Origin of the sequence: Paractinoplanes polyasparticus (assembly GCF_019710575.1) — a bacterium.
In the GTDB taxonomy this organism is placed as follows: Bacteria; Actinomycetota; Actinomycetes; order Mycobacteriales; family Micromonosporaceae; genus Actinoplanes; species Actinoplanes polyasparticus.
This window is the reverse complement of record NZ_JAHWFK010000001.1, coordinates 720,993-769,238: the sequence shown is the minus strand read 5'-3', so window position 1 is coordinate 769,238 and position 48,246 is coordinate 720,993. Positions and strand designations below refer to the sequence as shown.

The 48,246-nt window shown below is 66.6% G+C and carries 81 protein-coding genes (2 of these 81 running past the window's edge); 15 read left to right on the top strand and 66 right to left on the bottom strand.

Annotated elements, in window-relative coordinates; all coding sequences use genetic code 11:
* The 30 genes from KXC43_RS03955 to KXC43_RS03815 form a co-directional block, all read right to left on the bottom strand.
* A protein-coding gene (locus KXC43_RS03955; RefSeq protein ID WP_221374473.1) for a hypothetical protein crosses the window boundary here: on the bottom strand, positions 1-186 show its 5' portion. 42 nt of this gene lie to the left of the window's left edge; only the first 186 of its 228 coding nucleotides appear in the window; the start codon lies at positions 184-186; its stop codon lies off the left edge, out of view.
* Positions 183-374, bottom strand: a complete 192-nt coding sequence (locus KXC43_RS03950) for a hypothetical protein (RefSeq protein WP_221374472.1) — start codon at positions 372-374, stop codon at positions 183-185. Before KXC43_RS03950 ends, KXC43_RS03955 begins: the two co-directional genes overlap by 4 nt.
* Positions 371-679: a hypothetical protein gene (locus tag KXC43_RS03945; protein WP_221374471.1), complete on the bottom strand. Its 309-nt coding sequence runs from the start codon at positions 677-679 to the stop codon at positions 371-373. The genes KXC43_RS03950 and KXC43_RS03945 overlap by 4 nt, the downstream gene beginning before the upstream one ends.
* Entirely contained in the window at positions 676-1,071 is a 396-nt protein-coding gene (locus KXC43_RS03940) for a hypothetical protein (protein ID WP_221374470.1), read from the bottom strand. Before KXC43_RS03940 ends, KXC43_RS03945 begins: the two co-directional genes overlap by 4 nt.
* Before the next feature lie 313 nt (positions 1,072-1,384).
* Positions 1,385-1,567, bottom strand: coding sequence for a hypothetical protein (locus tag KXC43_RS03935; protein ID WP_221374469.1), 183 nt, complete (start codon positions 1,565-1,567; stop codon positions 1,385-1,387).
* Positions 1,567-1,812, bottom strand: coding sequence for a hypothetical protein (locus tag KXC43_RS03930; protein WP_221374468.1), 246 nt, complete (start codon positions 1,810-1,812; stop codon positions 1,567-1,569). The genes KXC43_RS03935 and KXC43_RS03930 overlap by 1 nt, the downstream gene beginning before the upstream one ends.
* Positions 1,813-2,205: 393 nt before the next feature.
* On the bottom strand, positions 2,206-2,376 hold the full coding sequence (locus KXC43_RS03925; RefSeq protein WP_221374467.1) for a hypothetical protein: 171 nt from the start codon (positions 2,374-2,376) through the stop codon (positions 2,206-2,208).
* Positions 2,376-2,546, bottom strand: coding sequence for a hypothetical protein (locus KXC43_RS03920; RefSeq protein ID WP_221374466.1), 171 nt, complete (start codon positions 2,544-2,546; stop codon positions 2,376-2,378). The genes KXC43_RS03925 and KXC43_RS03920 overlap by 1 nt, the downstream gene beginning before the upstream one ends.
* Positions 2,547-2,557: 11 nt before the next feature.
* Positions 2,558-2,689 carry a hypothetical protein gene (locus tag KXC43_RS50505; protein ID WP_255643343.1) on the bottom strand — a complete coding sequence of 44 codons (132 nt, stop codon included), beginning with the start codon at positions 2,687-2,689 and terminating at the stop codon, positions 2,558-2,560.
* Between the two features lie 72 nt (positions 2,690-2,761).
* Positions 2,762-3,034, bottom strand: a complete 273-nt coding sequence (locus tag KXC43_RS03915; RefSeq protein ID WP_221374465.1) for a hypothetical protein — start codon at positions 3,032-3,034, stop codon at positions 2,762-2,764.
* Entirely contained in the window at positions 3,031-3,255 is a 225-nt protein-coding gene (locus KXC43_RS03910; RefSeq protein ID WP_221374464.1) for a hypothetical protein, read from the bottom strand. The genes KXC43_RS03915 and KXC43_RS03910 overlap by 4 nt, the downstream gene beginning before the upstream one ends.
* Positions 3,252-3,467: a hypothetical protein gene (locus KXC43_RS03905; RefSeq protein WP_221374463.1), complete on the bottom strand. Its 216-nt coding sequence runs from the start codon at positions 3,465-3,467 to the stop codon at positions 3,252-3,254. Before KXC43_RS03905 ends, KXC43_RS03910 begins: the two co-directional genes overlap by 4 nt.
* Positions 3,464-3,658 (bottom strand): hypothetical protein, encoded by a 195-nt coding sequence (locus KXC43_RS03900; RefSeq protein ID WP_221374462.1) that lies wholly within the window; start codon positions 3,656-3,658, stop codon positions 3,464-3,466. Before KXC43_RS03900 ends, KXC43_RS03905 begins: the two co-directional genes overlap by 4 nt.
* Positions 3,655-3,915 (bottom strand): hypothetical protein, encoded by a 261-nt coding sequence (locus KXC43_RS03895; protein WP_221374461.1) that lies wholly within the window; start codon positions 3,913-3,915, stop codon positions 3,655-3,657. Before KXC43_RS03895 ends, KXC43_RS03900 begins: the two co-directional genes overlap by 4 nt.
* The gene (locus KXC43_RS03890; protein ID WP_221374460.1) at positions 3,912-4,121 is read right to left on the bottom strand and encodes a hypothetical protein; all 210 of its coding nucleotides are present in this window, start codon (positions 4,119-4,121) and stop codon (positions 3,912-3,914) included. The genes KXC43_RS03895 and KXC43_RS03890 overlap by 4 nt, the downstream gene beginning before the upstream one ends.
* Before the next feature lie 77 nt (positions 4,122-4,198).
* Positions 4,199-4,348: a hypothetical protein gene (locus KXC43_RS03885; RefSeq protein ID WP_221374459.1), complete on the bottom strand. Its 150-nt coding sequence runs from the start codon at positions 4,346-4,348 to the stop codon at positions 4,199-4,201.
* 75 nt (positions 4,349-4,423) lie between these two features.
* A complete protein-coding gene (locus KXC43_RS03880) occupies positions 4,424-4,681 on the bottom strand; it encodes a hypothetical protein (RefSeq protein ID WP_221374458.1) in 258 nt (85 codons plus the stop codon).
* Between the two features lie 108 nt (positions 4,682-4,789).
* Positions 4,790-5,029: a hypothetical protein gene (locus KXC43_RS03875; protein ID WP_221374457.1), complete on the bottom strand. Its 240-nt coding sequence runs from the start codon at positions 5,027-5,029 to the stop codon at positions 4,790-4,792.
* Positions 5,026-5,208 (bottom strand): hypothetical protein, encoded by a 183-nt coding sequence (locus tag KXC43_RS03870; RefSeq protein WP_221374456.1) that lies wholly within the window; start codon positions 5,206-5,208, stop codon positions 5,026-5,028. The genes KXC43_RS03875 and KXC43_RS03870 overlap by 4 nt, the downstream gene beginning before the upstream one ends.
* The gene (locus KXC43_RS03865; RefSeq protein ID WP_221374455.1) at positions 5,205-5,417 is read right to left on the bottom strand and encodes a hypothetical protein; all 213 of its coding nucleotides are present in this window, start codon (positions 5,415-5,417) and stop codon (positions 5,205-5,207) included. The genes KXC43_RS03870 and KXC43_RS03865 overlap by 4 nt, the downstream gene beginning before the upstream one ends.
* The gene (locus KXC43_RS03860; RefSeq protein WP_221374454.1) at positions 5,414-5,593 is read right to left on the bottom strand and encodes a hypothetical protein; all 180 of its coding nucleotides are present in this window, start codon (positions 5,591-5,593) and stop codon (positions 5,414-5,416) included. The genes KXC43_RS03865 and KXC43_RS03860 overlap by 4 nt, the downstream gene beginning before the upstream one ends.
* Positions 5,590-5,835 (bottom strand): hypothetical protein, encoded by a 246-nt coding sequence (locus KXC43_RS03855; RefSeq protein WP_221374453.1) that lies wholly within the window; start codon positions 5,833-5,835, stop codon positions 5,590-5,592. Before KXC43_RS03855 ends, KXC43_RS03860 begins: the two co-directional genes overlap by 4 nt.
* Positions 5,835-6,038 (bottom strand): hypothetical protein, encoded by a 204-nt coding sequence (locus KXC43_RS03850; protein ID WP_221374452.1) that lies wholly within the window; start codon positions 6,036-6,038, stop codon positions 5,835-5,837. The genes KXC43_RS03855 and KXC43_RS03850 overlap by 1 nt, the downstream gene beginning before the upstream one ends.
* Before the next feature lie 3 nt (positions 6,039-6,041).
* The gene (locus KXC43_RS03845) at positions 6,042-6,227 is read right to left on the bottom strand and encodes a hypothetical protein (protein ID WP_221374451.1); all 186 of its coding nucleotides are present in this window, start codon (positions 6,225-6,227) and stop codon (positions 6,042-6,044) included.
* Positions 6,224-6,499 (bottom strand): hypothetical protein, encoded by a 276-nt coding sequence (locus KXC43_RS03840; protein WP_221374450.1) that lies wholly within the window; start codon positions 6,497-6,499, stop codon positions 6,224-6,226. The genes KXC43_RS03845 and KXC43_RS03840 overlap by 4 nt, the downstream gene beginning before the upstream one ends.
* Complete coding sequence (locus KXC43_RS03835) at positions 6,496-6,885, bottom strand: hypothetical protein (RefSeq protein ID WP_221374449.1); 390 nt, start codon at positions 6,883-6,885, stop codon at positions 6,496-6,498. The genes KXC43_RS03840 and KXC43_RS03835 overlap by 4 nt, the downstream gene beginning before the upstream one ends.
* The gene (locus KXC43_RS03830) at positions 6,882-7,073 is read right to left on the bottom strand and encodes a hypothetical protein (protein WP_221374448.1); all 192 of its coding nucleotides are present in this window, start codon (positions 7,071-7,073) and stop codon (positions 6,882-6,884) included. The genes KXC43_RS03835 and KXC43_RS03830 overlap by 4 nt, the downstream gene beginning before the upstream one ends.
* Entirely contained in the window at positions 7,073-7,276 is a 204-nt protein-coding gene (locus KXC43_RS03825; protein WP_221374447.1) for a hypothetical protein, read from the bottom strand. Before KXC43_RS03825 ends, KXC43_RS03830 begins: the two co-directional genes overlap by 1 nt.
* 3 nt (positions 7,277-7,279) lie before the next feature.
* The gene (locus tag KXC43_RS03820) at positions 7,280-7,600 is read right to left on the bottom strand and encodes a hypothetical protein (RefSeq protein WP_221374446.1); all 321 of its coding nucleotides are present in this window, start codon (positions 7,598-7,600) and stop codon (positions 7,280-7,282) included.
* Positions 7,597-7,872 carry a hypothetical protein gene (locus KXC43_RS03815; RefSeq protein WP_221374445.1) on the bottom strand — a complete coding sequence of 92 codons (276 nt, stop codon included), beginning with the start codon at positions 7,870-7,872 and terminating at the stop codon, positions 7,597-7,599. Before KXC43_RS03815 ends, KXC43_RS03820 begins: the two co-directional genes overlap by 4 nt.
* A 319-nt stretch (positions 7,873-8,191) precedes the next feature.
* Here KXC43_RS03815 and KXC43_RS03810 point away from each other — a divergent pair, with 319 nt between their 5' ends.
* From KXC43_RS03810 to KXC43_RS03800, 3 genes are read left to right on the top strand one after another with little or no spacing between them, the layout of a single operon-like run.
* Positions 8,192-8,416: a hypothetical protein gene (locus KXC43_RS03810; protein ID WP_221374444.1), complete on the top strand. Its 225-nt coding sequence runs from the start codon at positions 8,192-8,194 to the stop codon at positions 8,414-8,416.
* A 2-nt stretch (positions 8,417-8,418) separates the two neighbouring features.
* Complete coding sequence (locus KXC43_RS03805) at positions 8,419-8,949, top strand: DUF6879 family protein (RefSeq protein ID WP_221374443.1); 531 nt, start codon at positions 8,419-8,421, stop codon at positions 8,947-8,949.
* A complete protein-coding gene (locus KXC43_RS03800; protein ID WP_221374442.1) occupies positions 8,946-9,800 on the top strand; it encodes a helix-turn-helix domain-containing protein in 855 nt (284 codons plus the stop codon). Before KXC43_RS03805 ends, KXC43_RS03800 begins: the two co-directional genes overlap by 4 nt.
* 54 nt (positions 9,801-9,854) lie before the next feature.
* Here the strand turns inward: KXC43_RS03800 and KXC43_RS03795 are convergent, their stop codons facing one another.
* From KXC43_RS03795 to KXC43_RS03770, 6 genes are all read right to left on the bottom strand, one after another.
* Positions 9,855-10,400 carry a DUF4352 domain-containing protein gene (locus tag KXC43_RS03795; RefSeq protein ID WP_221374441.1) on the bottom strand — a complete coding sequence of 182 codons (546 nt, stop codon included), beginning with the start codon at positions 10,398-10,400 and terminating at the stop codon, positions 9,855-9,857.
* Between the two features lie 557 nt (positions 10,401-10,957).
* Complete coding sequence (locus tag KXC43_RS03790; protein WP_221374440.1) at positions 10,958-11,284, bottom strand: hypothetical protein; 327 nt, start codon at positions 11,282-11,284, stop codon at positions 10,958-10,960.
* Positions 11,256-11,822, bottom strand: coding sequence for a Panacea domain-containing protein (locus KXC43_RS03785; protein WP_221374439.1), 567 nt, complete (start codon positions 11,820-11,822; stop codon positions 11,256-11,258). The genes KXC43_RS03790 and KXC43_RS03785 overlap by 29 nt, the downstream gene beginning before the upstream one ends.
* Positions 11,823-11,868: 46 nt before the next feature.
* A complete protein-coding gene (locus KXC43_RS03780; protein WP_221374438.1) occupies positions 11,869-12,462 on the bottom strand; it encodes a hypothetical protein in 594 nt (197 codons plus the stop codon).
* A gap of 264 nt (positions 12,463-12,726) precedes the next feature.
* The gene (locus KXC43_RS03775; protein WP_221374437.1) at positions 12,727-14,313 is read right to left on the bottom strand and encodes an AAA family ATPase; all 1,587 of its coding nucleotides are present in this window, start codon (positions 14,311-14,313) and stop codon (positions 12,727-12,729) included.
* Between the two features lie 144 nt (positions 14,314-14,457).
* Complete coding sequence (locus KXC43_RS03770; RefSeq protein ID WP_221374436.1) at positions 14,458-14,742, bottom strand: helix-turn-helix domain-containing protein; 285 nt, start codon at positions 14,740-14,742, stop codon at positions 14,458-14,460.
* 174 nt (positions 14,743-14,916) lie between these two features.
* Here KXC43_RS03770 and KXC43_RS03765 point away from each other — a divergent pair, with 174 nt between their 5' ends.
* Genes KXC43_RS03765 through KXC43_RS03725 form a run of 9 tightly spaced genes read left to right on the top strand, consistent with a single transcriptional unit; the run spans position 14,917 to position 21,182 of the window.
* The gene (locus KXC43_RS03765; protein WP_221374435.1) at positions 14,917-15,972 is read left to right on the top strand and encodes a DUF2637 domain-containing protein; all 1,056 of its coding nucleotides are present in this window, start codon (positions 14,917-14,919) and stop codon (positions 15,970-15,972) included.
* Entirely contained in the window at positions 15,969-16,193 is a 225-nt protein-coding gene (locus KXC43_RS03760; protein WP_221374434.1) for a hypothetical protein, read from the top strand. Before KXC43_RS03765 ends, KXC43_RS03760 begins: the two co-directional genes overlap by 4 nt.
* Complete coding sequence (locus KXC43_RS03755; RefSeq protein WP_221374433.1) at positions 16,190-16,408, top strand: hypothetical protein; 219 nt, start codon at positions 16,190-16,192, stop codon at positions 16,406-16,408. The genes KXC43_RS03760 and KXC43_RS03755 overlap by 4 nt, the downstream gene beginning before the upstream one ends.
* Complete coding sequence (locus KXC43_RS03750) at positions 16,405-16,698, top strand: hypothetical protein (RefSeq protein ID WP_221374432.1); 294 nt, start codon at positions 16,405-16,407, stop codon at positions 16,696-16,698. Before KXC43_RS03755 ends, KXC43_RS03750 begins: the two co-directional genes overlap by 4 nt.
* Positions 16,695-16,925 carry a hypothetical protein gene (locus tag KXC43_RS03745; protein WP_221374431.1) on the top strand — a complete coding sequence of 77 codons (231 nt, stop codon included), beginning with the start codon at positions 16,695-16,697 and terminating at the stop codon, positions 16,923-16,925. The genes KXC43_RS03750 and KXC43_RS03745 overlap by 4 nt, the downstream gene beginning before the upstream one ends.
* A 13-nt stretch (positions 16,926-16,938) precedes the next feature.
* The gene (locus KXC43_RS03740) at positions 16,939-17,337 is read left to right on the top strand and encodes a hypothetical protein (protein ID WP_221374430.1); all 399 of its coding nucleotides are present in this window, start codon (positions 16,939-16,941) and stop codon (positions 17,335-17,337) included.
* Positions 17,338-17,339: 2 nt separating this feature from the next.
* Positions 17,340-17,729 (top strand): hypothetical protein, encoded by a 390-nt coding sequence (locus KXC43_RS03735; protein WP_221374429.1) that lies wholly within the window; start codon positions 17,340-17,342, stop codon positions 17,727-17,729.
* Between the two features lie 2 nt (positions 17,730-17,731).
* A complete protein-coding gene (locus KXC43_RS03730; protein ID WP_221374428.1) occupies positions 17,732-18,757 on the top strand; it encodes a hypothetical protein in 1,026 nt (341 codons plus the stop codon).
* A gap of 37 nt (positions 18,758-18,794) precedes the next feature.
* Positions 18,795-21,182, top strand: a complete 2,388-nt coding sequence (locus KXC43_RS03725; RefSeq protein WP_255643340.1) for a hypothetical protein — start codon at positions 18,795-18,797, stop codon at positions 21,180-21,182.
* 2 nt (positions 21,183-21,184) lie between these two features.
* On the opposite strand, the gene KXC43_RS03720 is transcribed toward KXC43_RS03725, so the two are convergent.
* The gene (locus tag KXC43_RS03720) at positions 21,185-21,424 is read right to left on the bottom strand and encodes a hypothetical protein (RefSeq protein WP_221374427.1); all 240 of its coding nucleotides are present in this window, start codon (positions 21,422-21,424) and stop codon (positions 21,185-21,187) included.
* A 38-nt stretch (positions 21,425-21,462) separates the two neighbouring features.
* Between KXC43_RS03720 and KXC43_RS03715 the strand changes: the two genes are divergently transcribed.
* Both KXC43_RS03715 and KXC43_RS03710 read left to right on the top strand, forming a co-directional pair.
* On the top strand, positions 21,463-22,164 hold the full coding sequence (locus KXC43_RS03715; RefSeq protein WP_221374426.1) for a hypothetical protein: 702 nt from the start codon (positions 21,463-21,465) through the stop codon (positions 22,162-22,164).
* A complete protein-coding gene (locus tag KXC43_RS03710; RefSeq protein WP_221374425.1) occupies positions 22,161-22,445 on the top strand; it encodes a hypothetical protein in 285 nt (94 codons plus the stop codon). Before KXC43_RS03715 ends, KXC43_RS03710 begins: the two co-directional genes overlap by 4 nt.
* A 145-nt stretch (positions 22,446-22,590) precedes the next feature.
* Here KXC43_RS03710 and KXC43_RS03705 read toward each other — a convergent pair whose 3' ends face one another.
* Entirely contained in the window at positions 22,591-23,475 is an 885-nt protein-coding gene (locus KXC43_RS03705) for a hypothetical protein (protein ID WP_221374424.1), read from the bottom strand.
* A 199-nt stretch (positions 23,476-23,674) separates the two neighbouring features.
* Positions 23,675-24,031: a hypothetical protein gene (locus KXC43_RS03700; protein ID WP_221374423.1), complete on the bottom strand. Its 357-nt coding sequence runs from the start codon at positions 24,029-24,031 to the stop codon at positions 23,675-23,677.
* A gap of 124 nt (positions 24,032-24,155) precedes the next feature.
* Between KXC43_RS03700 and KXC43_RS03695 the strand changes: the two genes are divergently transcribed.
* Positions 24,156-24,431, top strand: a complete 276-nt coding sequence (locus KXC43_RS03695) for a hypothetical protein (protein WP_221374422.1) — start codon at positions 24,156-24,158, stop codon at positions 24,429-24,431.
* Positions 24,432-24,482: 51 nt separating this feature from the next.
* Here the strand turns inward: KXC43_RS03695 and KXC43_RS03690 are convergent, their stop codons facing one another.
* The 27 genes from KXC43_RS03690 to KXC43_RS53525 form a co-directional block, all read right to left on the bottom strand.
* Positions 24,483-24,890: a hypothetical protein gene (locus tag KXC43_RS03690; RefSeq protein ID WP_221374421.1), complete on the bottom strand. Its 408-nt coding sequence runs from the start codon at positions 24,888-24,890 to the stop codon at positions 24,483-24,485.
* A gap of 50 nt (positions 24,891-24,940) precedes the next feature.
* Entirely contained in the window at positions 24,941-25,462 is a 522-nt protein-coding gene (locus KXC43_RS03685; RefSeq protein WP_221374420.1) for a hypothetical protein, read from the bottom strand.
* Positions 25,459-25,782: a hypothetical protein gene (locus KXC43_RS03680; protein ID WP_221374419.1), complete on the bottom strand. Its 324-nt coding sequence runs from the start codon at positions 25,780-25,782 to the stop codon at positions 25,459-25,461. The genes KXC43_RS03685 and KXC43_RS03680 overlap by 4 nt, the downstream gene beginning before the upstream one ends.
* Positions 25,783-25,851: 69 nt before the next feature.
* A complete protein-coding gene (locus tag KXC43_RS03675; RefSeq protein WP_221374418.1) occupies positions 25,852-26,562 on the bottom strand; it encodes a hypothetical protein in 711 nt (236 codons plus the stop codon).
* A gap of 296 nt (positions 26,563-26,858) precedes the next feature.
* A complete protein-coding gene (locus KXC43_RS03670; protein ID WP_221374417.1) occupies positions 26,859-27,116 on the bottom strand; it encodes a hypothetical protein in 258 nt (85 codons plus the stop codon).
* A 2-nt stretch (positions 27,117-27,118) separates the two neighbouring features.
* Positions 27,119-27,445, bottom strand: a complete 327-nt coding sequence (locus KXC43_RS03665; RefSeq protein ID WP_221374416.1) for a hypothetical protein — start codon at positions 27,443-27,445, stop codon at positions 27,119-27,121.
* Positions 27,438-27,629: a hypothetical protein gene (locus KXC43_RS03660; protein ID WP_221374415.1), complete on the bottom strand. Its 192-nt coding sequence runs from the start codon at positions 27,627-27,629 to the stop codon at positions 27,438-27,440. Before KXC43_RS03660 ends, KXC43_RS03665 begins: the two co-directional genes overlap by 8 nt.
* A gap of 106 nt (positions 27,630-27,735) precedes the next feature.
* A complete protein-coding gene (locus KXC43_RS03655) occupies positions 27,736-28,002 on the bottom strand; it encodes a hypothetical protein (protein WP_221374414.1) in 267 nt (88 codons plus the stop codon).
* A gap of 8 nt (positions 28,003-28,010) precedes the next feature.
* A complete protein-coding gene (locus tag KXC43_RS03650) occupies positions 28,011-28,526 on the bottom strand; it encodes a hypothetical protein (RefSeq protein ID WP_221374413.1) in 516 nt (171 codons plus the stop codon).
* A 32-nt stretch (positions 28,527-28,558) separates the two neighbouring features.
* Positions 28,559-31,471, bottom strand: coding sequence for a hypothetical protein (locus tag KXC43_RS03645; protein ID WP_221374412.1), 2,913 nt, complete (start codon positions 31,469-31,471; stop codon positions 28,559-28,561).
* Between the two features lie 17 nt (positions 31,472-31,488).
* A complete protein-coding gene (locus tag KXC43_RS03640; protein ID WP_221374411.1) occupies positions 31,489-33,402 on the bottom strand; it encodes a hypothetical protein in 1,914 nt (637 codons plus the stop codon).
* Between the two features lie 175 nt (positions 33,403-33,577).
* Positions 33,578-34,009, bottom strand: coding sequence for a hypothetical protein (locus tag KXC43_RS03635; protein WP_221374410.1), 432 nt, complete (start codon positions 34,007-34,009; stop codon positions 33,578-33,580).
* Positions 34,010-34,513: 504 nt separating this feature from the next.
* Positions 34,514-38,026, bottom strand: a complete 3,513-nt coding sequence (locus tag KXC43_RS03630) for a phage tail protein (protein WP_221374409.1) — start codon at positions 38,024-38,026, stop codon at positions 34,514-34,516.
* Between the two features lie 14 nt (positions 38,027-38,040).
* On the bottom strand, positions 38,041-38,265 hold the full coding sequence (locus tag KXC43_RS03625) for a hypothetical protein (protein WP_221374408.1): 225 nt from the start codon (positions 38,263-38,265) through the stop codon (positions 38,041-38,043).
* A gap of 62 nt (positions 38,266-38,327) precedes the next feature.
* A complete protein-coding gene (locus tag KXC43_RS03620) occupies positions 38,328-38,882 on the bottom strand; it encodes a hypothetical protein (protein ID WP_221374407.1) in 555 nt (184 codons plus the stop codon).
* A complete protein-coding gene (locus KXC43_RS03615; RefSeq protein ID WP_221374406.1) occupies positions 38,879-39,382 on the bottom strand; it encodes a hypothetical protein in 504 nt (167 codons plus the stop codon). The genes KXC43_RS03620 and KXC43_RS03615 overlap by 4 nt, the downstream gene beginning before the upstream one ends.
* The gene (locus tag KXC43_RS03610) at positions 39,379-39,843 is read right to left on the bottom strand and encodes a hypothetical protein (protein WP_221374405.1); all 465 of its coding nucleotides are present in this window, start codon (positions 39,841-39,843) and stop codon (positions 39,379-39,381) included. The genes KXC43_RS03615 and KXC43_RS03610 overlap by 4 nt, the downstream gene beginning before the upstream one ends.
* Before the next feature lie 85 nt (positions 39,844-39,928).
* Entirely contained in the window at positions 39,929-40,495 is a 567-nt protein-coding gene (locus KXC43_RS03605; RefSeq protein WP_221374404.1) for a phage tail tube protein, read from the bottom strand.
* Positions 40,496-40,570: 75 nt separating this feature from the next.
* Positions 40,571-40,906, bottom strand: a complete 336-nt coding sequence (locus KXC43_RS03600; protein ID WP_221374403.1) for a hypothetical protein — start codon at positions 40,904-40,906, stop codon at positions 40,571-40,573.
* Positions 40,907-41,001: 95 nt separating this feature from the next.
* Positions 41,002-41,847, bottom strand: coding sequence for an HNH endonuclease (locus tag KXC43_RS52580; RefSeq protein WP_221374402.1), 846 nt, complete (start codon positions 41,845-41,847; stop codon positions 41,002-41,004).
* 401 nt (positions 41,848-42,248) lie between these two features.
* Complete coding sequence (locus KXC43_RS03590; protein ID WP_221374401.1) at positions 42,249-42,641, bottom strand: hypothetical protein; 393 nt, start codon at positions 42,639-42,641, stop codon at positions 42,249-42,251.
* On the bottom strand, positions 42,641-43,033 hold the full coding sequence (locus tag KXC43_RS03585) for a hypothetical protein (RefSeq protein ID WP_221374400.1): 393 nt from the start codon (positions 43,031-43,033) through the stop codon (positions 42,641-42,643). Before KXC43_RS03585 ends, KXC43_RS03590 begins: the two co-directional genes overlap by 1 nt.
* Positions 43,034-43,043: 10 nt before the next feature.
* Positions 43,044-43,808, bottom strand: coding sequence for a hypothetical protein (locus KXC43_RS03580; protein WP_221374399.1), 765 nt, complete (start codon positions 43,806-43,808; stop codon positions 43,044-43,046).
* Entirely contained in the window at positions 43,808-45,958 is a 2,151-nt protein-coding gene (locus KXC43_RS03575; protein ID WP_221374398.1) for a beta strand repeat-containing protein, read from the bottom strand. Before KXC43_RS03575 ends, KXC43_RS03580 begins: the two co-directional genes overlap by 1 nt.
* 545 nt (positions 45,959-46,503) lie before the next feature.
* Positions 46,504-46,938 carry a hypothetical protein gene (locus tag KXC43_RS03570; protein ID WP_221374397.1) on the bottom strand — a complete coding sequence of 145 codons (435 nt, stop codon included), beginning with the start codon at positions 46,936-46,938 and terminating at the stop codon, positions 46,504-46,506.
* Positions 46,939-47,091: 153 nt separating this feature from the next.
* Positions 47,092-47,712: a hypothetical protein gene (locus KXC43_RS03565; RefSeq protein ID WP_221374396.1), complete on the bottom strand. Its 621-nt coding sequence runs from the start codon at positions 47,710-47,712 to the stop codon at positions 47,092-47,094.
* Between the two features lie 222 nt (positions 47,713-47,934).
* Positions 47,935-48,246, bottom strand: the 3' portion of a protein-coding gene (locus KXC43_RS53525; RefSeq protein WP_438870849.1) for a phage tail fiber protein. Its footprint extends 69 nt past the window's final position; only the last 312 of its 381 coding nucleotides appear in the window; the start codon falls outside the window, past its right edge; it ends in the stop codon at positions 47,935-47,937.

Genomic DNA, 48,246 nt, shown 5'->3' with positions numbered 1-48,246 from the left:
GCGGATCCACAGCGTGCCGTCGGGGTCTTCGTGCAGTTCGCCGTCGCCGATCAGCGTGTCGACGACGGTCTTCAACGTGTGCGAGTTCGGCAGCACACCGAAGTGGCCGGCCAGCTCGAGGCGGGTGGAGTGGCCGGCGCGGATGGCGGCCTTCACCGACTCGCGGGTGATTTGCTGGACGCTCACCGCGCCGTGACCTCACCGGTCTTGCGGTTCCAAGTGATGTGGCCGTGGTGCTCAAGGTCGTTCAAGGCGCGGCGCAGGAACTCGTTGCCGGGGTCGACTTCGAAGTAATCCTCGAGCTCGCCGCGGCTGACGTAGCCCTTCCCGATCGCGGCGAGCACGGTGACCGAATTGATGTGCGCTGCGCTCACCGCTCGGCCCGCTTCATAGCCTCGGTCACCGTGATGCCGTTGCAGGTCATTCGCGGCGCCTGCTCCTCGGCCAGTTGCAGCGCGGTCTGCTCGTCGAAGCGGTTCCTGCCCAGCCAGTCGTCGTCACGATTCGACGGGGAAGGCTCGTAGTCCCATTCCCAGCCGCCGTTCCCGTCGGTGCCGAAGCAGAACGGACCTGAGCAGACAGCCCACCGGTCTTCGCCGCGGTAGGACACGGTGATCGCGTAGTGCTGGTAGTTGATGTTCCCTTCGGGCAGGGCGCAGATCGTGTACTCGGTGATCACGCCGCCACCTCCCGCTGCTGGGCCAGCAGGACTTCCAGCTCGGCGTAAACGGTCCGGTCGGTGATCCCCGCCTCACGCAGCCGCTGCCAGATCGGGCCGGCCACCTGGTCAGCGAACGCGTCCTGGTCGCAGGCGTCGCCGTGCACCGAACACGACCAGCCGGACTGCGAGCCGTTCGGGATGTGCTCGCCGATCACGTCGAACACCCAATGCCCGCCCTCGGTCTCGAGGAGGTTCGCGGACAGGGCAGGCGACCTGCGGGCCAGGGACGTGGACCCGGCAGCGCGGGAATGCAGCAGTGACAACGACACCGAACAGTGGTCGTCGCCGACCTGCCAGAAGTGGTAGGTGCCGTTGTCGGCGGGGGAGGTGGTGTGCGAGCAGGTGGTCATCGGATTCCCCTGGCCATGCGGTCGGCAGCACTCAGCCCCGCGAAACACCTGCAGGTGGTCACGGTCAGGCTTGGGGCCCTCCCAGCGTGTTCCGCCAAGGCTTGCTCGCAGGCTCGGGAGTAGATGCTGCCGTCGCAGTAGCCGTCGTGCCCCTTGGATCCCGCCCGGCGCTCCGACTCGGCGGACAGGGCAGACAGGAAACCGAACGCGGTCGCGCCGAGCGGCGAAAGTTGAGCAGGGATCGACTCGCGGAGAGCTCTCAGAGTCTCGGCGTACAGATCGTCGTCGGACAGGGCGGTTAGGTCGGTGGGCATCAGACGAACACCTCCGTGAGCTTCTTGCGGATCTCGGCGGCGTAGTGCTCGCAGGCGCGCTGCCAGCCCACACCGATCGGGTCGCGCTCCTCACCCCCGTCGCCGGAACTGTCCTCGGCAAGCTCGTCGGCCAGATCGGTCAGGAACGTGTGCAGGGCGGCAAGCTTGGTGGCGGAATCCATCAGGACACCTTCTCCGGCATTGCCTCGCGGCCGTCGTTGTCGCGCTCCAGTTCCAGATCGCCGAGGTCCCGGCTCCACTCCTGCCCGTAGCCGGAGCAGTGGATGCAAAGGCTGCTGCTCGGCGCTTCGTCGAAGGCCTTCTCGATGGCCTGCTCGCGGGCTTCGTCCTCGGGCAGGTCGTCAGCGACTTCAACCGTCACGGCGACGCTGGCGCCGGTCTGCAGGTACACGCGGTACTTGGTCATGGCGCTCCTCAAGCGGTTGATTTTGTACCCACAGTCTACGCGTTTGTAGCCACAAAGGAATGACCCGTGCGGGTACTCATGCCGTTCGTGTAGCCACAAGCGCTAGGCTGATCACATGCCGGAACCCGACACCCACACACCCATCCAGCGACTCCGAGCACCGGCAGAGCGGTGGAAGCGCTTCGGTGAAGTCGTGGGGAATCGGGGCAGGTCGGCCGAGCTCAACGCATACATGGAAGCCCGGATCGGCGGCAGCGAACCCCAAGCCCTATTCGGTGCGCTTATGCGCTGGATCGCGGCGGACCCGGCAGCAGCGCTGTCGGCACTCGCGCCATACGTACAGAAGGAAGCCCCGCCCGCCTCCACGAAGGAGAGCTGAGCGGGGCCATCTGGTCAGTGCCGCGTGTCGACGTGGACCTCAACGGCTTGCACGGTGTCCTCGAAGTGCCCGCGGTCGCTGATCCGGTCACCGCACGGGCACACCCCGAACGCGCCAACCTCGTCGTCCTGCACGATCTCCACCACAGTTGCGCCGTCGTCCGAGGCAACCAGCACCTGGGCCATCAGCGATAGCCCTCACCCGCGCCGGCGCAGAACTCGTCCGCCACCGCTGCCAGATCCTCCGACGCACCCTCGATCAGCGGCAGCACATCGCGCACGTCCCGGCCCTCACCGATCACCTTGTCCAGCGTCTCCCGGTAGATCCGCTGCTGCGTCTCGGTCAGATGATCCAACCTTCTGCCCATCACCGTGCGCCGGGCCCGGCGGTGCGGCCCTTGTACGGGCGGTTGAGGGCGCCGGCCAGTTCGCTGACCGTGTGCGGGGTCGGCTTCCACTCGCGGCGACAGTTCAGCCAGTGCTGTTGTACGTTGCTCATGAGAGCCTCCTCGGGGGTTTACAGGGCCACGCACCGCCTCGACAGCTACCGCGCGGCCCTTCTTCATGTCGGTCATCGGTTCGGTCGCTCCAGCCGGATTCTCCAACTGCCCGTCGAGGCGGCATCGGTGACCGGCACCCCCTGCGGCTCCCGCTCAATGGCATCCAGGTCGGCGTCGGACAGCACCACCGAGGGCTGCGGCGCCGGGATCCGGTCCGACGACCACACCCGTTTGGTGAACAGGAAGACCCGCCGGCCCTCACTGTCCGGCAGCGCCACCGTCGCCCGGCCCTCACGCAGCTTGTCGAAAGCTGCCCGGAACAAGGTGATCGTTGGGGCGCTCACTGCGGGTCCCCGATCAGGGAGCGGATCGCCTCGTCGAACGAGGTGAAGTGCGGGCAGCGTTCGATGACCTCACCGATCGCGTCGTTGTCGTCCATGAACGAGCGAGCCTCGCGCGGGCCCACCACCCAGTCGTCCCGGGTCGCCGCGAAGATGTAGTGGTCGCCGACGTAGGCGTCGTACAAGCCGATCTGCACCCGGCTGTCATTGCGGTAGGCGCTCACTGGGCCGCCTCGACCGTCAGGATGTTCTCCGGCCGCAGCTCGATCGAACTCGCCGCTTCGATGTCGACCGTGAACACGCCGGCGGTCCAGCCGATCACCGTGCCGCGGACGTCGTTGTGAGCCCAGTAGGAGCCCGTCACCGTGTCACCGATGAAGATGCGCCGCCCGTCGGGCAGGACCGTCGACTGGCGGTAGGAGGGGAGAAGGCTCACGACACCACCCCGGCCAGGATCCGGTCGGCCCGCTCATAGCAGTCAGCCCGATCCTCCGGCTTCACGTCGCCGCAATCCCACTCCTGCGCGCCGGCATCCTGCTCGGCCGCGTTCAGGGACACCTCGGGGCCGTACGGCTCCACGACGTACAGGTGTCGGGCGAGGTCATCACGGTTCGTCGGGTAGGTCACCGGGTCGCCTCCATCCGCACAGTCCAGTCGGTGGTGCGAAGTGTGTTCGCGACAACCAGGCCTTCCGGCCGCCCCTCGATCAGGTCCAGGTCGGCGGCCGACAGAACAACCTCGGCGTCAGACCCGGGCAGCGGGCTGTACGGCCCACCCGCCGCAACGAGGCGCACGGAGTGGCCGAGCCCGCGGTCGAAGGTGTGCCCACCGTTGCGGAGCACTGTCATCTGCTCCGAGGTCAGGGTGATGGTGCGTTCGCTCATGCCAGCAGCGCCTTGATCGCGGCCTCGGCTGACTCGAACCCGATCGCCGGCCCCGATTCGGTCATCACCAGGTTGAGGTGCTCGCCGGTGTAGATGCCCCAGCCCAGCGCGTCGTTCGGCAGGATGCGGAACACGCCCTGGTCGGTGGTGACCTCATGCCCGTCGGCGCCGAACGGCTTCACACGGGAGTCGCTCAGAATGCTCATGGCTCTCTTTCTCGGTGATCAGTGCGTCTGAACAACCGCCAAGCCCCGCAACCGAAGCTGCGAAGCAAGGCGACAGTTCAGGCGTCGGCCTGCTCGCGTTCGTCCTCGTCCGAGGCCTCGGACTGCGGCTCGTCGAGGTCGTTGCGGAAAGCCGGCTTGAAGTTCGGGTCACGCGTTCCGAAGTCGGCAGGCAGCGACCGGTCGAACGGTTCTCCGGGAGTGGACATGGATGTTCCTTTCTCGGTGATCAGGTCTGACCAGCCGCCACGACGCCCGTACCTGTCGGGCGCCATAGCGGGCGGTCAGGCGTAGAACCAGTCGATGCCAGCACGGGACTGGAGGACGGAGTGAGCGCCTGAAAACCTAGATTCTTCGAGTTCAAGGAATCCCTTGTCGCGCAGGATGTCGAATGCCTCGCATGTCTTGCGGCTCAGCCGCTGGCTGTCCCCGCCGGTCACCTCGTAGCTGTTACTGGTCGCGTCGTAGCTGACGTTGCTTCGGTCGAGGACCTTCCACGCATCGCGCAAGGCGTCTTCCTCGCTCTTGTTCCAGAAAGCCATGTCTTGTCTCCTGCTTCTCGGTGCAGTCCGTCTGACCGACCGCCAGGAACGCCCAGCCCGGGGGAATCCGGCGCGGGAGGCGCGCAGGCTGGGCGTCCTGGGAGTGGGTCAGACATGGGCGGTGTCGAACGCATGGCGGACCGCGGTGATGGCCCAACGCATCCGGGCAACCGCCAGTTCGGGGTGCTCACCGAACTCCTGCGCCACCACGGCAGCGCAGGCACGGCGGGTGAACAACGCCTGCTGCTCGGTCACAGCCGCACGGACCTGCATGCCCGACGGGGAGGCCGAACGCTGCAGCGGGGTGCAGAACAAGGCCTCGGCGCGGGCGTCGTCAACGGCGCTCACCGGGCCACCTGCTCCCGGTCACCGGCCCACTCGCATTCCGGGCAGAACAAGATTCCACCGCGGTCGTCGAGGATGGCCCGGTCGTTCGGGCAACGCTTCACCCGCACCCGTTCGCGGCCCTGACCGTCGTAGATGTAGCGCCGGCCGGTGGACTCGTAGGCGCGCTGCGGCTCCGTCACGTCATCACCGGCTCAAGCTCGGTGGCGCCACAGTTCGGGCAGCACCGCCCGCCGCGGTTGTCGTACTCGGTCATGGCCAGATCACAGGGCAGGCACACCGGGATGCCCTGGTGGCCGTCCCACTCGCGGACCAGGCCTTCCGGGTTGATGGCCCGGTCGCCGATGTGCAGGTTCAGCGGGGACGTCCAGGCGTCCACGTAGCGGGTCATGACTGGACCGTCCGGCCGGTGAACGCGTACCCGTCGAAGCCGTCCCACGTGGGCAGCTCGGCGGGGATGGCCTCCATGGCCCGGACGAAGCCGGTGCCCGTTCCCAACTGGACCAGCTCAACGCCCGCAGCGGCACGGGGCCTCGCAGCGTGCCGGCGGCGATCGAGGCGGGTCATCGGACACTCACCGGGATCTGGCGGTCACAGGCGAGAGAGTGCAGGCGGTAGGCGCCGCGAAGACCACGCTGCTCGGGGCACGTCACCAGCAGGGCGACACCCATCGAGTCTTCGACCTGCTCCACGGCGAGCGCGTGACCGAACTGGTCGATCACGGCTTGGGCGGCATCTGCGCTTGCCAGTTCGCGCAACTCGCCACTGCGGTCGAAGGTTGCCAGGCGCATGACGACGACGTCAGCCATCAGGACCACCCCCGCAGGGACTCGTTGATGGCCCGGCGCTCGTCGGCCGAACGGTGCGGGCGATGGACGCGGACCGGGCCTTCGGCGGTCAGCTCGTCCAGGTCGTACTTTGCGGCGGCCGGGACAGCGGCACGGAACGCGGCCAGGGCGGCGTCACGGTCGTCGAAGTCGCCGGCAGCAGGGGCGTAGGTGGCGAGGCTCATCGGTCAGCTCCTAACGGAAGAAGTGGTGGTGCCGCGCAGCTCGTCGAGGAGAGCGAACACCTCGTGCGGGGCGGCGGTAGTCAGGCGTTCCAAGACGGTGACGGCTTCGTCAGCGGTGCCGAGGGCGTTGCTCGGATACCAGCGGCGGTGGTGGTCGACGTCGGCTCGCAGCTGGGCGACGGTTTTCATCGGGCCACCCGCTTGCGCCAGATCTCGTGGTCGTGGCCAGCTTCCAGCGCCCAGCCGCCGGCCGGGTAGCCGAAGTCGTGCAGGAGCCGGTCAGCGGTTTCGGTGTTCCTGCGGGAGCCGTGCAGGAGGATCGACACGGTGTGGGTGTCCGGGTGGATGTGGGCCACCGTGTGCGGAACCAGCCGGGTGCCGCGCAGCGCTTCGACCGCGCGGATCGCCGTGTCGTAGGCGGGGAACTCGCGGCGCCACTGGGCGAGGGTCTTGGCGGTCATCGGTGGCCACCACCGAGGGTCACAATCACGCACTCGGCGACATCGCCACGCCACAAGGCCGAAAGGTCTGCGGCCTTGAACAGGTCGACCATCAGCCAGCCCAGGCCGGGGTGCTCGTGGTTGAACGACCACCACAACTCGACGACAGGTTTGTCGTCATGCCGGTACCGCAACACCCCGGCCCGGTCGAAGTAGGAACCTCCGTGCTCGCGGGAGCCGACGTGGCAACCAACCCAGCGGTCAGTGCCGACAGCCTGCGCGGCTCGCTTGTGGTCGGCGAGGTTGTCCTCACCGACGATGTGCGCGCCTTCCTGGTGGAAGGACACGGCGACACCGGCCGCGCCGAGAGCGGAGAAGGCGTCCATGAGGCGTACGCGGTCGCTCATCGCTGCGCCTCCGAGCTGTAGAAGTGGTCGAGGTGCGGGCCCGGCTTGCCGCAGTCGGCTTCGAACCCGGCAGGAGCGCCTTCGCACACACGGGCTGTGTCGGTGAAGTCGTGCTCGAGGTGGGCGGTGCTGCTGCCGCAGTCGGCTTGGAAGCGGCCGGTCGTGCCGTAGCAGTAGTGGCGGTCCATCACAGGTCTCCGAGGTAGTCGGCGGGGTGGACGAGGGTGCCGGTGACGGCGAGCTGGCCGGCCAGGACCATCGCTTCGGCTTCGTGCTGCCAGGCGACGGGAAGGGGTGCCCCGGCGGAGTAGAAGCAGGTGCCGATGCGCTGCAGGCCGTCGACGCGGGCCAGGTGCAGGCATTCCAGCTGGACATCAGTCAGGTCGGTCATCGCTCAACACCCCACCGTCACGTTGACGGCGGTCATTTCGCTGATCAGCCAAGAGGCCCCGCCGAACGTGATCCGGGCGCACGGGTCGTCCAACCGGGCAGCGATGTTGGACAGCAGGTTCGCGATGTCGCGGCCTGCGACCCGGGGTGTGACCCGAGGGCTCCATTCGTGGACCTGACTGCCAGCGTGGATCTGTAGCCGGTAGGTAGTCATCTCCCCGCGGCGGTCCCAGAACAACTCGCCGAGCTCGGCAAGGGTGGGGTGCTGCGGCCACGGAGTGGTGTGTCCGGCGGCGTGGACGGTGAAGGTCACGGGGACGGTCATCGGACACCTGCCTTCGCGTCCTCGACGGTTTCGGCGAGCAGTGCCACCCGGTCCGCGAGGAGCAGGGCGAGCTGGTCGGCCTCGTGCGCGGTCAGTTCGTACTGGCCGACGTACACGGCGGTGGTGCCGTTGGCGATGAATGCGCCGACCGGCAGGGGGCGACCGTTTCGCTGGGTGAGGTTGACGTCGTCCTGGTAGTGGACGGTGGCGCTGTCGGTGTGGTCGCTGGCGCACCAGGCGGGACAGGTCGGGAGTGTGGTGGTCGTCGTCACGACGGTCCTCCGGAAGTAATTCCGGCCGGCGCTGGGGGATCTCAGCCGCGCCGGCACCGGCCGGGAGTTGATGGCTTGTGCCTACGTCCACCAGACCACTCTTGTAGCAACTTGTAAAGCACTTGTAGACAAATTCAGCTACAGTTGACACGCGAGGTCCCCCAATGGCCCCGGTCACTTCACGTTGGCCGGGGCTTTCGTGTAAAACGATCAAGAAGCTGTCGACAAGTAGCCGACAAGCGCGCTCGCACTTGACGCACGAATGGTGGGACCATCGCAGCGGGCATAACAGCCCGAACACCGAGCGGAAGGACCCGCCATGTTCAACTTCGTCAAGTTCATGTGGAAGACCGGCTCGTCCGGCAACGGCGACTGCCCGAGCATCATGGAGGTCGACGGCGGCTACGTCCTCGTCGGCAAGAACCTCGACGCGGCCACCACCGAGCAGATCCAGGCCGCCGGCCGCGCCAGCAACTCCGGCATCGGCGCCGACGAGACCGCCGTCTTCCTGCCCGCTGATGTCATCGACCGGCTCCGCGGCTGACCATGCGACGCACGCTCACCAACGACGAGTTCGCGCAACAGCTCCGCGACTACACCAGCACCGCGTACCGCTTCGAGCTGCAGTCGTTCTACACCGTCGACGGTGAGCAGGAATCGTTCCAACGGTTCCTCGAGGGACGCCCGATCTCGCCCTACGACGTGGACGAAGATCGGGCGTGGCTCGACATGGTCAAAGCCCACACCGCCGCAGGCAAACGCATGGCTCGGGTCCGCGTGCACGAGGACCCGCCCACCGACTACCAGCGCTGGATGCGCTACCGCGGCGACTTCAACATCACCGCCGGTGAAGCCATCCACTACCTCACCGTTGATCAAGCCACTCAAGCCGGCATCCTCGCCGGTGTCGCCCTGCGCGACTGGTGGTTCTTCGACAACAACCGGCTCATGGTGCTCACACACAACCCGGAGGGCCGGCGCATCCACACAGAACTCATCACCGATGAACCAGAGCTCAAGAGGGCTCGCGCCATGTGGGACCTCGCAGTCCACACGACGCGAGGAGAGAACCGATGACCGACTACCGCGCCGACGAGTCGCAGCCCAAACCGTTCCGGGTTGCCGACCGTCTCCGCGAAGCCCGCGAAGCATCCGGCCTGCAGCAGAAAGAACTGGCGGCCAAGCTGAAGTGGGATCCGGCGAAGCTGTCCAAGACCGAAAGCGGCGCCCGTACCGCCGTGTCCGAGGCCGACGTGCGCGCCTGGGCGAAGGCGACCGGCATGAGCGACGAGGACCGCGACGAAACGCTGGACCTGCTCGCCCGCTTCAAGGCCAACGAGAAGTCTTGGCGGGAACGCATGCGCCACGGCCGGCGGTCGGTGCAGGTCCAGTACAACGAGTTGTATCGGACGCTGATGAGGTTTCGCGCGTTCCAGACGGCGTGGATCCCCGGCATCTTGCAGACCGCGGACTACGCCAGGCAGATCTTCGCCGACCTCAACGAGCTCGACCCGGAAACGCCGATCGACATCGAAGCCGATGTGGAGGCGCGCATGGCGCGGCGGGAGTTTCTCTACGACTCGAGCAAGGAGTTCGACTTCATCCTTACTGAGTCGGTTCTCCGCACCCTCATTGTCGACTCGAAGGTGATGCGGGCTCAGCTGGTCCGGCTGGAAGACTTCCTGGACCTGCCTAACGTGCAGATCGGAATCCTGCCGCAGGGTCGCCGCCTGCACACCGCGCCGCAGAGCAGCTTCGTCCTCTATGACGACATGGCCATTGCGGAAGGGTTCGTCATCGACAACCCGTACCACGGTGCGCAGGCGCAACGGTTCGCTACGGTCTTCAAACGGATGTGGTCGGAGTCCGTCAAGGGCGACGCTGTGCGCGAGGTGATCAGGAAGGCGATAGCCGACCTCCCGCAGTAGCTCGGACGACAGAAAGGCCCGCACCTCAGCGCTGAGGTGCGGGCCTTTCTTCTTTCAAGGTCTGACCTTGACGGCCCAGTAGCCGTAGGCGGAGTCGCCGAAGAGGTTCGGCACCTTCAGTTGCACCTTCGACCCGGCAATGGCCGCCTTCGGCACATCGAACACGACGTAGCCGTCGGCGTGCTGGCCCGTTTTGACCTGGGTGGCGTTGAAATCGGGTCGGTTCTGCAGGCCGCCGGTTCCCCACTCGTGGACCTTGCCGTCCTTCTGCACCAGCTGCAGGTCGCAGGCACAGGTGAATGCCTCACCCTCGGACACGTCCACGCGCAGGAAGACGAGGAGCCAGGCGCCGTTCTGCGGGGTGATGCCGTACTGGTCCTTCGTGCGGATCTCCGCCTTCGACACGGCGTATGTGGCCTTCACGCCTGCCGAGTTCACGGCGAGTTTCTGGCCCAGCTGCACCGTCTTGGGCTCGGCAGGCTTCTTTGCGCCGGCCGCGTCAGCGGTACCGCCCGCCTCGTCGACGGAGGGTCCGGACCCGCAGGCCAAGGCTATGGCGGCGAGCAGGCTCAAGCCTGCAATGGTCAATTTGTTGCGCATGGAGGGGTCACTCCTGCGGACCGGGGCAGTGGACTGGTGTGCGGCTGAGCCCCAGTCCACGAAACCCAGCCGCACCTGCCCAACGGCAGCCAGCGGCTCAGGGGAGTGGCCCGATCGGAGCGGCAGACGTGGACGATCGGCTATCTCTAGCGATGTCGCCTGTTCGCCTCAGCCAGCCTGCAGGCTCCACCATCGGGAGTCTTGTGCGCCGGTAGCCGGCCATTGCGGTTCAACGTGAGCACTCGCGAGCAGTCGGGGCACAGCTGTCCAGCGTGGGGACGTTGACACCTGCGGCCCATGTCGCTGTCGCTGGTAAATTTCGTTGTCCCTGAGCCATCGCATCGCAGCTGTTCGCCGGTGCCGGACCAGCCTGCGCGGTCGGAGCTGTAGTGCCCCGGGAGGGTCTTCACTTTGGTGAGCCGTACGCGCAGGCAGCAGTAACCGCAGTGAGCCATCGACGGAAGCCTCTCGCTAGACCGGTAACCAGACGGTAACCAATCGAGAGGTTCACCCCTGTCCTTGATCTGCCAACCATCGACAGGCGGAACGTGAATGAATTAGACAGGCCAGGAAGCCGTGGACAGCATGTCGCAGCGGACCGTCCCGTCGGCGGGAAACACCCAGTAGGAACACGTCACAACTCGGCCGTCAGCAGTCATCGTTCCGGGGATTGCGCCGAAGAAATAGCTTCGGTCACTCAGTGTGTATTCCAGCCGGACGCCGGCAAACGGGTCGACCTCGCGCGAGCGGATCCAGTCCCGGACGGCGCGAAGGGCGGGCAAGCTGGGCTGGTACTCGCGAACCCAGCGTTTCACTGGATCTTCGAACGCCAGCGCCAGCCACGCTCTTTCGCCGTCAGGCACGCGAGCCGCCGAGTTGCTCATCGAAGAACGCCCATAGCCGGTCATTGCTGGCCGGATCTGGCGGTCCTGCGGCTCGAAGTCGCTCTTCGGCGCCGGCGGTCAACTCGGCGACCTTCTCGCGGGTGAACCACACTTCGCCCTCATCGTGGGGCTCGTCGCGGAAGTAGTCACGCATCCACTCGTTTCGGATTCGGACGCTTCCGCCCGGGTCCCGGGTGGCGTTGGCGGTCTTCCATGGCGTTTCGCCGTGGGTCAGGTGCATTAGGTCTGGGCCGGTCAGTTCGCCATAGCGGCTGACGACGTAGTCAACGATGTTGAGCTGCCCGCCGGCGAGCGGGCGCCGCGGAGGTGGGGCGTCGCCGTTCTTCTCGGCAGTCCAGAGGGCACCGACGACCGGACCCTTGTCCCAGGCCAGCACAGACTCGGCGAACAGGGGTTCGCCGGCTGCGGCCAAGTGGTGGGCTTGGGTGTAGTAGAGCAGCTTGTGCAGCTTCAGCCCCGTGAGCCCTGGCAGGCGTTCACGCAGGACAGCAGCAACGTCGTGCGCGGAAACGGTCATGGTCGCAGAGTAACCCGCGGGTACGACGTTTTCGACGTGCACACGATCAGTCATCGTTGCTGCTCGCCTGGATGAACTCAACATGTCGAGTCCTGCAATCACACGTTGCTGAACCTTCCTGGTAGATCGACGCCTTGCGGTGGTGGGCAGCAGCGCATCTCAAGCCCTGCTCCCTCCGCTCCTCTCGATCGGCCACTAGCAGCCTGCGAGCCTGCGCCACGGCCTCCTCGGGGGTGTTGCCGAATGCCATGTCGGTGATGGTTCGCGGATACTCCCCGTCGAAGATCACCATCTCCGGCTCGGAACCGGCATCGAAGTCGTCTACCTGGAACCGTGACACCCTCCATGCGATGACGGGGACTGGCTGATTCTGGCGCCGGATGGCCTCGTCGGGGTAGTCGTCCTGCTCCTCTTCGAAGGTGAACTCGCCGTACTCGACGGCTCCCTGCACGACCCAGAGGTTGGTGGCAGGGACAACCACGGTGTTGTCGATGTCCGCAAAGAAGGCTTGACGTCTCATCGCCTGAGATTGATCGCGTTTCCGGCGCTTCTCGGCCTGGTTGAGCCACTCTTGCCGCTTCTCCCATAGCTCAGGCTTCAGTTTGATGGCGATCACGTGGTGGATGGCTTCGTTCGTCATTGATCCTCCTGGGTTTGGCTGAGTCGACGTGGAACGTTAGTGACAGGTCGCCTCGCGCGCGTATCCCCCTGTCACAACTGTCACTTTGTCCCTACGGTCATTTGATCTAGCTGAACTTGTGACACTTAGCCGAATCTTGTGACACCTCCATATAGCCTCTGACCTGCATAAGTGACACTTGTGACACCTCAAAGGATATAAGAGTCACTGTCACAAACCCCAGAATGCATTCGTGACGCCTGTCCTCCGAAACTGTCACATGATCTAGCTTTGTGACACCTGCGGCCGGTGCGCCAGCGGCCGGTACATGCCTCGGCTCGGCGACCACAGCAGCTCCTTGTCAACGGCGCGACTCAACGTCTTGCGTACAAGATCGGCCTTGTGCTCGCCCTCGAACGTGGCGACCAGGTCGGCCGTGGAAACCGAGTGGTGAGGCGTTGGGCAGCCCGCCGTCACATAGTCGACCAGCTCGCGCATGAGCTTCCCCACCCTGCCTGCAGACGCCGTCGAGCCGGCAGCAGCCTCGGCGAGGAGATCCTCGACGCCGCGGTCCGTCTCACCTGTCCAGCGCAACCGCCCCACGCTGGTGATCTCGCCGTCCGAGGTGGGCAGTTGGTGCGAGTCGATCGTGTACGTGAGGTTCGGCAGGTCACCGACGCCAAGATTGTTCTTCGTCTGCGACACCACGCAGGTGTACTCATCCGCTTCCTTGTCGCGCCCGATCGCCACCACCGCCCGAGCAACCTCCACCCACGCGCGGGCGCCGGAGATCAGTGTCCCGACGTCGTTCGATTGGCCCTTGTTGAAGTGGACGAGGGCGCCGACGGCGAGAGCTGCCTCCTCGGCTGCTGCCGTGAGTGGCTCGAGAGCTTTTCGCAGCTCCTTGCTCTTGAAGGTGTTCAGCCGTTCGTCGACCAGCGAGATAATCGGGTCACAGAGCAGCACGGCTGCGTCAACATCGCGGGCCGCGGGGACGAGTTCACGGCAGTCACGAGGGAGAAGGACACCTCCGTATCCGTCATCCTCAAGGGCAGCGTCGATGCGGAAGACCCGGTCCATGTCGGCGCCGGCAGCAAGCATGCGCGGGGCGATCGTGTACTCCCACGAGTCCTCAGAAGCCGAATAAAGCACCGACTTAGGTGTCCCGAAATGCATGCCGGGCAATTCACCTCGGGTCACAGCGGCAGCCATCCAAGCAAGAAAGGTGCTCTTGCCGACGCCTTCCCGACCCGGAATGAGGGTGAGTGCGCCTACAGGCATGCGGTTCTCCCACACCCACTTCACGCCGCGGACGCCGAAGGCACTGGCGGGGGTGAGCCGCAGGCGCTTCTTGGAGATCTCTGGGCGGCCCTCGACTGCGGCGACAACTTTCTCCTGCAGCTCAACCGTCAGGCGCTGCACAGCGTTCAGGTCTCCAGCCGCGAGCGCGGTCGAGATTCGCACGTTGACATCGGCTACGCGCCGCGTCGACCAGGCGGCTATTACTTGACGTCGGTAGCCGGTGATCTGCTCCGCGCCTAGGTAGCCAGCCTGATGAATGCTGTTGCTCAGGTACTCGTACAGCCCGCCGGGTAAGGCCTGAAGGCGTCGATGGACATCCGGCTCGACCAGCTCCGCCAAGCACCGTTGGTGCACGTCAGGCTGCCCGACGTGCTTGAGTACCGTGCTGTAGATCGTTGCATGCGCGGCGTCGAGTAGGTGAAAGGCCGATAGCCCGTCCACGATCGCTGCGGCAACCGTGGAATTGGCGCCATCCAGCAGCCAGCCGATGATCGAGCGCTCAGCTGCGCGCAACGTCACTCCGGTTGCCTCGTCGCGCACATCCAGCGGCGACAGCTCTACATGCGTCAAAGCGCACCGCCGCAGGTCGGGGAACCGAGGCGGAGGCGCTGCGGCGGGCGACGCTCCTGGGTTACGGTCAAGGTGTTCGCTCCCGTAGGTGACTTACGTGGGCAGGACGGATGGGCCGCGGCGTGGACAGCGCTGCGGCCTTCGTCATTTCTGGGTCTTGTCGACTTCGTCTGCGACGGCGGCCAGAGCCTCGAGCAGGCAGATGTACGCCGCGAGGTGCCTCGGCCAGGGCTCGCGCGTACCTCGCTCCCACCGGCTCACGGTCATCTTCTGCACGCCGATGGCTGCAGCAACCTGCTCGAGGCTGGCGCCGGCGCGCCTTCGGATCGATCGGCGCTCGGCCGGAGGGGGCAGTCGGTTGGCGCGCAGGCGGTCGACGAGTGAATCAACGCCGTTCCGTACGGCGGGATCAGTGATGGCAACGGTCATGACCTGAGGTTACACGGCTCGACCTACAAGTCACTAGCAAGTTGCTACAAGTTGTGGCAGACTCAGGTTATGCCCGAGACGATCTACGCCCTGCCCGACACACCCCAGCCGACAGGCTCTGGGTGCGCTCCCGCACGGGCGCGGACCGCCAACCAACCAGGCCAGAAGCCGTGGGTGCAGATCACCCTCGGCATCGTCGCCGGCACCATCGCCAGCCTCGGCATCGTCGCCGTCACCAGTGGCGGCTTCGCACTGTCCTTCGACGCCATCCGCACCATCGCCCGGGCCGCGCACATCAACGCCGACCTCGACTGGATGCTGCCCGTCACCATCGACGGCGCCATGGCCGTCGCCTCCGTGACCGCCATCGTCATGCAGAAACTCGGCCGCACCCCCTGGTACCCATGGGTGGTCGTGCTCGCCAACGTGCTCATCAGCGTCGGCTGCAACGCCCTGCACGCCTACCAAGGTGGCGGCGAGAAGCCCCTACCCAGCGAATGGGCGATGGCCGTCTCAGCGATCCCCGCCATCAACCTGGCCCTATCCCTGCACCTGCTCATCGAGCTGGTCATGGCCGTCGCCAACCGCGGCGAGAAGAAGGCCGCCGACACTCAGGCAGCGAAGAGCGGGCTGGCCCAGTTCGCACCCACCGTGATCCACGGCGGTACCCACCCGCAGCCGCAGCCGGCCACTCAGGTCGCTCGCACCCTCAGCCCCATGACCGTCGCACCCGCACTCTCACCCGCGAAGGTCAACGGCTCGCACCCGGGTTCGCTCAACGGCACCCAGCCCGCGAAGCAGGCACCTGCTCAGGTTGAGCAGCCCATCGGCTCGCACGACGAGAAGTCCCCCGCGAGCCCTCCTGCGCAGCCCGCTGCGAAGCCGATCGAGAAGCCTATTGAGCAGCCCGCAGCGAAGCCCGACCCGGCTGCGAAGCGACCCACCCACCCGCTCAGCGAGGACCCCAACCCGAGCATGCGGGCACTCGCAAAGGCGTACTCACGCAACCCTGCGAAGACGAACGCTGAGCTGGCGAAACTCGCCAAGGTGAGCGTCGGCACGGCGAACCGGTACATGCCCCAGATCCGGGCCGCGGCAGTCGACTCTGCGAACGCTGACGCCGACGAGGAGCGCGCCCTAAGCCCTCTCAATGACCTGCCCACCAACGGCGCCAAGACCCTCGCACTGGCAGGCATCAGTGCCCACCCAATCTCGGAGGAGAACCGATGAACAAGCACGCCTGGCGCGGCGGTCATATCCGGATCGCAGCACTCCTCGCGATCGGTGTTATCGGACTAGCTGCCCATCTCTACGAGTGGCGCTTCAACGGTGGGCCGGAGTTCAGCTGGTTCCTGATGGCCCCAATTGGCGCCCTGGTCTTGGTGGTCCTGCTGCTGAACCTTCTCCACAAACTCGAGCACCTCAGCAACGACAAGGAGCGCGCCTCATGACCACGCCCGACCGCCGCCCGCTCACCAAGAGCCAGGCCCTCGCCCGCTACCTGACCGCTGTCGTCGGCCTCGGGATCACCGCCTACGGGGCTATCAGCAGCAGCCCGGAAAGCCAGCTCGCGTGGATGTTGCTCCTGACCGCCCTGGTCGGCGCCGCCGTGACGGCGGCCTGGCTGGCCAGGCCCCTACTGACCGGAATGGACACCACCCGATGACCACCCTCGACCACCGCCCGGCCACCGCGGTCAGGACTGAGATCGGTGAGATCTCACCCGGTCCCATCGTCTACATGATCCCCGTGAACGCGTGGATCCCGTGGGCCGACCGGGCCACCGGCGCAGCAGCCGGCACCTGGCTTGCCGCAGGGGTCACCGTCCTGGAAACCCCAGCTCACGGCATGTGGGCCACGGCCACCGGCATCGCCATGACCCTGCTGTTCGCGTTCGCTCTCGCCGGGCGTGAGCTGCGGCAGAAGCACCCGACCCGGTTCGAGAGGGCGTCGTGACCTGGACAAACACCAAACGCGCCCGTAGTAAAGCCGAACGACGCCGAGATCACCACGAGGACCGGATCAAGACGGCTGACACGAGCCGCAAGAAGCTGTCCGCCGCCTGCGGGTGGCTGATCGCCGAGGCGTGGCAGGCCGGCCTGACCGCCGAGATCCACGCCTGGGTCCTCGAGAAAGTCCACGAACTACGGAAGGAGGCAACCAACCGTGAACACGCAGAGTGAAGTGAGATCTCAGATGACCGAGGGGGTCCGGATCGCGGACAGCCCGGCGGTGCGCGCGGGGGCGCGCGCGAGTTTAAAGGTCACCGACGGTGAGATCAAGCGCGGTGACCGTGCCCGGCAGGCGTTCACCTCATGGTGGCTGCTGACCGCCGAACCGATGACCTTGCGCGCCTTGTGGACCGCCTCCGGCGTGGACCGCAAACGCGTCCCCCTCAACAACGCCCTGCTGCGCGGGCTGTGGCACGTGTCGAACTGGACCGACCGGCTCGCCATGTTCGCCCTGCTCGCCATCACCCCGACATTCCTGACCGGGCCGCTGCGCTGGTGCGCGGTCCGGCCCACCCGCCGCTACGGCGCCTACCTCACCCTCGCGGCCCTCACCGGGCTCTACCTGTACGGAAGGAAGTACTGACCATGTTCGGAATCGGAGCCCGGTTCGGCCTGCTGCTCATCGCCGCCGCCGTGCTGTTCGCCGCCCACCGCACCCACAAGTCATCCAAGAAGTCCGCCAAGAACGTCGCCGTTGTCATGGCGTTCGCCGCCGGCCTGGCGTTCCTCGCCACATTCGTCGGGGACTGGATGCAGTCCGCGTCGTGGCTCGGCGTCGCCGCCCTGATCGTCTGCGCGTGCATCATCGCCGTGGACTGGTTCATCGACAAGAAGCCGGACAAGCCCGTCTTCTGGGCGGCGTTCGCCCTCGGCTTTGCGATCGTGCTGGGCGCGGCGAATCTCGACGACGCCGGCCGGCTGATCCAGAACGGCGGCAGTGAGGTTTCGAGCCAGCTGTCGCAGATGGGCAAGTAGCCGTGGAGTTCCTCGTCTGCTGCGTGTTCGCCTACTGGCTGGTCAAACACATCCCGCAAATCGCGGGGGAGACGGCCGAGGCGATCGCAGCAGCCTGGAACGGACAGGAATCCCCGGCGTTGAAAGCCCGTCGTGACCGCCTCGACGCCGCCGGGATCGACCCGGCACACGGTGGGGCGTTCGGCCAATGGTGGGGAAACCTGTGGCGTGACTTCTGGCTCGACCAGGACAAAGCCCGCGGTCGGCGCCGCGACCAGAAGCCGCACGGCGACGGTGAAAGCGGCAAGCAGTCATGGTTCGACAAAGTCCGTGACTGGTTCGATGACGAGGTCGACCGGCGCAACCGCAAGTGGCGAACGCGGCGCGCCGGCCACGGGTTCGACGACGAGAAGTTTGGCTCCAACGCTGACGACTACGACTCGGATAGCGGCGGATACCGCCACGGACCCGAACCGGGCGAAGCCCATCCGCTGTTCGGCGAAGACGAGGAGACGCCTCGGCCCGAAGGCGATCAGGAACCCACCCCTCGCCCCGAACCGGACGCCTTCAACCCCGACACCAGCACCTGGCCCGACCCCGAACCGAACAGCCCACCACAGCCCGACCCCCAGACCAGCACCGAACCAGTACATGTGCCCTCCACCGTCGGAGAGCCCGTACCAGACAGCACTGCTCACCCCGCCGCCGAACTGGAAGGAACCACCATGAGCCAAGCCGTCAGCACGAACGGGACCGCCGTCACCGGCGTCGTCTCCGGCGCCGCCGAAGCCCGCGCCATCCAGCGCTACCTCGAGCAGGCCACCGCTGCCTACGACGGTGCGATGGCGCAGGCCCGCAAGCGCATCCACGCCCTTGGGGAACAGACCGTCGGCGTCGTGCAGCTGGCCACCAAGTCTGACGTGGTCGACGCGACCGCGCAGGCCGCCGAGTCGATCGCCGCGGCGCAGGCCGGCGCGAACACCTGCAAGGCGGAGACCATCCCGCTGCTAGGCCTGGTGGCCCGCCACTTCGACCGCCGCAACAGTTAACCGCCACCCACCACACGACGATCGGGAAGGAAAGCAGATGGCAGCGTCGACTGCGCAGCGCCCAGCGGCGCCGCCTCCCACCAAGCCGCCCGCCGGTGCGGCGAAAATGTCGCGCATCTACCTCGACGACAAGGGGATCCCGCAGAGGTCGGTGACCCCGGTTCCGGTTGACGAGAATGAGCGTCGCACCGCGCACGTTCTGCACCAGTGCCCGCACATGAAGACCGTCAACGGTGGCGGGAAGGAGCGTTGCGCCACCAAGGAGTGGCTGCTACCTGAGGCCACTAAGCCGTTCTGCCAGTCCCACGGCAAGCAGCTGGAACCGGAGAAGGCAGGGCCGTCCGGCCTTGAGCTGACCGCGAGGGAAGCGCTGCGCCTGCATGGCCGATCGGCCGCCCCGTGGCTGATCCCTACCGCCGGTGCCCTTTTTGACGTTGCTGCCCACACGTCCGGGCTGGGTTTGGAAACCGGCCTGTCGGCGCCGCTGCTCGCCGCGGGCACCTACGTTGTCGCCAAGCGCACCCTGACCTCACGCGCGCTCAAGCGTGGGCGAATCGAGCGCGGCCAGAAAGCCGGTAAGCGCATCGACGCCTTGAAGCGGCAGGCCCGCGGGTACGCGCTGGGCGCCGGTGAGGCCGGCCTGTGGGCCACCATGCTGGCCGCCACCGACGCCACCACCCTGCCGGGCCTGATCGTTGCCGGGCTGGGGATGACCCGCTGGGCGTTCGCTTCCCGCACGTGGTGGAACAGTGCCGAGCAGCGGCGCAACCGCGGCGCCGACGTGACCGTCCACGTTCCCGCCACCTCTGCCGAAGGCGCAACAGTGCAAGCGCCGGACCCGGTGAAGCTGCGCGCCGTCACCACCTGGGCCACCCTGATCGGCTGCGCCGGTGGCCCGCTCGCCGGCACCGAACTCGTCGACTTCCAGCGGCTACCTGCTTGCGAAGTGAAAGCGTCCGAACGGACGCTGCTGCCGAACTGGTCGGCGAAGGTCGCGGCGAAGGTTGAGGGCTCCATCAACATGCGCGAGCCCCGCCCGAACCTGCTCGGACGTATCGCCGCCGCTTACCGGTGCACGTACGCCGACGTGTCGTTCTCCGCCGACGAATCCGACCTGTCGATCGGCTGGCTGCGCGTGCAGCCCGACAACCCGCTGGCCGAGACCCGGCTGTGGACCGGCCCGGCCGCCTCCGACTGGAAGCGTGGCACGTCGGTCATCGGCCGGTTCGACGACGGTCAGCTGATGTCCTACCAGTGGTGGACGAAGACTGGTGCCGCCCACGACCTGATCTCCGGTTGCACTGGTTCCGGCAAGTCGGAGCTGGTCGCCCAGCTGATCCTGGCGTCGCTGCACTCCAACGGGCTGGTCCTGGACTGGGTTGGTGACCCGCAGGGCGGCCAGTCGTACGGCGCGCTCAAGGATCAGGTGGACTGGTTCGCCCGGGACAAGTCCGAGATCAAGCTGATGCTGCTGGCCGCGGTCAAGGAGATGCATCGCCGCAACGACGAACTGTCCCGGCAGAACATCAAAACCTGGTTCGCGACCCTGGCCATGCCGCTGCTGGTCATCACCTTGGACGAGGTCCAGTCGTACATCGACGACCCGGACATCCTCGCCCTGGTGGAAATGCTCGTCGGTCAGGCTCGCAAGTGCGGCATCAAGATGCGCCTGATCACCCAGGTTCCGGCGGCTTACAACCTGGGCGGCTCCACGTACATCAAGGAGCAGTTGAAGGCCGGCCAGACGCTGATCTTCCGCGCGATGACTGACATCGCCGGCCGGTCCGCGGTCGACGGTGACGTCCCGGTCGACCCGACGATGCTGCCCCTGGCCTGGGGTAAGAACACGTGCGCGGCGGGGGAGACCACCGCCGGGCTGATGTTCCTGCAGGGCTTGAACGGCCGGGACGTGTACGGCCGCGCCGACTACACGGGCGAGAAGATGGAGAAGTGGCTGGTCAACCCGGCTGGCGACCCGTCGGTGTGCCCTGGCCAGTTCAGCGCGGAGGCGCAGGAGGAGTCCGGGGTTCTGTGGGGCGACCGCAAGGAACGGGCGATGCGCCTGCTGCAGCAGGGGCGCAGCGACGCCGACATCCTCCCCGGCGGCCGGGCGCTGGAGCTCATTGAGCAGGCCTCCACAACGGTTGCCGTAGACACGGCCGGCCAGCAGTCCGCGGCGCCGCCTGCCTCGAGCACGGCGCGGGACAAGGTTTTAGCTGCCTGCCGCGACCTGACGATCGAGAAAGGTTCGGCGGAGAAGGGCGCTGTCGTGGACAGGCTGAAGGGCGAGGTGGCGGCGAACACGGTCAGCACCTACCTCAGCGATCTGATCGCTGACGGCGCGATCCGGCGGGTGGCGAAAGGCGTGTACGAGGTACCCGACGCCGCTCGTCAGCAGCCACTGCCGCTGGAGGTGCAGGGGTGAGGTCAGGGCTTGGTTTGGCGTTGAATCCACAGGCGGAGTTCGCCCCCGTGAGGGGCGTTACTGAAGATCCGCCAGCTGCGACGCCGGACCACTCCAGCAAAGAGCGGCTTGTCGGGGTTGTAGTCGCGTTCGCCGACGAACAGTTCGTCGCCGATCATGGGCGCGCCGAGGGTGGTGTCGATGGTGTACTTGCCGTCGATCTCACGATCGGGCTGGTCAACGTCGTACACGGTCACCTTCATGACCACATGGTGACGGATCGAGCACGGCGGGTCCAGTCGTGACCGCGACGATGCCCCCGCGCACTGACCTGCGCTGGGGCCAGATTTACGGCATCGACGTCATCGATCACGACTCGTGGATGGCAGGCGCACCGGTGATCGTGGATGGCGACTACGTCGGCCAGTCCCGGCAGAAGCGCCGCGCCCGGGAGAACCAGCACCGCGACTCGCAGGCCTTCGCCGACCTGATCGTCGGATCACCTCGGGTGCTGTGGGAGGGCTGGTGCACCGACACCGAGCTCGACGAGATGGAACGCCGGTTCATCCAGGACGTTCCGCTCGAGCAGCGCCCCCGCCTGAACTACCTGCTGAACGAGGACAACCCGCACCGGATCCCGAAGTACACGTTGAAGGAGCAGCGCCACGCCCGTGATGACCGCCGCGGCGAGCCGCATTGGGAGCCGACCGAGTATCAGCCGCAGGCGTACGGCTACCGTTCGCAGCCAGCCGTGCGGGTTCGCCAGGCGTGGAAGCCGTGGCAGAAGCACCTGCTGGGCTGGCCGGTCGGCTGGCTGCTGTCGACGATCGCGGGCTGGGTCGGCTTGGTGGTCAAGTTCGACTTCACTACCTGGTGGCATCCGCTTGCGACCGCAGCGGCAGGGCTGCCTTCCCTGATCGTTGTTGTCCTGCTGGGCTGGCTGTTGGTGCGTTCCCTCACGTCGAAGCCGAAGCGGCGCAGGTCGAAGAGGAAACGTCGATGACCGCCCTCGACACCCGCACAACCTGCCCAGCGTGGTGCGCCCTGGCCCGGCATGAGCCGATCCAGGACCGGCACGTCTCGAAGGTGCTGCGGGTCGGGAACCGGTACGCCGGCAAAGGGGAACTGGGCGTGTTCCTGGAGCAGCACACCGGCGGCCCCACCTACCTGGCGTTGAGCATCGCCCACATGGGCGTCGCCCACCTGCAACTCGACCTCGACCAAGGCGTGCAGGCCCGGGATGCGCTGACTGAACTGCTCGACCTGGCCGGCACTGACGCCTAACCCTTACCGGGTACGCCGATCATCCGAGGCGGACCACGGGACGGTCTCGGTACCGTCGCAGTCGGTCCCCTGGAACGGGCTCAATAGAAAAAGGCGCCGCCCCTCGCATTGAGGGGCGGCGCTTTGCGTTCAGGCGGTCGTCGGGTCAGGCCGTGAATCGGGTCCGGCGGCGTCGCACAGCGATCAGCAGGATGATGCCGCCGGCAAGCAGGACCACCGCACCACCGGCAATAACCATCCCGGCGGGCCCGGTCACTGGCAGGCCGCCACCCTCAGATCCGGAACCGCCACCCTCGCCTGGCGCCGCAGTGACGGCCGGCGGCGTACTGGTGGCCGTGGCGCTCGGGCTGACACTCGCGCTCGAGCTCGCCGACGGGGACACCGACGTGGACACGCTGGCACTGGGCGACGGGCTGGCCGAGGCGCTGGTCGACACCGACGGCGACGGGGTCGGGCTGCTCGAGCTCTTCGTCGGCTCGGGCTTCGGCTTGCACGTCAGGTCGTACGTGAACCCGCGGAAGCTCACCGAGGACACGACCGTGGTCACAGTCCCGGGCGGGCTGTTGGTGTAGCCGACCCCGAACGACACCACCTGGTGGGACTTCTTGATCGGCGGCATGTCGACCAGCAGGTCCGGGTCGGCGTTCTCGTAGAATTGTCCGCCGGTCGTCATTTCCCACTTGGCCGTGGCCGTGTTCCAGCGCAGGGTGGCGTAGGTGCCCGGACCGGAGTTGACCTCGACGCTGAAGAACGAGTCCTGGTCCGGCTTGGGTGAGGCCACGTACGTGCCCGGCTTCAGATCCTTGGTGTTCAGGCCGGTGGTCTCGCGGTGGATCAGCTGGTTGCCTTTGAACTCCAGCCCGTCCTTGGTGGGGGTGGGCTTACGGTGCGCCTCGTCGGGTTCGTTGACGTACCAGCCGCGGGGGCAGTCACCGAGGCTGGGCACCGGTGGGGTGGTGGCGTAGACGGCCGGCGCCGCGAGGGCGACACCCAGCACCGCGGCGAGGGCGACGATCGTTGTCTTTCGCACGTTCAGGAACTCCCTAGTCGTTTGCATCGCGCCGAACCCTGCCGCATTCATCGGCCGGGGTCAGTCACGCAGTCGAGTGGTAAACGCAGAGAACCGCCCTACTCCGGCAGCTGGCGGGCCGCACGGAGTAGGGCGGTGACGCCGGTCGGCGCACACTGGGGGCAGGGACGCGGACCGGCGAATCTATGTGCGCGCCGAGTCAGGCGCCGGGCTTCGACTTCACACCGGAATTGATCGCCGACTGCTGAATGTCGGTGTGGCGGAGCAGGCCGAAGTAGAAGACGACCGCGATGCCGAAGTTGATGATGACGGTGTAGGCCACCCGCAGGAACTCGAACGCCTCAGCCGACTCGACGGCGCCGATCCAGGCCTCGAGGAAAGCTTTCACCGCGGCCATGGCCAGCAGCACGAGGCCTTTCTTGAACGCCGACCAGTTCGACCGCATCAGCACCGCGGCGAGCAGCGGCAGGATCACCGTCAGGGCCAGCGACAGAACGCCGGCTAGTGACGGCTCGAACAGGTAGGTGGGCAGCGACGGGAAAACGATCGAGTCCATGGATGCTCCTTGCAGGGTGAATGCCGCCGCAAGGGCGGAGGATTTGAACTTTGATCTGCGAAACCTGAAAAGCGGCGGCACGTTTTCAAGCCGAAGTTGTCGTACCGCTCAGGTAAGAAAAAGCATGCAGCGCATCGACTTGGCGGAGTCACCGCACACCGTGACCCGATGGTGGGTGCGAGGTGAACGCGGCGAACTCGGCCACGCCGTCATCGGCCTCGGCCGGCTTGCCGATCAGCGCTGGTTCGTGGCGAAAGCCGAACACGGCACCAACATGGCGTGGCTCGCCCGCGACGAACGGCACGGCTGCGAAGTGATCCAGGCCTGGATCAACCGTCGCGGGGGAGTGAAGATGTGGCCCGAGATCACCGGCAAGGCGGTAGATCGGGCGCCCGCCTGAGACAATCGAGGCCCGCGACGGCCGCTCAAGAAGAGGGCGGCTGTTGCGCTGTCAGTCGAAATGCACCGGCGGCGGATCCGGAAACGACGGCAGATGCTGGCGCAGCGCAGCGACAGCGTCGTTGTCCCACATGGCATGCGAAGCGAACGCGGTCCTGACCGCCCGCAGCTGCTCCCGGTTCTCCCCGACCTGGGAGGAGAGTTCCTTCATCTGCTCCTCGCGGCGGGTGTCCCGCTCGATGAACTCTGCCCGCTGATCGGCCATCATCGACTTGATCTCGGCGATCAACGAGCGTGCTGTGGCAACCTCCACCGAGACTGTCTCCGCTTCCGCTTTACGGGACTCGGCAACCGTCTTCGATGTGGTGGCCTCGTCGAGCCGGCGGCTCATGCGCTTAACTACGACGGTGGCGCCCGCAGCGATCAACGCGGCGATCACTGCTCCCAGCACGGTCGGCAACCACGTCTGCCATGAGGGCGGCCCGGGCGGGGCGTCGCCGGCCCACCACATCACCGGCGCGCCTTCCGACGGGCTCGCCGGATCCGCAGCAACGTCAGCAAGTGGATCACCATGACTGACGACAAGTGCAGGTAAACCCCGTGGCTGTACGGCGCCGGCTTCGGGGTGCCAGGCGGGAACCCGCCGGTCAGCCACCACAGCAGCCCGCCACCGAACGAGATCGCAATCGTCAGATACCACGTCAGCAGCAGGCACAGGCCCAAGATTTCCCACCCTGCGCTGCGACGCCACGTCGAGACGGCAAGAACCACCCCACCGAGGAAAAGTAGGCATCCCAGGCTTTCCGGCGCCCCCGGAATGTAGCGAATCAACACCCACGCCGCGCCGGCCAGTTGCTCCGGCCCGACGAACGCGAACAACGGCCCGATGTACAGGGCGGCCAGAGCGTGCAGGTGCAGAAGCCCGATCCGGTTCCGTTCGGACCGTTTCACCGTGGCGTCGGATCTCTGCAAGTGCAGGTCCAGGTCGTCGAGGGTGCGGGCGAGCGCGTTGATGGCGTCTTCGCCGTTCATCGCCGGCCTCCGTGACGACGACCTTGTGCCTCCTTCAGCATGTGACGGAAGCCAAGGATGAATCCCCACGTGCAAGCCGCTTGGACCACATGCCAGATCGTCCAGAACGTGAGCCATCCGCCTGGCTGGTGGGTCATGCCGAACGCCATCCACCCATGAGATCCGGCGCATCCGGCGAAGAAGCCTGCCGCGCAGCCGGTCACGAGCCTGGTCAACGGCAGGTAGGGCAGGACGAGGAACGGGACGGCGATGTACCCGGCGACGATGACGATGTTGGCGGCGGAGAAGAGGGCCGTGAGTGCCCCGCTGTCGTGGTGCATGGCAGGCCCCCGTGGTGCTGGAAGGTGCAGGGCTTAGCTACGGGCCGGGCTCGAGGTCAACGAACACAGCTACTTGTCCTGGTTGGCGGGGAACCGCTCGATCGCGGTGCCGGCCTTGACTGCTTCGGTGATCTCCGCTCCGAACAGGTTTCGGGCGGTGTCGGACCAAGGCGGCCGTACGTCGGTGCGGGTCCGGGTCCACATCGCCTCGGCGATCTCGGAGGCCGTGGGCAGCGAAGCGGCCAGCCCGTCGACTGCGGTCTTGACCTGCTTGGCGATCTCGGCGGCAATCCACTTCTTGTCGTCGGCGTTCAGCACGTCTTCCTCCTGCTCAAGCAGCCCCCAGGGCCGCGTGCTTTGCTCGGACGCGGTGTCGTATCGCGCCGAGAAGTGGGCGTGGTGATCGTGCGGGGAAGCGCCGCTGTAAGCGCGGGCCGTCCACCCCCACGAGCGGGACCAGATCTTGCGGTTCCAGATGACGTTCTGCAGCCGGTTGTCGAGCCCCAGCCGGTGCCGGGTGACGATGATCTGCACAGCCCGGTCCATCGTCCAGCCGGGTTTCCGCAGGTCGGAGTCGACGTCGATGGCGTGCACCTCGTTGACGCGGTCGGCATCGCGATCACGCAGTACCGTCGACTGCTCGTCGGGGGTGTGGTCGCTGCTCGACGTGTGGTTGCTGTCCCCAATCGCGCCGTCTGTTGATCGGTCACGGCCGGGCGCAAGCGCGTTGAACTCTCCGCGCAGCGAGACCAGACAGGGCACAAGAATCCAGCTGGCCATGTCACCCCCAGGTGAAGTCGGTCGAGCGGGCACGCCAATCCAGCTACGCTGCTGGCGGGGGCGCGGAAGCGAGTCGGTCTAATCGCGCGATGACAGGACCGGCGACGTGAAAGCTCTGGGGCCGGACAGTGGCGCAGGACGCTGCGACATGATCCGGACGCCGGTTAGTAGCCGACCCCCGACCAAACTTGAGCGGCCCGTTTGCACCACCGGGAAATCGTCAGTCCGGATGGCACCAGTCGGAGAAATCGCCGATCAGGGCGAGAGTGGCGTTCCGGCCGAGGTGGGAGGACCGCTCAGTATGCCGAAGGCTCTCCGGTCAGCATCCAATTGCGCAGCACCGGAAGGCTCTCGATCAGGTTGCCGACCTGCTCAACGTCGAGGCTGACGGTGGACTCCTGGCCTTCGCTGTCGACCACTGTGAGGTTTAGCTGGCCGCGGTCCGCGACCATGCTCAGCCGCTCGCGAGTCCGGCGGATCAGCACACCGTTGTTGGTCTGGTGCAGGTGATGGTGAACCCCGAAGTAGACGCGGTCCTCGATCGTCGCGGTCATGCCTACTCCTTCGTCTTGTCCCAGCCGTCGTCGACCGGATCCCCGGATAGCGCCTCATCGGTGTCGCCCAGCTTCACTTCGTCGAGCATGTCCGAGCTCAGCGGGAGGCGATCCCAGTCGATCGCCCGCTCACCGGTCTGGCGGCCCTCCGGATAGATCAGGCTGTTGTCGTGGTCAAGGCACAGGACGAACGAGCCGGACGAGTCGCGCTGGTACATCCACGCCAGGCCGTTGGCCCTATCGGTGGCGATGAAACCGCCCGGTGACGTGACCGTGACCCGCTTACCGTCGAGGGGCCCGCCGACGCACAGGCCGGTGGCCTCAGCCATGCCGGCCGCCGTCCGGGTCGAGGAACGGGCGCGGCACGCTCGGGTCGTAGCTGCCTTGGACGGCGTTGAGCCGGTCGATCTCCAGTTGCTGCACCCTCACCAGCGCTCGCAAACTCGAGACCTCGAATTCCAGAGGCCAGTCCTGCTTCATCTGGGCGAGCAGGTCGTCGCTGTCCAGGTTCACTGATACCTCCGAGCAGGTTGGTGGGTGTCCCGGGCTGCGCTCAAGGATCGTGACTTCGCGCGAGCGCACCTGTGCGGGCCGCCGTCGCAGGCTGCCCGGGACACGACTACAGGGCAGGCTTGGTGTACTCGTCGCCGGCGAGCGCCTGCCACAGCTCGTCGTCGGTCGCGGCCTCGAGATCGGGCCGCAGGAACGTGGCCACGTACGCAACCTCGGCCATCGGGTTGGCCAAGTCCTCGACGGTTTCGGGACCGGCGTACACGTGCACGGTGCCGATCTCGTATTCGATGTAGCTCGTGCCGAAATGGAGCAGCACATGCCGGTCTTCGCCGTCCATCTGCCAGCGCCCGGCGCCGGCCTGAACCCATCCCATGACGCCTCCTAGAGCGGTCGCAGGTACATGCACTCGAACATCGAACTGAAGGTGCCGCCCACGTTTGTGGACAGCGACGCCGAGACTGCCCGGCCTTGCTGGGCGAACAGCTCGAAGTAGTCCGTGGTGCCGTTGGCGGCGATGATCGCCGCCGCGTTGATCGACCGGGTCGTGGCGGCGGTGGTGCCGACCAGCAGGGTGCGCTGGCGGGCGGCCACGGAGCCGTTCTTGCCGATGCCCGCGTGGTAGGAGATGAGGTTGTCGGCGTTGCCCCACCACACCACTCCGTACAGCTGGTAGTAGCCGGCAACCGTCGGGGTGACCCGGCTGGTGTTGGAGCTGGTGTCGTGGAAGCCGTGAGTGTCGATGTCCTCGCTGCCCGCGCCGAACGTCAGAGCCGTGTCGGCCGTGTTCGGGATCGACTGCGCGGCCTGTTGGATCAGCCGCACGAGTGGACGTTGCAGGGTGAGCGTGACCAGGGTGTTGAAGTCTGAGGCGAACAGCTTGCCGCCGGTGGCGACCACGAGACCGCCTCCTTTCGGGGACGGTCAGAGGGTCAGAGGCCGATAGTGCCGGAGTCCGTGGACTTGATGCGGATCTGCGCGCCTGCCCCGTGGTCTTTGACAACACCGTTAACAGACCGGACGACGGTGGCGGTCTGCAGCAGGTTCGGGGCGGTGCCGCTGACCGCGCCCATGGCGGTGACGGTCAGATCTTCGCCCTCGACGGTGATCGGATATGGGACTTCTGCCGTCGACCACACATCACCGGGCAAGGCGGTCTTGAACACCCACGACGTCTGCGTGGCGTCCCGCGCCGCGTTCAGCGTCGTCGAGCTCGAGTCGGCCACCGACGTGTCCCAGATCCCGACGTCCCACACCTCAGCCGGCGACGTGTCCAGGGTGACCGTCCAGTCGACCCCGCCACCGGAGCGGGCGCCGAACCGTTCGGTGATCCCGTCGATGACCTGGTCGATGACGCCGACCCCGGCGATGGTGGGCTGGTTGAGGCGCTGAACCCTGCTGCCGAAGGTACACAGCAGCCAGTCGTCGACCAGGTCCGGGTTGGCGTGCAACTCCAAGGTCATGCCCGGGTAGTGGGGGCCGGAGCCGTCCACGTTCAGATGGGTCCGCCACTGGGCGTGCGGCTGACAGTCCCAGTCGTACAGCAGATCCAAGGTCTTCTTGTCCGACACGGTGCCGCGCCGGTCGCGAAGCTCCTTGTCCGCCGCCGCGACCGCTTGGCTGCCGTTGCGCCGTTCGATCGTCCAGTAGTTCGGACCCCGGTTGCCGAGCTGCGGCACCAGCACGTCTTTCGGATCAGTCCCACCCGTGCGGCGGTAGGTGGCCATGTCCACGCTCAACGCCACCGGGGCGTTGTAGCGGGCCGACCGGGGCAGCCAGGCGTAGCCGAACGCATCCTCGAACAGGACCCCACCGCTCTCGGCTTCGGCCGCATCCGTCGACAGGTCAACGAAGCCGCCCTCCTGCTGCGCGTTCAACAGGGTGACCGCCGACGGGTCCGGGTCGGCCACCAGCCGAAACGGGATGTCCTCCTCGACCCGGGCCAGCCGATCCAACCGCAGATGCAACGGCTCCTGATACCAGGCGCGGTCGGCGCGCAACGGAATCGGCCCGTTGTAGTAGTACGGCAGGATCGACCCGGTCGTGGTGCGGATCGCCAAATGGCCCACCATGAACCGGATACCCATCACCGTGGTCGACCCGGTCGTGTTCACCCGCCCCGGGTTGACCGTGATCCGGGTCGGCTGGGTGCACGTCCCCGCAATCGACCCCGACACATACGGGAAAGCGTTGATCAGCAAGGTGACGTCGATGTTGCCGCCGCTCTGTTCCGCGATCACCTCGTAGGTGAGCATCCCGGCGTAGGCGTCAGCCAGCACTGCCACATCGGTCGCCGTGCCCGCAGCGTCGTTGAACGCCCGCACCATGTGCCCGGTGTTGGTGGCCAACAGTGCCCAGCGGGAAATGCTCGACGACGGGGTGGACCACTCCAGGATGCGAATCTCAGTGACCCCTGGGACGTCCCGCGCCCACAGATCGGCCGTGACCGACACACCCCACGACCCGGCCGCACCCGGCAGACTCGTCGGGGCAGTCAGCTTGGCGCCGGCCGCCACCGAGCACAGGGCGGTCGACCCGTACCGGGACAGGATCACATCGTCCGGTTGGCCGGTGTCCTGCTCGAACACCACCGGGCCGGACGCGGTCATCGCCGTCCCACCCGGGAAGGCGTGCGCCGCGGTCGTGGACGCCTTCTTGTCCTCCAGCGGCCAGTAGTCCACCGGCGGCAGGGCGTGGTACTTCTCGATGCTGCGGCGGAACGGCGACAGCGGGTCGGCGGTCCGGCGCTCGAGCCTGGACCCGATCCCGCCGATCTCGACCTGCACCACCGAATGGGTGGTGCCGTCCGGCAGCGGCCGGAAACTGGGGCGGACGTCGGCGATGAACCCTTCGATCCGCGGATATTTCGGCTGCGACACGTCCAGGTCGTCGACCGTGACCACGTTCGGCAGGGTGTTGGAGTTGGCTGACAGCACCCACGACGCCATCTGCAGGTACACGCCCGCGGATTGCGGGCCGCCCAAGGTGGTCGAGTCGATCGTCCACGTGGTCGGCTCCGAGCCGGCGGCCAGCCACGCCCGGCATTGCAGCCGGCTACCGACCCAGCGGATCCGCACCCGGATCTGCGTACCACCGGCATAGGTCAGGCCGGGCACGGTGACGGTGGTGTCGGCCGAGTAAACCCCACCGGTGATCGAATAGACGCGGAGCTTGACGACTCCGCCGGTGTCGAACATCAGCATCGGCCACAACTGGTTCTGCGCTCCGGCGTCCGTGCGTAGGGTCGGCCCGACGGTGATCGCCGCTCCGGTGGCCACCGTGGTCAGGCTGGTCGTGAACGTCACGTCAACGTCGCGGGCCGTGCATGCGATCCGGGCGGTGCGGATGGTGTTGGTCGCCGAGTGGGAGAACCGGGCCGTCCCGCCCGACACGGACAACCCGTTCGTCAATGTCCACGCCTGACCACTGTCGGCGGTGCCCCACCCGGACGCCACGGTCCGGCCGAAGCTGTCGGACACGTACGGTGCGGTGCGGGTGCGGATGGAGAAGTCCATCGGCGTACCCAGGTCGACGAAGGGCCACCACGGGGAGGTCACCAGCTCGGGGGTGAGCGCCCCGTCGTCGTTGAGCAGGAGGATCCCCGACGCGGACGCCGTCTTGCGGGTGCCCTGGCCGACGACCAGACCCCGGGAGACGGTGATCTGCGACGACGTGACCAGCCGCGAACTCAGGTCGGTGAACGCCCACGACAGAGGATCGGCGGTCAGGTCAGCACCGAACGCCGCCCGCAGGGTCACCTCGAGGTCGCCGGAGTCGGGCCAGTCGCCCACGGTGCCCCCGCTCGAACTCGACGACGACAACAAGCCGGGGATCAGGACGGGCATGACTCACCGCCCGCACATCAAGCCGTCGTGCGGGTCCGGGTCAGCACCCGCCACCGGTTCGCCGGAGCCGAATAAACGCAGTCGAACGTGTCGAACGAGCCCGCCGCTGTTGCTGCCGGCGCCGCACCGGACGACACGACGAAAGCGCCCGCCCCGGTGGCGAACACCGGCGTGTACGCCCCGTTCGCGCCGACCTCGTACAGGATGCGCTGCCCGTCGGTCGGGTTCGTCGGGGCGCCGAACGTGCGAGCGGCGGTGATCGTGACCCGGAAGGTGTCGCCGAGTGACGCGTTGGTGGCGATCGTGGCAGCGTCGGTCAGGTTGACGACCTTGGTTGGTTGGACAGCGGTCGGCTGCTTCACTACGGCGGCGACCGTGCCCGGCCCGTCGTAGGTGACATCGCGCAGCACCAGCGTGTCCGCGGTGTCCGCGTTTACCGTCGACCCGGTGTCGGCGTACACGTCCACCGGGCCGAACACGTTCGGTTTCAGGTTGTAGCCGTTGTCGTCGTCGACCAGCGTGATCGTCGCGGCTGGCTCGACGTAGGCGAGACCGCAGCGGACCCGGCAGCCGTAGCCGTCAAGGTCAGCCAGGGTGGAGCCGTTGCGCATGGTGACGTGGACGAAGTCGAGGTCGATGTCGTAGGCGGACGATCCGACCTGGGCGGTGGTGGCGAACTGTTCGACGTTGCAGTTCATCAGCCGCATGTGCGCGGAGCCGCCGGTGAACTTCCACGCCACGGTGCCGGTTGCGGCCGGGTTGCCAATGGAATGGCAGGTGATCATGGCCATTTGGTTGACCTGGCCTGCCACCGAATCGAAGTGGTACGCCGCCCCGTTGTTGCCGCCGTTACCGATGTCGACGAAGCACCGGTTGACCGTCATGTCGCCCGGGTTGAACGCGGAGTTGCTCGACGAGAACCGCATCCCGTTGGTGGTGCCGTTGACCTCGACGTCCTGGATGGTGGCGCGGAACATGTTGTCGAGGTCGAGCGCCCACCCGGTGTCGGTGCCGTCGAACGGGCCGATCACCTGCACCCGCATGATGCTCGACAGCCACGCCGACCGGTAGCCACCGGCGGGCACCACTGCGGAGGCGACCGCCTGGATGCCGTCCGAGGCGCCGGCCGTTTCGAGGCCGAGGTCCCACACGTGCGCCCGGACGCTCCTACCGAGCCGGATGCCGCACGAAATACCTGACGCGACGTCCAAGGTGGTGTTGGTGGGGCCCTGCCCGCGCAGGTACAGGTCCTGCTCGATGTTGACGTCGTCGAAGCCTTCGATAAGGATCGGCGCCGCCAGGTTGTAGGTGCCCGCGGTCAGCAGCACCGTCCCCCCGGCACCGCCGCGGAGCGCCGTCAATGCCTGGTTGATCTGGACTTCGTCGGCGGTCCCATCGCACTGGTAGTCGCCGGTGATCCCTGATCCGTTCGCAGCGACCACCAGCGTGTTCGGCAAGGTCGCTGTGCCACCCGCAGCAGGGGTGACCCAGCCGACCCCGGCGGTGAGCGCAGAGTTCGCTGCCAGCACCTGCCCGTTGGAGCCGACAGCGACCCGGGCGATCGTGTCCGCGGCAGTCCCCACGAGCAGGTCACCTTTGGCGTCGATCGTGGTCAACGAGACCGGGGTGGACGTGTCCCGCGGCTCCAGAATCCACGACACGGACGTCCCGGTGTGCCTGAGCCGCAGCGGCCCCGTGTACCCGTCCGGGCCCTGAAAGACCGGGATCTGCCCGACGCTGGAACTGGTGACCAGGTTCGACGGCAGGGCAGCGCCGGCCTCGCTGAGAATGCTGGTCAGCTGAACACTGTTGGCCAGGTTCCACACGGAGAACGTCTGCGCCGACGGCAGGGCAGCCACCAGGGTTCCGTTGATCGTGGCGTCGGTGACGATGATGTCGTTCGCCCCGCCGCCGTAGGTCAGTCTGGCCATGCCGCCTCCTCAACGTCGTGGCAGCAGCAGTTGCACGCCTGGTCGTCGCAGCCGTCTTGCTCACGGAAGCACTCCGGCGAGACGAAACCGATCTGAGCTGGGGCGTCGTGCCGCATGCAGTCCTTCTTCCTCAGTCGGGAAGATGCCAAGGAAGAAGGACGGTCGCTGTTCTCGGCTATGCGGCATCCCGCATCTGCCGAGCCTTTTCAACCTTGCGCCGGTTACGGGCGGTGCGGCACGTCTTGCACTGGCGTTTGCTGGACTCGAAGTAGACGTTATCGAGGGTGTACTCATGCCTGTTACGGCAGTGAGTGGGCGGGGGCCGCTTGCCGCTGCGCCCCCGGCGCACCCGATCAGCAACATTCTGGACTAGATCACCGACGTACAGATGGGCCAGGTTGACGCAAGGCGGGTTGTCGCAGTGGTGCAGCGCCCACTCGTCCGCTGCTAGCGGTTCGCCGCGCTGGTGTCCAAGAATCCACCGTGTCGCGCGGTGTGCACGGTTCGTGTAGAACATGCCGTAGCCGTCCGGGTCGCTGGCGCCAGTCCAGAGGTGGCATCCCTCGGGTCCGGCAGAAGTGTCGACCTGCTCGTTGAATCTTTCCATGGGGGACCTGCGAGGATCAGCCGTCGACCCGTGCTTCCGCAGCCGGATGTAATGCTTACTGCACAATCCTCGCCCGTTAACGATTCCATCGCAGCCATCCTCAGCACAGGTGCTCCGGCCACGCGGAGCTGGCGCCCAGAGAGGATCGCCGTAGCTCAACCAGCGGTGGTAGTGGGGGCGGCAGTACCCCTTCACCCTCGATCGCTCATCGCAGCCCGCGACGGAACAAGCAGCGACCTCGACTACCCGCCTGTTGATGACGTGAGGCAGGGAGCCGTCATCCAGCTTGGCCAAGTAGTGCTTATGGCAGAACCCTCGCCCAGACTTCACGGGCTTGTTCGTGCAGTTGTCCTCAATGCAGGCTGTACCATCACCCATCACGGGCTCCTGTCGACTAGGGGTTCCGTCAGGTCCCGGGGTGTTAGCGCACCGCCGGGACCACCTATTTTCCCACTTCGCAATTGATGATCGCAATTTCCGATCACTCGTTTGTGGCGGTATTTACTAGCTGCCTAGAGCGGCCTGAACGTCGCCGCGGAAACGGAATCCGATCGCCGTGCGGATACCATCGAGAACGGGGTCGCCGGTTGAACCCGACTTCCAGTAAGCCTCAATGGTTTTTGAGTCAGCTACGGCGAGAGAGCGCGATACGGATGCGTCGAAGTCGGCGCCGAGGCCGAACTGCGACGAAACGTCTGGCACCGCCAGTGTGGCGATCCGCTCCGCTGCGGCCTGCACCATGGACGCCTCGTCCTCCATGCCGAGAGCCAGACCCTGCGACACATTGCGACCGAAACCCATCGCCACCCGCGACGGTGAGTTGATCCCGAGGAAATTCCTGACCGGATCCTTGATGTTGTTCTGGATGAATGAGACGACCCGGTTATACAGCCAGCCACCCAGCGACGAAATGCCCCGCCATAGGCCATCAACGACGGCGCGACCAGCGTTGGTCAGGAGCGAGCTCGCCCCATTCAGGGCGGTCACCACGTAGCCCTTGACCTGCGAGATCCTGGAGCGCAGCGAGTTGTACATCTGCGCCGCTCCGTTGCCAAGCCCGGCGATCAGGTTCCTTCCTGCACCCACGAGAACGTTCCCGGCCCCGTCAAGGCCACGCAGGACGAACGTCTTGGCCTGACTCGCCCGCGACCGCAGCGAGTTGTACGACTGCGACAACCCATTCATCAGGCCAGACACGGCCGACTTACCCGCCGATGTGAGCCAGCCGCTCACCCCGTTCGTGGCCCTGACGACCACGCCCTTGATCTCGCCTGCCCTGCCTCGAAGCTTCCCGAACATCGAACCAAGGCCGTTGATCAAGCCTTGGATGATGTCCTCGCCGACCTCTGCGTACACCGTCGACGGGGAGTTGATGCCGAGGAACTTCTTGACCGCCTCGAGCTGCCCGCGGAAGTAGCCGAGCAAGATGTCCCCGATGATCGAACCTTGGAACTTCAGGCCCGCAGCAACCCCGGCGACAATCCCCGCGCCGATGTCCTGGCCGAGCCCGCCGGTGTCCCCGCCCCCACCGAGTGCCGACTTCACCGAGTCGTAGACACCCTTGACCTGCTTCGCCAGCGCGAATGCCTTCGTCAACGATTGCTGCACGCTGGCGATGAAGTCGCGGATCTTCTGCTGGTTCTTCGGGTTGTCGAGGTAGTCGGCGACGCTTTTGAGCCCGTCACGGAACTGCTGTAGCGGGTTCGCGGCACCGCTCTTCGGCGACGACCCGGTGATGATCTCGAAAATGTTCCCGATGATCCGGAACACTTCGTAGCCCATGCCGCCGATGTCCTCGAGGGCCTGCGCGGCCCGGTCGAAGAAGTCGGCCAGCCGCCCCGACTTGTCGCCGTCCTGCACCCACTGGGAGAACTTCTCGACGATGCGGGCCAGACCGTCGCCCAGCTTCTCCACGAACGGTCCGGCCGCCCGCGACAAGGTGCCGAACGCAGGCACCAGGTCGTTGGTGATGGCGCCGCCGACCCGCTCGAGAAGCTTGCGGAACGACTCGGCGCCGGCCTGCATGTCGTCCATGAACTTCGGCGCGGTGATCGCCGTGCCGAGGTTCTTGAAGAAGCCGTTGAACGTGTCCGCGTACGACCCCAACGTGACCTTGAGTCGGGGGATCCATTGTCGGCCCACGTTCGTGACGGTCTTGTCGAGGCCTTCGAACAGCCGCTGCTGCACGTCGAGGCGTAGATCTTCGAAGGCGGGCTTCAACGCTTTGATCGCGTTGACGAACTTCTGCGCCGCCGGGGCCAGCTTCGTGACCTCTTTAGCGACCCCGCCGCCACCTGCGGCCACCTTCTGCTGACTCGCAGCCAAAGCGTCCTGGGCGCTCTTGAGCCCGTCCGCGGCGGCTTTCTGCCCGTCGAGGGCAGACTTCACCCCGTCCTGCGCACTCTTCAGCGAGTCGGCGGCGTCGATCAGCCCGTCCTGGGCGGCGACGACACCCTGCTGGGCGTCCTTGACCGCCTCCCACGCCTGCTTCTGGTCTTCGAGCGCGTCCTGAACCTTGTCGCTGCCCTCGACGCCTTTCTTGGCGGCCTCGTCCGACTCCTTACGCAGGTCGTCGGTGGCGTCCGCTGTTTCCTCGATGGCGAGCTGGGCGCGCTGGTAGTTCAGTTCCGCCTCACGGATCTTGCGGATGTCGCCGGTCTGCTGCGCCTCACTGAGCGCGAACGCCGCCTCGTCCAAAGCCAGTGCGGCCTCAGCCTCGGAGATGACCGCACCCCGCAAGGCGCGGCCCAAGTCCTCGATGTCTTCCTTGGCTTCGCGCCGGGCCCGGTTGACGGCCTCCTGAGACTTGGCCGCCCGCTCCTGCGCCTTGACAACCTGGTCCTGCGCGTCGACCAGGGCGCGCTGCGCAGACCGCAAACCCCGCTCGGCGGCAGCCACCGACCGCAGCGACGCCTCGTAGGCGCGGTTCGCTGCGGCGATACCCCTGCGGGCTGCCTCCACCTGGCGGGACGCGCCGGCAATCTGGCGGGCCTGGTTCGCAGCCTGACCGCCCGCACCCCCACCCCCGCCACCGCCGGACGGCTTGAACGCCTCACCGATGCCCTTGAATCCGAGGGCGAGGGTGCCGATCCCGGCGCCGATCCCGGTCAGCAACCCCGGCAGCGACGCGATCGCGCCCGCCAGCGCGGTGATCGCCGGGATGGCGATGGTGAACGCCGCCACCAAAGCCCCGCCGACCAGGCCGGCTGCACCCGCGACCGCAAGGAGCGATCCGACCAGTGCGCCGACTGTGCCGGTGGTCTGAGCCACCGACCCGGCCAAGCTGCCACCCAGCTGAGTAGCCGACCCGGCGGCCTGCTGCGCCAACTGGCCGATATTGCCCAGCATCGACGACACTGCGCCCAGGCCGGGGAGGCTTTTGGTGACGTTCGACAGGCCGGACAGGAATCCGCCGATCCCACCGGAGCCGCTCAGTCCCTTCTTGTCGACGTCGACATCAACTTTGACGTTCTGCCGCACCCGGGCAGCGACCGCGGCCAGATCGGCGCGCAGCTTCGCCTCGTACTCGGCGCGTGCCCCCGGCTCCGTCGGCACCTTCACCGACACGGATTGGCGGACCGCCGCCAGTTGGGCACCGAGCTCGGACCGCAACCGCTGCCCGTCCACCGTGGCGGGAACGTTCAGCTCCACCTGCCGCGACAGCTGCTGAATCTGCCGGCGCACCTGGTCGCGGAGGGCGGCGATCAGCGGGTCCATCGGCACCCGCAACGGCGGGACCGGGGTGTCCTTCACCTTCTCCGGGATGGAGTCGGTGTCCGGGTCCAGCGGCACCTTCACCGGCGGGGTCTTGGCCTTACCGACCTGATCGCCGAGTTTGTCCGTGTCCGCCTGAACCGGCAGCTTGATCGGCTTGTTGCCGATCGAGTCCTTGATCTTCTTGCCCATGTCGAGGCCCTTGAGGGCGTCCTCGACATCCTCACGAACGTTCTTGGCGAGGTCGCGGGCCTTACCGACGATCTCGATGCTGACTTCGCCGACGGAATTGGGGGAGGTCACGGGACCTCCCGCCGTCAGATCTTCACATCGGCGGGAATCTGACCAAGGTTCTGCAAGCGGCGTGCGATATCCGCACCCGACGACTTCGCCTTGGCCGGCGCGTCACCGCGGCCCTTGTCGTCCGGCAGCGGGATCGGCTTGGGTTTCTGCCCCTTGCCGCCGCCGCGCTGCCAGTTGCCGCCCTGGACCGCCAGCAGGATCTGCCGCAGCAGAAACTCACTGACGTTCCAGTCGGCCATCGGGCCACGGAGTTTGCGCGACATCAGCGATTCCGGATAGTCACACAGCCGGTGAATCAGGTTCAGGAGTTCGCGGGCGGGGAGCCGGCCAGAGCCTGATGCGTGGCCAGCCACGCCTGATCGCCGTCCGACAGCGCCCCGTTCGGCTTGGCCGTGGTGGTCTTGCGCGGGGCGCGTTTCTTCGGCGCCGCCTTCTTCGCGGGAGTGGCCTTCTTCGCCGAAGACCGCGACCGAGAGTCGGTAGCCGTAGAAGCATCGGAAGTCCGCCTCGAGCTCTTTCCAGTGCTCCCGGAGGAGCCGCTCGAGGCCGAGTCTTCCCCCAGCTGTCCGCCGCCGTGTGCGATCCACCGCTCGAACAGCATGAACAGCACCGGCGTCGGCACCGACACCTCGGACCAGCGGGCGGCCTGCTCGGGGCCGAACATGCGGTTGAACAGGTCGAGCACCTTGGCCACGTCAGCGGTGTCCAGGGTTTCGATCTCGGCGAGGATGCGGAAATCGAGATCGTTGATATGCGGCAGCGTGAACTGCTGGCCCGCCCACTGGAAGGTGTACGGCTCGCGGCGCAGTTCCGCATAGGCGGCGTCGAGGTCGTCGACGATCGGGGAGGCGGTCACGCGGTCACCTCCGCGGCCTGTGCTGATTCGACGAAGCGGGCGAGGCTGTCGCGGCGGCTGGCGAAAGCGTGGACTTCCGCACGCGTGTTCATTGCATGCTGTTCCAAATAGCTCAGCTCCGCCGCTGCGCGCATCCCGCCCAGGTCTTCCGGAAGCACGCGATCGAGGCTCTCACCCGCAGGCCAGAAGCGCGCGCCGGGAAGGACAGGCACGGGGGCGGCGAGCGGGACGTCGATCCGCTCCTTGAGGACGTCGGACGTGCAGGTCTCGCAGACAATCACGCCACCCGCCTCGTCGACCTGGTTGAGCCAGCAGGCGAACTGGAAGCTGCCGTCGTCGTTTCGGGTCACCCGAATCTCGACCTTGTCGGGAACCCGCCCGCCGTGAATGTTGATGCCGTGCGCTTCGAGGAACGTGCGAACCATGTCGAAGGCGGGCGGGTAGTTGGCGGGGGTGTCGCGTAGCCAAAGTTCGTAGGCGAGCGTTTCGATGCTGATCACGCGATCCCCGCCCTGCGGCTCGCGGCGGCCAGGCGGCTCATCACCGAGTCGGCGACCTGCCCCCCCAGCTTCTCCGGCTGCCAGCCCGCGATGTTCTGGCGCGGGTCCGGCTTGCCCGAGGCACCCCACACCGACGGTGCCGGCTGGTCGGGGGTGGCCGGGCTCGCCTCGGGCTGCTGACCGAGCGACGGGTCGCCGATGGACAGGGAGTCGACGGGCAGGACCAGGTTCAGGGCGACGCCCGACTCGCTGGGGGAGACGGCGTAGTCGAGGACAGGAACCTCGACGCCGTTGATGCGGGCCAGCCAGCCTGCCAGCTCGGTCGTGTTGACCTCACCGGCGGCCGGGTCGATGTGACCGAGTTCGCTGAGACGCTGCACGGTTGAGACGCGGTCAGCGACGGTGGAGTGGTCGGCGGGCCGTTCGGCGCGCACAAGCTCCACTCGGACAGGGTTGTGCATGGGATCTCCTTCGCGGGTTACGCGGGTGAAAAGACGCAGCCGGTCACCCGCGTGGGACCGGCTGCGTCGACTGTGAACGTGAGGATTACAGCGTGAGACTCACGTCTCCGTAGTAGCGGTACGCCACGTTGCCGCTCGCATCGACGTAGCACTTCACCGTGTACTCGTACGCGGTCGCGTCCTGCGACGACCACACGACGTCGCCGCGCTCGACCAGCTGGCCCAGCGGGATCACGATGCGCTGGATGCGGGTGCCGTCGAGACCGTGGAGCACCCAGGCGCGGATGTCACGCGCCGGCGGCTTCTCGGCGATGGACACGCCGTAGCCGGTCTGGGTCAGCGTGGAACCGGCGAAAGTCAAGCCCAGCGAAACAGCGTTCGTTTCCAGAGCGGCGAAACTGAACTGCTTGGTGTACTCGCCGGGCAGGGAAGCGGCGAGGGTGTTGCCCTGCCACATGAAAATGTCGTTGTAGTCCTGACTCGTCGACTCGGTGATGCCGTCGTCGGTCAGAGCCCCGAGCTCCTTGTAGATCGCCCCGTTGAGGCTCACGGAGGGGTCACCGGTCGGCAGGGTGGGATTGCTGACCCCGTAGCCGCTCACCGCGACCAACCCCTGCTGGTACGCGCGAATCTTGGTGGTATCGACCGCCATGGTCATTCACTCCTTTGGGCATGGCGAAGACCCGGCGGTCGGCCGGGTGAAGGGCAGGTCAGGAAGGGCGGAGGATCAGCCAGTGGCGAGGCGATACGCGGTGATTTTGATGTCCGCGTGATCGACGTTGAAGTTGAACGTGGTCCCATAGACGGCGATCGGGAACGGGCCGACCTTCTTGATCGCCGAAGCCGCCAGTGCCACCGTGGGATTCGTGACCGCCTGGCCGTCCACCGTCACGTTCACCACAGAGGTGAAGGTTCGAGGCGAAGCCCCGGCGTTCCTGATCTCCAGCCAGGTGGCACCGTCGTTGTTGATGTAGTGGAAGTTGGTGGCATCACCGTTGACCTCAGTGGCCGGCAAGATGCCGGTACGGACGACGTCGGTGACGGGCACGATGACGCGGGGCATTCAGACCTCCGGGCATGGCGAAAGCCCGGCGGGGCGCGCCGGGTGACTGCGGGCATGGAAAAGGCCCGACCGAAGTCGGGCCTCCTATGTGCGGACTAGCCGATCAAGGCCAGTTGTTCACCTTGCGGCAGGTAACGAGAGCGCTTTGCGCTGTTGCATCCGAAGTGCGCTGCTACCACGTTCGCGGGGGTATCCGGACCGCCTAGCGCCAGTGGAATCTGGTGATCGATTGAGGCGGCAAGCCGGTTCGTTCCTCGGCACTTCTTGGAGATCCGCTTTTTGCAGATCTGGCAGATCCACTTGTCGCGAGCGAAGATGTCGAATCGGTCGTAGGGTTCGCGCTCGACGCCCGCAAGGTGTGCCCGACGCACTTGGTTGGCCCGGTGGATGATGGCACGCCACGCCTCAGGATTCGCCAGCTTCCAGGCGGATAGGACGGCCTTCTTCCGAACCGGCAGGCACTTCTCGCACCACTTGCGCAGAACGCCCATCCGGTCGCAAGCCAGCCGTTTGCCGCACGCAGTGCAACTGGACCAGCGGCCTTCGATCTCGAAGGTGACCCGTGCAACCTCACTGAGCGCTGAGCTCAAGGAGGTGAAGTACTGGCGTTTCAACCGTGCCGCCCGAGCTGCCGCGCACGGTCGGCAACGCAGGACGCGCGGGCTGACAACGCGACGCTGAATGAAATGATCACCGCAGTCGATGCAGGTCCGATTGAGATCTGGTGGCGGCGCGTTCAGTCGCCGGATCTCCGAGTCGCGGCGCATCTTCGCCACGTAGGCTAGGTCAAGGCAGGGACGGCATTTCCATGCGACACGACCGACGACCACAGTGTGCTCGAAGCTCGAGCCGCAAGCGCAGGTCAACATGATTAGAGAACCCACCGGCCGGTGGCCTTGCTTGATTCTGTATTCCCGCTGGTAGCGATCGGTGCGGGCCACTCGACACCTAGGGCAGCGCTCGGGGCGAGGCCCTCGATGTTCCCAGACGATCTCACCCTGGCAGTCTTTGCACGGCCAGCGTTCAGGTTGGAGTCGTTCGCCGGTCCTGCGCCGCCGCGCTGCTTCACGGGCGCTCCTGCGATTGCGCTCCAGCCGGCACCCGTCGCAGTATTTGGGCTTGCCGCCGCCGGTCTTCTTGATCAGCTCCGTGTTGCAGTCCGCGCAGCGCAGACTCGTGGTGCTAGCGTCATTCACGTCGGCAGTACTCCTGGTCTAGTCAGGTCGTATCGTCGGCAGCCCCGGGAGCGCTCGAATCGCTTTCGGGGCACCTTTATGTACAGGTCAATTCTATCGTTTCTGCGCGCGTGTAACGAACTCGAAAGTGTTGCGCCACAACGGAACTAGACCACTCCGTGAAGGATGATGCGGTATGCGGCGGACCGCCGATAGACACCTGTTGCGGGTGCCCAGCTTGGCGCGCTCAGGGTGGAAACTCCGGTCACGAAGATCCCATTCCCGAACACGTGGCGAGGCAGGTCGAACCGCATCAGGTTCCACGTCCGGTGCGCGTACTCGCGGGCATGGTCGGCTTCGTCGGCGTACCAGTCCACGTCCAGGACCATGAAGTCGAGGGTGAGTTGGGTGTCGCCTTCGCCAGCGCCCCGCTGTACGTGTCCGACGGGTTCACTGAACGGCAGGTATCGGGTGACGTCCGGGTCAGCGTGGACCTGCGCCCCGACCTGCTGTTGAAGCCATTGGGCGACGAGGAGTTCCCCGTCCGCGTAGCCGGCCACTACCGGCCTGCCGCGCGCAGGGCGTTGCGCAGGAAGTGGTAGGCGGGCGTGCCCGGGTGGTTGACCTTGGCCACAGGGCGCCGGGCGCCGGGCCAGAACAGGGCTTGCGCGTTCTTGGGCCGGATGATGTGGGGTCCGCTGCCCCGTTCGAGGATGTCGGCGTGGGGCGCGGTGTTGACCACCTGGACAGCGGCTTGGCCCCGGATACGGGTGCGTTGCTTCTCGAACGATCGCCCGTACTCGCCGGTCTTGGAGTGCGGGGCGTACGCCTCCAACGCCCGGCCGATCACCTTGTCGGCGCGTCGTTCGAGCTCGCGGTAGACGGCGTTCGAGTTGCCGGCCGCGGTCTGCCCTCGCCGGTTGGGCCGGAACGTCACGTGCACGTCCGTCACGGCGACCCCCTCACCAGTAACCGCTGTAATCCCAGCGCAGATCGGCGGGCGGGAAGCTGTAGACCGGGCTGGGGGAGATGTCGACCCCGTAGTCCCCGGTGCCGCCACTGGCGTTACTCGCATCCACGAGGTCGGACAGGAGTGCTTCCATGCGTTTCTCCATGTCGTTGGCCCGCTGCAGCGACTGCTCGTCGGCTTTGAACTGCCGCTCGATCGCTGCTCCTGCCGCGAGGGCGGTGACAGTCCGGGCCACGTCGTGCATGGCAGTGGGTAGCGGGTTGACCCGCATCGCCACCCAGGCGCCCATGTCGGCGATGATTGCGTCCGCCTGGACGCCGTTGGGTGTCGTACTGCTGTCGAACGTGAGAGCAAAGACCGACTCGCTGTTGCGAATCGCCGCCGGGTTGCGCGCGAGAGTGCGATGGCTGATGTAGTTGGCGACCTTTGACCTGCCGGGCAGCCACGTCGGCCCGCCCGCCACAGGTGAGGCGACAACGTAGACCTCAAGGTCTTCGGAGCCTTCCCCGGTGCCGGTGACCGTCCAGTGCAGCACCCACCGGCCAGGCGCGGAGTACACGACAGGCGTGTCGGCGGTCCACCGTTGCTGCTGGTCGCTGCTCCCAGCGATGGGTTCCAGCACGCCACCTGAGGCGGGCACGACGGCGCTGGTGCCATCGGGTGCGTGGACCGTCAACGTTGCTGTGGTGTCGCTGTCAGCGGGCGCAACGACAATCCATGGCAGCTCGGAGTCGCCCGTCGCGACGTCAGTGGCCATCAGTCACCACCTGTCGTATAGCGAGGCCCAGCGGTGGTGCCTGCGGTGAGCCGGGAACGGGTGGCGCCGACAGTGAAACGGCCTGGCCGGCGCGGATTGCCACTGTTCGCGGTGGCTGCGCTGATCCCGTTGGCGACACCCACAAGGGAGGTGCTGCGGACTACGACACCTGAGGTGGCGGCGACGCCATTGGTGGTGCCGAGCACGATCCGGACCACGGTGCCGTCACCGGTAGCGGTGCTGACCCCGGCGGTAACGGACGTGCCGCCGCTGGCCGTGGTCGCGCTGCCGGTCGCTGCCGAGACGCCCGCAGAGGTGCCGTTGGTGTCGCGGTAGACGGTCCCGGCTGCCGTGGCGGTGCTGGTTGCCGTGACGGTGCCGGTGACGTCGGAGACGACGGTGGCGTTGCCGCTGCTGCCGCCCGTGCTGTCAGCGTTCCCGCCCCCGCCTGCACCCGCGAGGGTGGCCGAGCCGGTGGCGACAGCTGTGCCCGCCGCTGTGCCGGTCGTCGCGGTGACTCGTACAGCGGCGCCGGTTGCCCCGCCTGTCCCGGCTGTCGAGCCTGCGACTGCCCGTACGGCAGATGCCGTGCCGCTCGCACCCGCTGTGCCGTTGGCGTCGCCGTACAGGCCCGCCCCGGTCAGGGTTGCGGTCGCCGACGCTGTGGACGTTCCAGTCGTCGTACCGGACATGTCCCGGGTGGCCACGACAGCGCCGTTCGCCGTCGAGGATCCCGCGCTGGTGCCGGACGCTACAGCGCCGAGCAGCCCCGAGGCTGATGCTCCCGACGTGCCGCTCGTGGTTCCGGATGCGCTGGCCAGGCCGAGGTTGACTGTGCCGGTGGCGCCGCTGGTTCCTGCCGCCGTGCCGGATGCCATGCGCTCGACGCTGGACGAGCCGTAGGAGGTTCCCTGTCCCGCGATTGTTCCCGCAGCGACTGCGGTGACCGTGGTCGCGCCCGTTGCAGTGCTGGTGGCGTCGGCGGTGCCCGCCGCGCCTGCCCCGACCACAGTGGCAGCCCCGGTGGCCGAGGTCGTTCCGCTGGCCGTGCCTGTTGCGTCACCGACGACGGTGCTGTTGCCCGTGCTGCTGGCGGTTGCGCTCGTGGTGCCGGTGACTGCCCGGTCGGCCGTAGCGGTGCCGCTGGCCGCACTGGTCGCAGCGCTGGTGCCCGACGCCGAGGTGGCGCGAGTTGCCGCACCGGTCGCCGTCGAGGTGCCCGCCGTTGTGCCGCTGGCCTCCCGTGCCAGGTTGGCTGTGCCGCTGGCTGCGGTTGACCCGGTCGCCGTGCCTGTCGCAGCGCGGGTGACTGTGGCGGGGCCGGTGGTGGTGGAGGAACCTGCTGCTGTGCCGGACGCAGCCTGGACGGCGGTTGCTGTTCCGCTTGCCGTGGACGTCCCGTTAGCGCTGCCGGTCGCGTCGTGGGTGGCAGCCCCGGCGATGTTGAGGTTGTCGGCCTCGTACAGGTCGCTGCCGGAGTCGCGGTAGCCCTCGAGTTTGACGTATCCGGCGGTGACGCCGGGCAGCCAGGCGGGCGCGGTTTCGGTGCGCCGGGTCGTCCAGGTCGTGCCGTCGGGGGAGGTTTCCCACAGCACGTTCCCTGCGGACTGGCGTAGCCGCCACCAGGCGTGGTCGGTGGAGTTGTAGGTGACGGTGGTGGTGTTACGGACGTCGGCGGTGTACCGCTCGAACACCAGGTCGCCGGTGTCGGCCTGGTAGTAGATCGACACCCGGTTGGATTCGTCCGGGCCGAACCCGAGCATCGAGTAGCCGAACACGCTGCCCGTGGTCGCCGGGTAGGCGCGGACGTGAACCGAGTCGAGGCTGTAGTTGCTGGCCGACACGTACGCCGACGCGCCGCTGTTGCAGGTGATCCGGGCCCGGCCGCCGGGCTCGGTGACGGTGCCGTAGTTCTGCGACCACTTCGTTGTGTCGACCGTGTTGTCGTCGAAGTTGTCGGTCAGGGTGCTCGTCGCAGCCGACGTCGGTGCGGCAGCCTGGCGCGTCGGCGCGATGACCGGATGGCCGTAGCTGAGGACAGGGACGCTGGTAGCGGAGACGGACGTACCGGTGAGCGAAGACTCGTTTGCTTTGTTGCCTGACCAGTCCAGGACCTTCTGGGTCGTCGATGCCTGATCGAGGACCCACATGGCTACGGGATTGGCCGCTAGCCACGCCTGCAGTGAGAACGCCAAAGCAGAGACTTGATCGTCACCGAGAGCGGTCTGGAAAAATGCAGCGGCTGCAAGGTCACCGTTCAGCACCAGCGACGAAGAGCCGCCGACGTCAAATCTGGTGATCGTGTTGGGCTGGTCGCTGCCTGCGGAGCTGTTAGCCCGGGTCCACGTATCGGTCCGGTAGACATACTTGCTGACCCGGGTTGCCGCACTGCCCGCCGGCTTGGACGCCGCGACGAAGATCCAACCATCTGACGTGGAATAGGGGATGGTAGGTGATGTGTTCCTGGCGCTGTTGTCGACGGCGACGTTGATGACGCCGTTACTGGCCAGGCGAATCGACGTACCACCAGAGAATGCGTAGGCGCTCGCCACGTACTGGGTGGCGTTGTTGACGTTGACCCGGCAAATTCCCACCGTCGTAAATGCTGACAGGGAGTTGCCCAGCAGCGCTCCTGGCGAAGCCTGCAGAAGGTCAGAGGAACCGTTGAACGCCCGCGCCACGGCCGACCTCCCAGCTAGGAAGTGGTGTAGGTCAGAGCGAGTGACACAACTTCGGCATCACCGGTCGCAGAGTCTGAGCCGTCCGACCCGACCCGGCACAGCCGCACCACCACGAAGTCCCCGGCCTCCACACTGTCCGCGTTCGTCAGGGTCACCGACGTGTCGAGCAGATAGCCCGCCGTGGCAGGCGCGGTCCCGGTCGCCGTGTTCGCTGAACCGAAACCCTTCGCGTCCACGTCCGTGGCGTCACCCGACGTGACAGCGGCCAGGCGCACATCCCAGACCACGCCGCCTGAAGTAGCAGACGCCGCCTTCCAACTCACAACAGCTATGGGAGCCGAGGCGTAGTCGGCGGGCATCCGGAACTGCCACGTGCACCACTCGTCGGCAGCCGCGTCGAAAAGTAACTGGAGCGCGTAGATGCCCGGGGCGGTCGCGCTCGACTTCACCCGCTGGATGGCCGGCGCCAGGTTCGAGGTGGTGCCGTCGGGGAGAATCGCCGCCCCGGGCGGAAAGATCAGGGTGCCTGTGGCGATAGCTCAACCCTCCTGGAACGCGTCGAGCCTCCGACCCGTAGGTGGAGGCTCGAAGGGAGATGCGGGCTAGGCTGCGGACTTCCAGCGGCTTGGGCCCAGCGGTTTTGTCAACGCATCCTTGGCTGACCATCCGCGTTCCAAACGAACGCGAATGGTGTGGGGTTTAAGCCCGGTCTCGGCGGCCCACGCTTTGAGTGATTGCGTGCGGCCGTCGTGCTCGATGAGAACTTCGGGTGCGACCTTAGCTATCGGTGTCGTGAGTGCCTTCTCGACCGACCAGCCAAGCTTGTCGATTCGCGCCAGGACTTGATGAGCGCTGACCCCCAACTCGCGGGCCCACTCGGTAGCCGTTTTCGATCGCCCACCGAGGGACAGCACTCGATTGTTGCTCTTGTTGTTGCAGTTTTCAGACGGCGTTCGCCATCGAACATTGCCGGGCTCATAGTTCCCGTCGTTGTCAATGCGATCGATCTGGTGGCGAGCAGAGGGCCTCGCGCCCACGTCTTGGTAGAAGTTCTCGAACGAGTCCTGCCAGCGCTTGCAGACTCCGATGCCCCGACCGCCGTACAGGGGGTAGCGCTCGGCGTTGGAGTTGCTGCACCGGTCCTTCATGTGTGACCAGATCACATACTCAGCAGCGCGGTCGTTTTGACCAGACATGCCATGACTGGTGTTTCGCTGGGTCACGACTTCAGAGTTGTAGCAGCCGCAACTTTGAGTGTTTCCCCTACGAAGATTGCCACCCTGAACTAGCTTTTCGGTTCCGCAATCGCACCGGCATAGCCAATATGCGCGGCCAGCGCGTCCGGGTCCAAGTTCAAGAACGGTCCAGCGGCCAACACGCCAATTCGTTAGATCAATTCTCCGCACCATATCGCCAGCTTATGCGGTGGTTCACCTGCACACAAGCTAGGCCGCGATAGGACCCTGAGTGACGGTAACCGTGGCGTTCACCGTGTCACCACTTGTGGGGCTCTTAGAGGCCGAGAACGCCCCCGACTGAAGGAAGTTGCCCGCCGTCGAATTGTCCCAGATGGAAAAGTGGGTCAGGGTCTCACTGGCGGGTACCCAAGAGGTCCAAGACATCGCGGAGGACGTCGCAGAACCAGCCGACGGCGCGCCGAGCGTCATCTGCATGCGGGTCGTTGTGGCAGAAGCATTCGCAGTGCCCGCTGAGCCTGGGTCACCCGTGTGGAGCTTGACGTACACGTTCGCTGGCGC

Coding starts and splice junctions, on each gene's coding strand:
- KXC43_RS03940 (WP_221374470.1), bottom strand. CDS start 1,071: ATGACCACCTGCTCGCACACCACCTCCCCCGCCGACAACGGCACCTAC.
- KXC43_RS03935 (WP_221374469.1), bottom strand. CDS start 1,567: ATGGATTCCGCCACCAAGCTTGCCGCCCTGCACACGTTCCTGACCGAT.
- KXC43_RS03930 (WP_221374468.1), bottom strand. CDS start 1,812: ATGACCAAGTACCGCGTGTACCTGCAGACCGGCGCCAGCGTCGCCGTG.
- KXC43_RS03925 (WP_221374467.1), bottom strand. CDS start 2,376: ATGGCCCAGGTGCTGGTTGCCTCGGACGACGGCGCAACTGTGGTGGAG.
- KXC43_RS50505 (WP_255643343.1), bottom strand. CDS start 2,689: ATGAGCAACGTACAACAGCACTGGCTGAACTGTCGCCGCGAGTGGAAG.
- KXC43_RS03895 (WP_221374461.1), bottom strand. CDS start 3,915: ATGAGCGAACGCACCATCACCCTGACCTCGGAGCAGATGACAGTGCTC.
- KXC43_RS03890 (WP_221374460.1), bottom strand. CDS start 4,121: ATGAGCATTCTGAGCGACTCCCGTGTGAAGCCGTTCGGCGCCGACGGG.
- KXC43_RS03885 (WP_221374459.1), bottom strand. CDS start 4,348: ATGTCCACTCCCGGAGAACCGTTCGACCGGTCGCTGCCTGCCGACTTC.
- KXC43_RS03880 (WP_221374458.1), bottom strand. CDS start 4,681: ATGGCTTTCTGGAACAAGAGCGAGGAAGACGCCTTGCGCGATGCGTGG.
- KXC43_RS03865 (WP_221374455.1), bottom strand. CDS start 5,417: ATGACCCGCTACGTGGACGCCTGGACGTCCCCGCTGAACCTGCACATC.
- KXC43_RS03860 (WP_221374454.1), bottom strand. CDS start 5,593: ATGACCCGCCTCGATCGCCGCCGGCACGCTGCGAGGCCCCGTGCCGCT.
- KXC43_RS03855 (WP_221374453.1), bottom strand. CDS start 5,835: ATGGCTGACGTCGTCGTCATGCGCCTGGCAACCTTCGACCGCAGTGGC.
- KXC43_RS03850 (WP_221374452.1), bottom strand. CDS start 6,038: ATGAGCCTCGCCACCTACGCCCCTGCTGCCGGCGACTTCGACGACCGT.
- KXC43_RS03845 (WP_221374451.1), bottom strand. CDS start 6,227: ATGAAAACCGTCGCCCAGCTGCGAGCCGACGTCGACCACCACCGCCGC.
- KXC43_RS03840 (WP_221374450.1), bottom strand. CDS start 6,499: ATGACCGCCAAGACCCTCGCCCAGTGGCGCCGCGAGTTCCCCGCCTAC.
- KXC43_RS03835 (WP_221374449.1), bottom strand. CDS start 6,885: ATGAGCGACCGCGTACGCCTCATGGACGCCTTCTCCGCTCTCGGCGCG.
- KXC43_RS03830 (WP_221374448.1), bottom strand. CDS start 7,073: ATGGACCGCCACTACTGCTACGGCACGACCGGCCGCTTCCAAGCCGAC.
- KXC43_RS03825 (WP_221374447.1), bottom strand. CDS start 7,276: ATGACCGACCTGACTGATGTCCAGCTGGAATGCCTGCACCTGGCCCGC.
- KXC43_RS03820 (WP_221374446.1), bottom strand. CDS start 7,600: ATGACCGTCCCCGTGACCTTCACCGTCCACGCCGCCGGACACACCACT.
- KXC43_RS03810 (WP_221374444.1), top strand. CDS start 8,192: ATGTTCAACTTCGTCAAGTTCATGTGGAAGACCGGCTCGTCCGGCAAC.
- KXC43_RS03805 (WP_221374443.1), top strand. CDS start 8,419: ATGCGACGCACGCTCACCAACGACGAGTTCGCGCAACAGCTCCGCGAC.
- KXC43_RS03800 (WP_221374442.1), top strand. CDS start 8,946: ATGACCGACTACCGCGCCGACGAGTCGCAGCCCAAACCGTTCCGGGTT.
- KXC43_RS03795 (WP_221374441.1), bottom strand. CDS start 10,400: ATGCGCAACAAATTGACCATTGCAGGCTTGAGCCTGCTCGCCGCCATA.
- KXC43_RS03790 (WP_221374440.1), bottom strand. CDS start 11,284: ATGAGCAACTCGGCGGCTCGCGTGCCTGACGGCGAAAGAGCGTGGCTG.
- KXC43_RS03785 (WP_221374439.1), bottom strand. CDS start 11,822: ATGACCGTTTCCGCGCACGACGTTGCTGCTGTCCTGCGTGAACGCCTG.
- KXC43_RS03780 (WP_221374438.1), bottom strand. CDS start 12,462: ATGACGAACGAAGCCATCCACCACGTGATCGCCATCAAACTGAAGCCT.
- KXC43_RS03770 (WP_221374436.1), bottom strand. CDS start 14,742: ATGACCGTTGCCATCACTGATCCCGCCGTACGGAACGGCGTTGATTCA.
- KXC43_RS03760 (WP_221374434.1), top strand. CDS start 15,969: ATGAACAAGCACGCCTGGCGCGGCGGTCATATCCGGATCGCAGCACTC.
- KXC43_RS03755 (WP_221374433.1), top strand. CDS start 16,190: ATGACCACGCCCGACCGCCGCCCGCTCACCAAGAGCCAGGCCCTCGCC.
- KXC43_RS03750 (WP_221374432.1), top strand. CDS start 16,405: ATGACCACCCTCGACCACCGCCCGGCCACCGCGGTCAGGACTGAGATC.
- KXC43_RS03740 (WP_221374430.1), top strand. CDS start 16,939: ATGACCGAGGGGGTCCGGATCGCGGACAGCCCGGCGGTGCGCGCGGGG.
- KXC43_RS03735 (WP_221374429.1), top strand. CDS start 17,340: ATGTTCGGAATCGGAGCCCGGTTCGGCCTGCTGCTCATCGCCGCCGCC.
- KXC43_RS03725 (WP_255643340.1), top strand. CDS start 18,795: ATGGCAGCGTCGACTGCGCAGCGCCCAGCGGCGCCGCCTCCCACCAAG.
- KXC43_RS03720 (WP_221374427.1), bottom strand. CDS start 21,424: ATGAAGGTGACCGTGTACGACGTTGACCAGCCCGATCGTGAGATCGAC.
- KXC43_RS03710 (WP_221374425.1), top strand. CDS start 22,161: ATGACCGCCCTCGACACCCGCACAACCTGCCCAGCGTGGTGCGCCCTG.
- KXC43_RS03700 (WP_221374423.1), bottom strand. CDS start 24,031: ATGGACTCGATCGTTTTCCCGTCGCTGCCCACCTACCTGTTCGAGCCG.
- KXC43_RS03695 (WP_221374422.1), top strand. CDS start 24,156: ATGCAGCGCATCGACTTGGCGGAGTCACCGCACACCGTGACCCGATGG.
- KXC43_RS03685 (WP_221374420.1), bottom strand. CDS start 25,462: ATGAACGGCGAAGACGCCATCAACGCGCTCGCCCGCACCCTCGACGAC.
- KXC43_RS03680 (WP_221374419.1), bottom strand. CDS start 25,782: ATGCACCACGACAGCGGGGCACTCACGGCCCTCTTCTCCGCCGCCAAC.
- KXC43_RS03675 (WP_221374418.1), bottom strand. CDS start 26,562: ATGGCCAGCTGGATTCTTGTGCCCTGTCTGGTCTCGCTGCGCGGAGAG.
- KXC43_RS03670 (WP_221374417.1), bottom strand. CDS start 27,116: ATGACCGCGACGATCGAGGACCGCGTCTACTTCGGGGTTCACCATCAC.
- KXC43_RS03665 (WP_221374416.1), bottom strand. CDS start 27,445: ATGGCTGAGGCCACCGGCCTGTGCGTCGGCGGGCCCCTCGACGGTAAG.
- KXC43_RS03655 (WP_221374414.1), bottom strand. CDS start 28,002: ATGGGATGGGTTCAGGCCGGCGCCGGGCGCTGGCAGATGGACGGCGAA.
- KXC43_RS03645 (WP_221374412.1), bottom strand. CDS start 31,471: ATGCCCGTCCTGATCCCCGGCTTGTTGTCGTCGTCGAGTTCGAGCGGG.
- KXC43_RS03640 (WP_221374411.1), bottom strand. CDS start 33,402: ATGGCCAGACTGACCTACGGCGGCGGGGCGAACGACATCATCGTCACC.
- KXC43_RS03635 (WP_221374410.1), bottom strand. CDS start 34,009: ATGGAAAGATTCAACGAGCAGGTCGACACTTCTGCCGGACCCGAGGGA.
- KXC43_RS03625 (WP_221374408.1), bottom strand. CDS start 38,265: ATGGCCGACTGGAACGTCAGTGAGTTTCTGCTGCGGCAGATCCTGCTG.
- KXC43_RS03610 (WP_221374405.1), bottom strand. CDS start 39,843: ATGCACAACCCTGTCCGAGTGGAGCTTGTGCGCGCCGAACGGCCCGCC.
- KXC43_RS03605 (WP_221374404.1), bottom strand. CDS start 40,495: ATGGCGGTCGATACCACCAAGATTCGCGCGTACCAGCAGGGGTTGGTC.
- KXC43_RS03600 (WP_221374403.1), bottom strand. CDS start 40,906: ATGCCCCGCGTCATCGTGCCCGTCACCGACGTCGTCCGTACCGGCATC.
- KXC43_RS03580 (WP_221374399.1), bottom strand. CDS start 43,808: ATGGCCACTGACGTCGCGACGGGCGACTCCGAGCTGCCATGGATTGTC.
- KXC43_RS03575 (WP_221374398.1), bottom strand. CDS start 45,958: ATGTGGGTCCTCGATCAGGCATCGACGACCCAGAAGGTCCTGGACTGG.